This is a genomic window from Micromonospora sp. DT231 (assembly GCF_049847025.1).
Classification (GTDB): domain Bacteria; phylum Actinomycetota; class Actinomycetes; order Mycobacteriales; family Micromonosporaceae; genus Micromonospora.
Genome location: NZ_JBNCNO010000011.1, coordinates 57,672 through 115,342 on the forward strand (window position 1 = coordinate 57,672; position 57,671 = coordinate 115,342).

Below are 57,671 nucleotides of genomic sequence, written 5' to 3' on the forward strand. Positions count from 1 at the left end.
CACCGCCTTCGTCACCGAGTTGGGTGGGCGTAAGGAGATGTCCGAGTGGCTGCTCGAACGCGGCCTGCCCTACCGGGACAGCACCGAGAAGGCGTACTCGACCGACGCCAACATCTGGGGCGCCACGCACGAGGCGAAGACCCTGGAGCACCTCGACACCGGCATCGAGACGGTCAACCCGATCATGGGCGTCCGGTTCTGGGACCCGTCGGTGGAGATCCCGACCGAGGACGTCACCATCGGCTTCGACCAGGGCCGCCCGGTGACGATCAACGGCAAGGAGTTCGGCAACGCCGTCGACCTGGTGCTGGAGGCCAACGCCACCGGCGGCCGGCACGGCCTCGGCATGTCCGACCAGATCGAGAACCGGATCATCGAGGCCAAGAGCCGGGGCATCTACGAGGCGCCCGGCATGGCGCTGCTGCACGCCGCGTACGAGCGGCTGGTCAACGCCATCCACAACGAGGACACCCTGGCCAACTACCACAACGAGGGTCGCCGCCTGGGCCGGCTGATGTACGAGGGCCGCTGGCTGGACCCGCAGGCGCTGATGCTGCGCGAGTCGCTGCAGCGCTGGGTGGGCACGGCCGTCACCGGCGAGGTGACGCTGCGGCTGCGCCGGGGCGAGGACTACTCGATCCTCGACACCACCGGCCCGGCCTTCAGCTACCACCCGGACAAGCTGTCGATGGAGCGTACCGAGGACTCGGCGTTCGGCCCGTCGGACCGGATCGGCCAGCTCACCATGCGCAACCTGGACATCGCCGACTCGCGGGCGAAGCTGGAGCAGTACGCGAACCTCGGCATGGTCGGCGGGGGGACCCCGCAGCGGATGGTCGGCGCCGCCCAGGCGGCCTCGACCGGGCTGATCGGCGCGATGCCGGAGGGTGGCGCGGAAGCCATCGCCTCCCGGGGTGTCGCCTCCGCCGCCGACGAGGCACTCGACCGGGCCGCCATGGAGTTCGGCGTCGACTAGGGCGTGTGTCAAAGTCCTCGGTCGAGCCGAGGCGGCGTCCAGGCGGCGGTCCGGCAAGGCGGAGATTGGTCCGGATACCGGTGTTGTATCCGGACCGATCTCCAACGCGGCCGGTCGTCGTCTGGGCCCGCCACAGGCCGGCCAGGGGCTTTGACACACGCCCTAAGCGAATCCGCACCGCCCCTCCGTGACGCCGCCCGGCGAATGTCGAGATCCGGCGTCACGGAGGGTAGCGTGTCGGCCGTGTTCCCTACCGTGCGTGAGGTCCTCGCCCTGGACCCGGTCCGCCACGGCGCGCCGCGCATGGTCGCCGGGGACGTCGGGCTGGACCGGCCGGTCCGCTGGGTGCACGTCGCCGAGGTGCCCGACATCGCCACCCTGCTCGGCGGCGGCGAGTTGGTGCTCACCACCGGCATCGGCCTGCCCGGGGACGACGCCGGGCTCCGCGCGTTCATCGGGGACCTGGCCGACGTCGGCGTCTCCGGCCTTGTCGTCGAGCTGGGCCGCCGCTACGTCAGCGGGGTGCCCCGGGTGATGGTCGCCGCCGCCGAACGGCGCGGACTGCCCCTGGTGGAGCTGCGCCGGGCCACCCCGTTCGTGCGGATCACCGAGGCCGTGCACGCGCTGATCGTCGACGCGCAGCTCACCGAGCTGCGCGCCACCGAGGAGATCCACCAGCGCTTCAACGACCTGTCCGTCGAGGGCGCCGACACCGCCGAGGTGATCCGGCAGGCCGCCGAGCTGTCCGGTTGCCCCGTGGTGTTGGAGAACCTGTCCCGTCAGGTGCTCGGGTACGACCCGGCCGGGGAGAGCGCCGAACTGCTGCTGGACGGCTGGGAGCAGCACTCCCGGCGGATCCGACCGGCCGGCCGGACCGCGTACGACCCGGACAGCGGCTGGTTGGTGACAGTCGTCGGCGCCCGCGGGCAGGACTGGGGACGGCTGTTGCTGCGCTGGCCGGCCAGCGGTGACGTGCCCAGCGCCCAGTCCAGCGAGCCGACCGCCGGCCCGCCCACCCGGTTGACAATCCTGATCGAGCGGGCCGCGTCCACCCTCGCGCTGGGCCGGTTGATCCGCCGCGACGCCGAAGGGCTGGAACGGCAGATCCACCGCACCCTGCTCACCGCGCTCCTCGACCACTCCCGACCGGTGGACGAGGTCGCGCTGCGGGCCAAGGCGCTCGGCGTGGCGCTCGACCGCCGGCATCTGGTGGGCGTGATGGTCCGACACCGGGCCGAGGACCCGGCCGGGGAGAGCGGACCCGAGGCCGCCCAGGCCCGGCTGCGGGACCTGTCCGAGGCGGTCGGCCAGGCACTGCGCGAGGCGAAACTGACCGCGCTCACCAGCGCGGTCGACGACAATTCGGTGGGCGTGCTGGTGGCCCTGACCGACCCGGCCGCCGAGGACCGCGCGCTGTCCGCGTTCGCCGGCGCACTGCGTCGAGTACGCCACGACGCCGGCGCCGGTCGCGCATCCTCCGGCGGCGAAGCCCCCCGATCAACGGCCGGCATCGACACGTCCCCGGTGCCGTCAGGTGTCGATGGAGCCCGAGGCGCTGGTCCGGGTGCCGTCATCGTGGCCGCCGGATCGGGCGTGGGCACCCTGCGGGAGGCCCGCCGGTCGCTCGTCGAGGCGCGGCAGATCGCCGAGGCAGCCACCCGGGACCGGCGTGACCTGGCGGTCTTCCGACTGCCGCACGTCGGCCTCGCGGGGCTGCTGCACCTGCTGCGCGACGAGCCACGGTTGCAGACCTTCGTGGAGCGCGAACTCGGCGCGCTGCTCGAGTACGACGCCCGCCACCCCCGGGAACGGCTGCTCGACACCCTTCGCACGTACCTGGAACAGGGCCGCAACAAGTCCGCCGGCGCCGCCGCCGCCCACCTGTCCCGACCGGCCTTCTACGAACGCCTGGCCCGCATCGCCCGCATCCTCGACGTGGACCTCGACTCGGTAGAGGCCAGCCTCTCCCTACACGTAGCCCTACTAGCCCTACAAGCAGTCCGAACCCCCTAACCCCCAGCCCGACCCCCACCCCGCCCGGCGCTGCGCCCCCGCCCCCACCCCGGGCCTCGTTGATCATGAGGTTATTGCCACGACACGCCGATGCGAGTGGCAATAACCTCATGATCAACGCGCGGGGGGCAGGGGTGGGGGCGCAGCGCAGGGGGTGGGGGCGGGGTTAGGTGAGGGAGTTGAGGGCTTTGGCGTAGGTGGGGGGGATGTGGTTGGGGCCGCCCGGGGTGAAGACGTCCGAGTGGGCCACCGCGGACCAGGCTGTTGCCGGGACGGCGTCGACCAGGGCTCGGATCACCGGGGCGTCGCGCCACTGGTCCTGTTCGGCGAGCAGGCCGAGGGCCACCACCGACTCCTCGACCTCGCCCACGCACTCGAACGGCTTGTGCCCGTCCACGCCCAGCAGCTCGCGGTAGCCGGGGATTTGCGACTCGTCGGCGAGCAGGTCCCCGCCGAAGATGTGGGTGATCCGCTCACGCGGCATGAAGGGCGCCATGGCCAGGAAGACGAACCGGCACTTGGGGCAGTCGCGGCACCAGCGCTCACTCGCGTCGCGCAGTTTGAACGCGGCGTTGCAACTGGTCACCACGTCGTCGTAGCGGGTGAACTCGGCGAACAGTCGCGCGATGTGCAGCTCGGACAGCGAGCGCAGCAGCGAGAAGTACGGTTCGGTCAGGCCGGCGTGCTCGGCCAGCGACGCCCGCAGCAGCCCCTCCGCCTCGACACCCTTGGACCACTGGTGGTTGATCTCGTGACCGTCCCAGACCAGGTTCGGGTCGGACGCCGAGCGCTCGTTGGACATCACCACCGGGCCCAGCCCGTGCAGCACCGCGGTCGCCACCGCGATCAGCGAGTTGATCGCGGTCACCGGGATGTGCCCGTTCAGCGCGCCGGCCGTGTTCAGGTCGAACAGCACCGGGTCGATCCGCCGACGGGCGGCAAGCGGGACCAGCCCGGACGCCTCGTTCACCGAGACGATCACGTGGTTCGGGTTGACCGAGAAGGGCACCGGGTCCAACTCGGCCTGGCGCAGCGCCTCCAGGCTGACGATCGAGTCCTTGCCGCCACCGACCGCCGAGAGCGGACGACGATCGGAGTCGTCGTAGACGCGCGGCGCGTCCGGCGAGCCGGCCGGCACCTCCGGGCGCAGGTGGAGCACGTGTGGCAGTTGGTTGCGGTACGCGTACTCGGCGAGGCCCTTGGTGTAGACGGCCGTGACGTAGTCGACGGTGGCCGCGCCCAGCGGCGTCGGCAGCACCAGCCGGGGCGGCGCGGCGGTCTTGTAGTAGCTGACCCCGGCGACCAGGTGCAGCACCTCCAGCACCCGGCCGAGGGTCGCCACCGTCTCGTCCGACGGCGGCTCCGCCGGCAGCGGAAGGGTGATCACCTCGGTGAACCGCTGCTCACCTGTCGGACCGGTGAGGGCGTAGTCGAACAACACCTCGCCGGTGGCGAAGTCGATCGAGTAGGACGGAAAGGTGAAGGCGTCCATCCGCCGGAGCTGCTCGTTGGGCACACGCCATACTAGGCCCTGGTTCGTCCGGCCGTGTCCGGACCGGGCCCGCCCCGCTGCCGCCGCGACCCCCGAGGAGAGCCCAGTGCGCCTGTCTGACCTGCGCGGACGTACCGTCGCCGTCTGGGGCACCGGCCGGGAGGGACGGGCCGCTGTGACCGCCATCGCCGCGCACGGCCCGGCCGGGCTGGTCGCCGTCGACGACAGCGCCAACTTCCTGTCGCTGCCCTGGGACGGCCCGCTGGCCGAGGCGGCGCCGCTTGTCACAGGTGAGGCGGGCTTCGAGCGGCTGGCCGCCGCCGACGTGGTGGTCCGGTCCCCGGGCGTGCCGCAGACCCACCCGTGGCTCGTCGAGCTGCGCCGACGGGGGGTCCCGGTCACCCAGGGCACCGCGCTGTGGATGGCCGACCACGCCGCGCGCACCGTCGGGGTCACCGGCAGCAAGGGCAAGAGCACCACCTCCAGCCTGATCAGCCACCTGCTCACCGCGACGGGCCGGCCGAACGTCTTCGGCGGCAACATCGGAGTGCCGACCCTGGACCTGCCCGAGGCGGAGCTGTACGTGCTGGAGCTGTCCAGCTACCAGTGCAGCGACCTCACCGACTCGCCCCGGGTGGCGGTCGTCACCGCGCTCTTCCCCGAGCACCTGGACGCGCACGGCGGGGAGCGGGAGTACTACCGGGACAAGCTCAACCTGCTCGCCCACGACCCGCAGACGATCGTGGTCAACGGCGGCGACCCCCGGCTCGCCGCCGAGCTGGGGGAGCTGCCGGCGGTCCGGGCGGGTCGCCCCGACACCACCCACGTGGCACCCGGCATCGACGGTACGCCGTGGTTCCACCTCGGTGACCAGCCGCTCTTCCCGCGCGCTGTACTGCCGCTCGTCGGCCGGCACAACGAGGGCAACCTGTGCGTCGCGCTCGCCGTGCTCGACGCGCTCGGCATCGACGTGGTGGCCGGCAAGGACCACCTCGCCGTCGCGGTCGCCGAGTTCCAGGGGCTGGCCCACCGGCTCACCGAGATCACCGACCCGTCCGGGTTGACCTTCGTCGACGACACTCTGGCCACCAGCCCGTACGCGGCCATGCACGCCATCGACGCGTACGACGGGAGGCCGTTGACGGTGATCGTCGGGGGCAACGACCGGGGTCTGGACTTCACCCCGTTGGCCGAGCACCTGGCCGAGCGGGAGTTGACGGTCATCGGGATCCCGGACAGCGGGCCCCGCATCGTCGAGGTGCTCGCCGGCCTCCCGAAGGTGCGTACCGAACTTGTCGACGACCTGGTGGACGCGGTGCGACTGTCCCGGGAGGTGACCCCGGCCGGCGGGGTGGTGCTCCTGTCGCCGGCCGCGCCCAGCTACGGCCGGTTCCGCAACTTCGAGCACCGCTCCGAGGTCTTCGCCCAGGCCGTCGCCGACACCGCCGGCTGAGTCCGGCTCAGGGGACGCCGGCCGGCTGAGCCTGTCCCAGCGGACGCCGGCTGGCTGTCAGCGTGTGGGCAGCCGGGCGTGCAGGGCGCGCATCGAGCGGATCGCCGAGCGGATCTCCTGGAGGTAGCGCCCCGGCGTGAGGGTCTGCTCGGGGAGGACCGCCAGGTCGCCCAGCGCCGGGTCCACGCCGACGGTGTCGATGCCGCACCCGTAGGGCAGGGCCAGGGTGCGCAGCGCGTCGCAGTGCTGGAACGGCACGTAGATCGGCGCGGTGACCATCAGTATCTGGTCACCCTGGGCGACCCGCGCGTGCCCGGCCCAGAAGCGCTGCGTGTCGGCGGTGTGAGCGCGCCGCCGCTGCGGTTCGCTGGACGGCGCGGCCAGCACCCGTACCGGTGGCAGGCCCGCCGGCCGGTAGGTCCGCGACGACCAGGAGTGGTGCGGGTGGCCCGCGTCGACGCCGGCCCGCTCGCTGGGGGCAGCCACCCCGAACAGCCGCCGGACCGCCGTGTCCAGCACGTCCACCTCGGTGTCGTCGGCGGGCAGGCCGGCATCGGCGAGCGTGCGCTGTTCCCAGTCCGACAGCGGCCGGAAACTACCCAGTACGGCGACCTCGCCGGTCACCCGCAGGCCGGCGCGCAGCAGGTGCGCGGCGTAGCCGACCCGGCGCACACAGGCGTGCGCCAGACCGCCGAGGACAACCAGGTGGGCGTACGTCGCTCGGGTGGGCGGCACCGGCCGGACCAGGCCGAGCCCCGCCGCCGCGGCGAGCACCAGCTCGGCGGTTTCGGGGTCGAGGTCCGGCTCCCGGGCCTCGGGCCGTTCCCGGCCACCCCGGAAGTCCCAGTGCGTCGCCGAGAACTCGTCGAGAAACCGCAGCACCTCGGCCAGGTCACCGTCGGGCCAGGTACCGCCGAAACGGGCGACCAGGGCCCGCATCGGGTCCGCGCCCACCCAGCGGGCGACGCCGGCGGCCGGGTCGCCCGGCGCACCGACAGGCAGCGGTACGGGCAGCTCGGGCACCGCAGGATCGTACCGGGGCGGCGTTGTCGTCCCGTCGTACGCTGACCTCAGTCGGCGCCCGGGAGGTACCTCGATGTCCGATCTGCTGCGCCGCCCCCGTGCCGGCCGGATCGCCTCGGCGGGTGGATTCGTTCGACTGCTGGCACACACCGATCCGGTCGCGTTGGTCGGCATCCTGCTGTCCCTCTCGCTCTCCGTGACGCTGGACCTGACCAACGCGGCAACCGGGGTGGAGTCGCTGCTGGCGGGACTGATGGGCACCACCATCTCGCTGCTCGTCGACTCGCTGGCCCGCGCCGAACGCCGGTTCCACCTCCGGACCCTCCTGGAAGGGCCGCACTGGCTGGTCCACGCGGTGCCGGAGGTGGTCACCGGCAGCCGGGAGACCGTCGAGCGGTACCCGGGCACCCGGGTGGCCGACGAGGCCCGACGTCGCTTCGAGCGGTTGCGGGCCGAGACCGAACAGCTACGCGTCGGCCGGATCATCCGGCCCGGCGGCGACTGCCAGGACCTGCTCGGCGGCACCCGCGAGTGCGTACGGCGGTTGGACGCGGTGACGAACGTGATGCCGAGAGCCAGCGGCGAACTGAGCTGGTGGCGCGGCGAGATCGGTCGGCACTACTGGGCGGCGAACACCGAGGCGCTGGCCCGGGGCGTACGGATCACGCGCGTGTTCCTGCACGCCGGCCTCAGCGACGAGCTGACCGAGCTGGTGCGGGCCCAACGCCGGGCCGGGGTGCGGGTGGGTCTGTTGCCGTGGGGCGTGGTCGACGCCTCCCGGCACGTCAACCTGACCCTGTGGGACGGCACCGCGTGCTGGGAGGGGCGGATGAGCGCGCACGGCGAGATCACCGAGAACCAGTTCTCCCTGAACGCCGGGGACCTGGCCCGGCTGACCGACGTCTTCGAGGCCTGCGTCGAGGCGGCGACCTTCCTCGACTGATCGCGACGTCGACTGACTGCTGATCGCGGCGCCGGCTGATCGCGGCGCCGGCTGATCGCTGATCGCTGATCGCTGACGACGACGTTGGCTGACGACGACGTTGGCTGACCGCGACGTCGCCTGTGACGACGACCGGAGGGTGGGCCGCCGATGACCGTCCAAGCCGTACTGCTGGTGACCGCGGTCGTCTGGGCGGTCAGTCTGATCCGGTCGGTGCGGATGCGCGCGCTGGTCTACAGTCTCCCGCTGCCGATGACGCTGGCCCTGGTCAGCACCGGGCACCAGGTGCAGGGCGCGCAACTGCTCGGGGTGCTCGGCCTCAACCTGTTCTTCGTCGTCGTGGCGGTCACGCACCACCGGCTGCGCTGGCCGATTCTGATCGCTGACGCGGCCGGGATCATCGGGTACGTGGCGCTCAGCGCGGGCCTGCTCGCCGTACCGGTGCCGTTCTGGCCGGCGCTGGCCGGCACGGTGGCGCTCTGGGTGGTGACGATGCTGTTGCTGCGCCGACAACACCCTGCGACGACAACGCCGCAGGCAATCGTGCCGCCGCCGATCGTGCCGCCGCCGGCCGTCCCCCAGGCCGGTGCTGTCGCATCGTCGGCCGTGCCGTGGATGGGGGCCGTGCCGCAGGTGGGGGCTGTGCTGCCGGCGGGGGCTGTGCCGTCGATGGGAGCTGGGGCCCCGGTGGTGGCCGGCACGCGAACCCGGCTGCCGGCGGCGGTCAAGCTGCTGGTGATCCTGGTGGGTGCGACGCTCACCGGGCTGCTCGGCGAGCTGCTGCGCGCGATGGTGGTGACCTTTCCGTACTCCGGGGTGCTGGTGGCCATCGAAGGCCGCCGCGACCTGGTGGCGTTCACCCGGCACTTCGCCCGCAACAGCCTGGCGCTCGTCGGCTTCCTGGCGGCGTACCACGTCTGGCAGGACACCTCGACGGCCGCCGCGCTGGCGGCCGGATGGGTGGCGTTCGCGGCGCTGGCGGTGGCGGTGCACGCTGTCGGTCGTGGGAGACGTTGGGGTTGAACCGGGGTGCCAAGGGCGGGCAGAACCTACTCGTCGTGCGGGAGGCCGGCCCGCCGGAGGTGGTCGACGCCGGCACCCACTTCCAGCTCTTCCTCTGGGTGGCGCGTCCGAATTCGATCAGTGTCGCGATCGTGCTGCCGCGATTGCGGCGACTCCCGACGACTCCCGCCCACCCCGCCCGTGCGTCGCACGCACCCTCGCGCGTCCAAGATCCGCGCAACTACGGTGAAACTGCTGCCTCACGAGGTGCTGAGGCAGCAGTTTCACCGAAAGTGCGCGGATCTTGGGCCTCGGTCGAGGGGTGGCCGAGGGGCGTGGAGCGGCGGGTTCGGGGCTTTGGGTGGGCGCGGGGCGACCGCAGGGGCCTTGATCGTGCTCGATCCAGGATGTTGTGGCCTCCTGGCGCGAGGTGGGGACTATATCCATGATCGAGCGTGATCATGGGCGTGCGTCGCGGAGCGGGGCGTGGCGCGGCGTGGCGTCGGGGCTTCAGGTGGTCGGGAACAGGCGGGCGTGCAGGGCTGCCGGGTCGGTGACCTCGGGCAGGTCGCGGGCGGCGAGCCAGGCCGCGGCGGCGGCACCGTCGCCGGCGGTACGCAGTGGCGCGTTCGGCCAGTGCCGGGCGACCTCGGTTCGGACGGCGGCGGCCAACGGGGTGTCCGCGGTGAGTAGTCCGCCGCCGAGCACGACGGGTGTCGTCGCGTCGGCGGGGCGGATTCGGCTCACGCTTTCGGCCAGGTGGGCTGCGGCCTCGGCGATCAGTGCGACGGCTACGGGTTCGTCGTGGCCGGCGGCGGTGACGACGAATGGCGCGAGTTGGGCCAGTTCGATGGGGGCTCGGCGGGTGACGGTCTGGATGACGGCGTCTACGGTGGCCCGGGGGCGGGCGGCGATCTCGGCGCTGCCCAGCAGTTCGGTGAGCACCGCCGTGGCGAGCGGCCCGGGTGTGCGGCCGACGTCGAGGTCGGCGAGCAGCCGGCGTACCGACTCGCGGCCGAGCCAGTAGCCCGAGCCGGTGTCGCCGAGGAGCCAGCCGTGACCGTCGGCGATGCGGTCGAGCCGCAGGTCGTGGACCTGTGCGGTGATCGCGCCGGTGCCGGCGATGAGCACGGTTCCGTCGGGTGCGGCGCTGCCGGAGGCGTAGGCGACAAGTGCGTCGCTGTGCACCGCGTACGGGCAGCGCAGGCCGGCGTCGTGCCAGGCCTGGTCGAAGGCCGCCCGGCCGGCGGGGTCGGCGAGCAGCCGGCCCGCCCCGGCCAGCCCGATGGTGCCGGCGACCACACGTGTCGGGTCGAGGTCGGCGAGCGCCTCGCGGAGCGCGGTCAACAGCTCGGCGGCGGCCCGTTCGGCGCCGTGACTTGTGGGGTTGCCACCGCCGGCGCGGCCGGTGCCGACACGGTCCCCGGTGAGGGTCAGGGCGGTCGCCCGGGTGGACGTGCCGCCGACATCGAGACCGATCACGAGGGTGTCGGGCATCGGCACGGAGCCTCCTTGGTTGGTACGGCGACTGGGCCTGTTCATGCTGGTCGGCGACGTGTTGCGGGGCAAGTTTCGACGGGCGCAGCGGGCTGTGCGCCAGGTAACAGTTTGAAAACTTCGCCCACAGTCTTGACACGGAGGGGCGTTCAGTAAGAACTTTTACCACTAACAGTTAACAGTCTTTTCGGAAAGCTGAGGCGACTCATGGTTGATCACGAGGTGGACACCGCCGCGGGGACCGCGGTGGTCGACGCCGACGCGATCGATCGTAGGAACTCGCCCTCCGACGGGGTGTTGGCGCGGGTTCGCAACGGGCTCGCCGAGTTGACCGGCGCGCTGCGGCGCGTCGCCGAGCATGTGCTGAGCGACCCGGAGGCCGCCGCTCGATCCACTATCGTCGAATTGGCCGAGCGCAGCGGCACCTCACCGGCCACCATCACCCGCTTCTGCCGGGCGATGGGCTTCGAGGGGTACGCCGACCTGCGGCTGGGCATCGCCTCCGAGACCGGTCGGGCCCGCTCCGCCGGCTGGACCGTCGACATCGGACGGGAGATCCAGCCGAGCGACCCGCTCGCCCGGGTGCTCGACCAGATCATGGCCGCCGACACCCGGGCCATGCACGACACCGCCACCCTGCTCGACCTGAGCGAGGTGGAACGGGCCGCCGTGGCGATCGCCGGGGCCAGCAGGGTGAACATCTTCGGCGCGAGCGGCAGCGCGCTCGTCGGCGAGGAGATGCAGTTCAGCCTGCACCGCATCGGCGTGGCCGCGTGGGCGTGGAACGACATACACGAGGGGCTGGCCAGCGCCGCGTTGCTGCGCAGCGGGGACGTGGCGCTGGGCATCTCGCACACCGGGCAGACCCGGGAGACGATCGAGATGCTCGCCGAGGCGGGCAGCCGGGGCGCCACCACGCTCGCGCTCACCGGCTTTCCGCGCTCACCGTTGGCCGAACTGGCCGACATCGTGCTGCTCACGGCCAGCCAGGCCACCACCTTCCGGCCGGACGCCCTCTCCGCCCGGCACCCCCAACTGGTGGTGCTGGACCTGCTCTACATCGCCGTCGCCCAACGTACGCACGACCGCGCCCACGCGGCCTTCCGGCGGACCGCGCAGGCCGTCGACGGCCACAAGGCAGCGAAGGGAACCCTGTCATGATCAGCGCCCAGGGGTACGCGGACGCCGTCCGCCCGGTGCTCGACCGCCTGCTCGACTCGGAGGCGGACGGGATCAGCAGAGCAGCCGACCTCATCGCCGACAGCCTGCGCGACGGCGGGGTGCTCCAGGCGTTCGGCGCCGGGCACTCCGAGGCGTTCGCCGCCGAGCTGGTGGCCCGGGCCGGAGGGCTGGTCCCCACCAACCGGCTCTCGCTGCGGGACCTGGTGCTGCACGGTGACGCCCCGCGTGACGTGCTCGCCGACCCGAAGCTGGAACGCGACCCCTCGATCGCCCACCAGATCTACGCGCTCGCGGCGCCGCAGCCGCGTGACGTGTTCGTGGTGGCGTCCCAATCCGGCATCAACGGCTCGGTGGTAGAGCTGGCGGCGCTGGTCACCGAGCGCGGTCATCCGTTGATCGCGGTCACCTCGGTCGAGCACACGGCACGGGTCGCTCCACGGCATCCGTCCGGTCAGCGGCTCGCCGACCTCGCCGACGTCGTGCTGGACAACGGCGCGCCGTACGGCGATGCACTGCTGCCGCTCGAGGGCGGCGGCGCGGTCTGTGCGGTCTCCTCGGTCACCACGGCGCTGCTGGCGCAGCTGCTGACCGCGGAGGTCGTACGACGGTTCCACCAGGCCGGAGAGGTGCCCCCTATCTACCTCTCCGCCAACGTCCCCGGAGGGGACGAGCACAACATCGCCCTCGAGTCGCGGTACGCCGGGCGACTCCGGCGTACCGCCTGACCCGAATTCCACAAGGAGAGACGACGATGTCGATTACCCCCGAACACCCGGCCGCGCTCGACCGTCGCACGGTGCTGCGTCGCGCCGCCGCCGTGGGCATGCTCGCCACTCCGGCCATCGGCCTGCTCGGCGCCTGCGCGACGAGCAGCGGCGACAAGGAGACCGAGCAGGTCGGCGGTGGCACCAAGAGCGAGAAGAACCCGCTCGGCGTCAAGGAGGACGCCGCGATCGAGGTGATCATCTTCAACGGCGGTTACGGCGAGAAGTACGCCACCGACGTGCACGAGCCGCTCTACAAGACGGCGTTCCCCAAGGCGGAGGTGAAGCACCAGGCCACCCAGGCGGTGTCCACGGTGCTCCAGCCGCGGTTCGCGTCCGGCAACCCGCCGGAGTTCGTGAACAACTCGGGCGAGAAGCTGATGGACTTCGGCGCGCTGGTCAACGACGGCCAGCTCCAGGACCTCACCGAGCTGTGGGACGCCCCGTCGGTGGACGACCCGAGCAAGAAGGTCCGCGACACAGTGGTGCCGGGCACCGTCGAGGCGGGTTCGTTCAACGGCAAGCCGTTCGTCCTGTACTACGTCTCCACCGTCTTCGGCATCTGGTACTCGGGCAAGCTGTTCAAGGACAACGGCTGGGCGCCCGCGAAGACCTGGGACGACTTCATCGCCCTGCTCACCAAGATCAAGGCCAAGGGCATCACCCCGTACGGCTACGCCGGGTCGAACGCGGCCTACTACCAGTGGAACGTCATCCTCACCCAGGCTGCCAAGATCGGCGGCACCGATGTGCTGAAGAACATCGACAACCTGGAGGACGGCGCCTGGAAGCAGGACGCGATCAAGCAGGCCGCCACGGCGTGGGCCGAGGTCGGGGCGAAGTTCAGCGACAAGAGCTTCGAGGGTCTCAAGCACACCGACGTGCAGCTGCGGCAGAACCAGTACAAGGTCGCCCTGTACCCCAGCGGTGACTGGCTGGAGGGTGAGCAGAAGCAGGACACCCCGGCCGGCTTCGACTACCAGCTCATGCCGGTGCCGAGCCTGACCGCGTCGGACAAGCTGCCGGCCACGGCACTGCGGGCCACCGCGGGTGAGGGCTACTTCGTCTCGGCGAAGAGCAAGAACCCCAAGGGCGGCCTGGAGTACATGCGTCAGATGCTGTCCAAGGCGGGCGCGAAGGGCTTCACCGAGGTGGTCAAGGCCCCTACCGTGGTCACCGCCGGCTCGGACGGCTTCGCCTTCCCGCCCGGTGTGGCCAGCTCGCAGGCCGCGCTCAAGGCGGCCGGCCAGGACGTGTTCAACCTGTACTTCGACGGCTGGTACAAGGAGCTCGACACGGAGGCGCGGACCGCCACCAACGAGCTGATGTTCGGCCGGATCAACGCGGACGCCTTCGTGGAGCGGATCCAGAAGCGCGCCGACGCGATCAAGAAGGACACCTCGGTCGCCAAGTTCAAGCGCTGATCGATCGGAGCTAGGGTCATGCGGCACGGCAAATACCCATTCGTGATCGGGTTCCTGTTCGCCCCGGTCGCGCTGTACGTGACCTTCGTGATCTGGCCGTACGCGCAGGCGTTCCAGATCTCGATGACCAACTGGCGGGGGCTGTCGGCCCCGCGGTACGTGGGCTTCGACAACTTCCGGAGGTTGTTCGACGACGGCGCCTTCTGGAAGGCGGTCCAGCACCACGGCGTACTGCTCCTTGCCCTGCCGCTGATCACCATCGCCATCGCGTTGTTCTTCGCCTTCCTGCTCAACGTGGGCGGCAAGAGCAGCGGCGGTCAACGCCAGGGGGTCTGGGGGTCGAAGTTCTACCGGGTGGTGTTCTTCTTCCCCCAGGTCCTGGCGGTGGCCATCATCGCGGTGCTGTTCCAGACCGTGTACCGACCGAACGAGTCCGGCCTGATCAACGGCGTACTGATGAAGCTCGGGCTGGATCCGGTCCTGTTCCTCATCAAGCCGAACCTGGCGCTCTGGTCGATCATCGCGGTGCTGGTCTGGCAGGCCGTCGGCTTCTACGTGGTGCTCTTCTCGGCCGGAATGGCCTCCATCCCGGGTGAGATCTACGAGGCCGCGGAGATGGACGGGGCGAGCAAGGTGACCCTGTTCTTCCGGGTCACCCTGCCGCTGCTCTGGGACACCCTCCAGGTGGCCTGGGTCTACCTCGGCATCGCGGCGTTCGACTGCTTCGCCATCGTCTCGGTGCTCTCGATCGATGCCGGTGGACCGGACGGCGCGACGACCGTGCTGGCCGTGGAGATCTACCGCAACGCCTTCACGTACCAGAAGTACGGCTACGCCTCGGCCATGGGTGTGGCGCTGTTCTTCCTCACCATCACGTTCGCGGCGTTGACGCTGCGGCTCACCAAGCGGGAAAGCGTGGAGTACTGATGAACCCGCAGTCGACGCTGCCGCCGACACCGGCGGCGCTACCGCCGAAGACCGGCGACCCGAAGGCCCCCGGCGGACGGGAAGGCCGGAGCCCCCGCTCCGAGGTACGGCTCTTCGCCGGCCTGGGGCACATCGCGCTCGCCGTGTGGGCGGTGATCGTGATCGTGCCGATCCTCTGGACCTTCCTCGCCGCGTTCAAGAACACCAGCGAGATCTTCAGCAGCCCGTGGACGCTCCCGGCGGAGCTGCGCTGGGAGAACTTCGGGCGGGCCTGGACCAAGGCGAGGGTCGGCCGGTACTTCCTGAACAGCGTGATCGTGGTCGGGGGCAGCACGGTCCTCACCATGCTGCTCGGCTCGATGGCGGCGTACGTGCTGGCCCGCTACCGGTTCTGGGGCAACCGGGCGATCTACTACCTGTTCGTCTCCGGCTTGGCGTTCCCGGTCTTCCTGGCGCTGGTGCCGCTCTTCTTCGTGGTGAAGCAGCTCCACCTGTTGGACACCCACCTCGGCGTGGTGCTTGTCTACTCCGCGTACTCGTTGCCGTTCACGGTGTTCTTCCTGGCCGCGTTCTTCAAGACGCTGCCGTCGTCGGTGGCCGAGGCGGGGTTGATCGACGGCTGCGGGCACACCCGGCTGTTCTTCCAGGTGATGATGCCGATGGCGAAGCCGGGCCTGATCAGTGTGGCGATCTTCAACATCATCGGTCAGTGGGCGCAGTACCAGCTCCCGTTGGTGCTGCTCTCCAGCGAGGACAAGTGGGTGCTCACCCAGGGCATCGCACAGATCTCGGTGAACGCCGGCTACGAGGCGGACTGGTCCGGGTTGTTCGCCGCGCTGACCCTCGCCATCCTCCCGATGATCGTCGTGTACGCGGTCTTCCAACGCCAGATCCAGGCCGGCCTCACCGCGGGCGCCGTCAAGTAGCAGGTCACCTCGGGCGCTCGTCGGCCCGACTGTGCCAGGAGCGCCAGAGTGCCGAGTACGCCCCACCGGCAGCCACGAGGTCGTCGTGGCTGCCGATCTCGGTGATCCGACCGTCGGCCAGTACGGCGACCCGGTCGGCGTCGTGCGCGGTGTTGAGCCGGTGCGCGATCGCGATGACGGTCCGCCCGACCAGCACGGCGGCCAGCGCCCGTTCGGTACGGCGGGCGGTGCTCGGGTCGAGCGCGGCGGTCGCCTCGTCGAGGATCAGCGTGTGCGGGTCGGCGAGCACCAACCGGGCCAGCGCGAGCTGCTGCGCCTCGGCGGCGCCGAGCTGCCGGGCTCCGTCGCCGAGCTGGGTGTCCAGGCCGTCGGGCAGCGCGGCACACCAGTCGGCGCCCACCGTGCCGAGCGCGGCGCGCATCTGCTCGTCCGACGCGTCCGGCGCGGCGAAGGCGAGGTTGTCGCGTACCGAGCCGATGAACACGTGGTGCTCCTGCGTGACCAGGGCGATTCGCCGTCGACGCTCGGCGGGGTCGAGGTCGGTGACCGGGCAACCGCCGATGCTGACCACGCCGTGGCGGGGCGCGTCGATCCCGGCCAGCAGCCGGGCCAGGGTGGACTTGCCGGCGCCCGACGGACCGACGACGGCCAGCCGCTCACCCGGCTGCACCTCCAGGTCGATGCCGTGCAGCACGTCCGGCCCACCGGAGTAGGAGAACCGCGCCCCCTGGACGACGACCCGTTCGCCACGTGACGTCGCCGCCCGACCGGGTGGCTCCGGCGGGACCATGCCGACGCCGAGCACCCGGGCGTACGACGCGAAACCCCGCTGCGCCTGCTCGGTCCACTGCAACATCCGGTCCATCGGGTCGATCGCCTGTTGCAGGTAGAGCGCGGCGGCGACCACCGCGCCGAGGGTGACCTGGCCCCGGGAGAGCAGGTAGCCGCCGACGAGCAGGACCAGGGCGATCGGCAGCGGGTAGCTGGCCTCGACGACGGAGAAGAACACCGTACGCAGCCGCAGGGTCGCCCGTCGGGCCTGCCACAACCGGGTGATCCGGTCGGTGCCGTGCCGGATCCGGTCGTCGGTCAGCCGCAGCGCCTCCACGGTGCGCGCGCCCGCGGCGGTGGTGGTCAGCGTCTCGGTCAACTCGGCCGCCGCCGCGCCCTCGGTGAGGTAGGCGGGACTGGCGCGGTGCAGGTACCAGCGGAGGGCCGCCACGATCGACGGGAGCCCGGCCAGCGCCGCCAGGCCGAGCAGCGGGTGCAGCAGGAAGATCGCCCCGAACAGCAAGGTCAACTGCACCGAGGAGATGACGATCGTGGGCACCACGTCCCGCACCGTGGTGCCGATCGTCGACACGTCCACCGAACTGCGGGTGGCCAGGTCGCCGGAGCCGGCGCGCTCGACGACCGAGACGGGCAGGCCGAGAGTCCGGGAGACGAACTCCTCCCGCAGCTCGGCGATGGCCCGTTCACCGAATCGGTGGCCGGCGTACTGGGCGTAGCGGGAGAGCAACGCACTGATCAGGACGCAGCCGGCGATGGCCAGCGCCAGCCGGTCCACGGTGGCCACTCCGGCGCCCGCGGTGACCCGGTCGACGATGGTGCCCAGCAGCCACGGCGGGGCGAGCCCGGCGACCGCGGCAGCGGCGTGCAGCGCCAGCACGACACCTACCGCGCGGCGATGCCGGCTGATCATCTCGCGCAGGGCACGACGGACGGTGCTCCGGTCGGCCACCGGCAGCCGGCTCACCGGTAGACCTCCTCGGTGTCGGTGGGCTGGTCGAGATCCGCGCTGCCCCGGGACACCAGGCGCCGGTAGTCGGCGTCGGAGTCGAGCAGGTCGGCGTGGCTGCCGGTGGCGGCGATCCGGCCGGCGCTCAGGTACGCGACCAGGTCGGCCCGGCCGAGTAGCAGCGGCGAGGTGGCGATCACCACAGTCGTCCGCCCGGCCCGCGCGGCACGCAGCCGTTCGGCGATCCGCGCCTCGGTGTGCGCGTCCACCGCCGAGCTCGGGTCGACGAGGATCAGCACCTCCGGCTCGGCGAGGAGCGCCCGGGCCAGGCGGACCCGTTGGCGCTGACCGCCGGAGAGGGTCCGGGCCCGGGCGTCCAGCGGGGTGTCCAGCCCGGCGGGCAGGGCGTCGACGATGTCGTCCGCCGAGGCGGTCCGCAGGGCCACCGGGATCCGTGTGTCGTCGGCCCCGGGGCACAGCACGTCCCGCAGTGCACCGGCGAAGAGGTACGAGTCGTGGTCGGCGACCAGGATCCGGGAGCGGACCTCGTCCAGGGCGACAGCTGTCAACGGCACGCCACCCCAGGTGGCGTCGCTGACGGCGTACCTGCCGAGCCGGTCGGCCAGCGCCACGGCCGCCGCCGGGTCGTCGGCGGCCACCCCGGTCAGCCGGCCGGCGGGCACGGTCAGACCGGTCTCCGGGTCGTGCAGGTCGGCGGGGTCGGCCGGCGCGGGCCGGGCACCCGGCCGGCGTGCGTCGGGCACCGAGCCCGACCACCGACGACCCGGGCCGCCAACCTCGTCCGGGAGCACGGTGAGCAGGTCGACGATCCGTCGGGCGGCGACCCGCCCCCGGATCAGCTGGTGGCTGCCCTCCAGCAGGAACCAGACCGGCACGATCAGGGTCGCCACGTAGCCGTAGACGGCGACCAGCTCGCCGATCGTGACGGCGCCGGTCACCGCCATCCGAGCCGTCAGCCACACCACCGCGGCCAGGAACAACCCGGGGATGGCGACGGTCGCCGCGTCGATCCAGCTGTTCACCGCGCCGACCCGGTAACCCTCGGCGCGCAGATCCTGGGATCTGTCCACGTACCGCCGGGCGAACAGGTCCCGCCCACCCACCCCGGCGAGCACCCGCAGCCCCGCCACGATGTCCCCGGAGCGGGCGGTGAGCGCGCCCTGCTGCCGGCGGTAGACCGATTCGGCCCGCTCCAGGCGGCGCAGCAGGGGGCCGACGACCAGGCCGACCGCCGGCACTCCGAGCAGCACGCAGAGCGCCAGCAGCGGGGAGATCGACCAGAGCACCACGGCGATGATCCCGTAGGCGACGACCGCGCCGAAGCCCGGACCGGTAATCGTCAGCACCTGCGCGGACCAGTCGATGTCGGAGCCGCCGATGGTGGACACCTCGCCCGCGCCGATCCGGCGCGGCAGCACCGCGCCGATCCGGGACAGGTGGCGCAGCAGCACCTCCGCCGAGCGCGCCTTGGCGTCCTCCCGGATGAAGGTCATCGTGCGGTGCCGCATGATGCCGAGGTAGGACAGGGCCACCCCGGCGACGACGATCGACGCGACCCAGAACGCCAGGGCCCGCGTGTCACCCGTGCGCAGCCCGTCGTCGACGGCCCGGTAGATCAAATAGGGCCGGGCGGAGAGCCCGATCATCCAGGCCGTGCCGATCAGGCTGCCGCGCAGCACCCGCCAGGGTTGGCAGCGGACCAGCCACCACAGGTATCGCATCGGACCCCGGGTGTCGGGGGTGCCAGGGTCGGAGTGCGGGATCTGCGGGGGCACCTGACCACGCTACCGAGCGTCTCCGACACCCGGCCGACCCGACGCCGGTGAGGTGCGCCTCCGTTTCTGTCGCAAGGGGGAGGCAGAATCACGTTCGTGCTGGTGGCGGTGGTGTCCGACGAGCGAGGTGGGGGAGTGCTGTGCTCCCTGGGTGTCGACGGTCGGCCGGCGGGCCCGGCCGAGGCCGTCGTCGACCTGGCCGCCGCGGTCGCCGCCCGCGAGGCCGCCGAGCATCCGCGGTGGGTCTGGTCCACCGCCACCTCCGTCTACCCGCCGCTGCTGCGAGCCGGGGTCCGGGTCGACAGGTGTCACGACGTGGAGTTGACCGAGGCGTTGCTGCTCGGGCAGGCCGGCCGCTGGGGTGAGCCGCGCTCACTGGCCGCGGCCTGGGCCCGGCTGACCGGCGCGTCGGTGCCACCCGACCCACCGCCGCGCGCCGCCGCGCCCCCCGGGCACGGCCAGGGCGCGCTCTTCGACACACTGCCCGGCCCGTCGGGGCCGGGCATCGACGCACTGATCCGGGTGTACGCCGATCAGCTCGCCCGCGTCGCCGCGACCGAGCACCCGGGCCGGTTCCGGTTGCTGGTGGCCGCCGAGTCGGCTGGCGCGCTGATCGCGGTGGAGATGGGTGCCGCCGGGCTGCCGTGGCGTGCCGACGTGCACGACCAGATCCTGCACGAGCTGCTCGGTGACGCGTCCCCGGTCGGTGGCCCGCCACGCCGGCTCGCCGAGCTGGCCGCCCGGATCGCCGACGCGTTCGGCGTACGCCGCCTGCACGCCGACTCCCCGGCGGAGCTGTTGAAGGCGTTCGCCCGGGCCGGGGTGGAGCTGCCCAACACCCGGGCCTGGGTGCTGCGCGGGGTCGACCATCCGGCGGTGCCGTTGCTGCTGGAATACAAGGAGCTCTACCGGATCTGGACGGCGCACGGCTGGTCCTGGCTCGAGCAGTGGGTGCGCGACGGGCGGTTCCAGCCGGAGTACGTGCCGAGCGGGGTCGTCTCCGGTCGCTGGGCGACCCGGGGCGGTGGCGCGTTGCAGATCCCGAAGGTGATCCGCCAGGCGGTGGTGGCCGATCCGGGCTGGCGGTTGGTGGTCGCCGACGCCGGCCAGTTGGAGCCGCGGGTGCTGGCGGCGGTGTCCGGCGACGCCCGGCTGGCGGCGGCGGGCGGGGCCGGCGACCTCTATGCCGCGCTGGCGCGTGACTCGTTCGGCGGTGACCGGGCCAAGGCCAAGGTGGCGCTGCTCGGCGCGATGTACGGGCAGACCGGTGGCGCGGCGGTGCCCGCGTTGGCGGTGCTCAAGCGCAGCTACCCGACGGCGTTCGGTTACGTCGAGGCGGCGGCGCGCACAGGTGAGGCGGGTGGGTTGGTGCGGTCGTGGCTGGGACGGACGTGTCCGCCCGGCTCGGTGGGGTTCGGCGATCCCGACGACGCGCCTTCCGATCCGGACGGGGCGGCCGACCCCCACAGTCCCCGGGCTCGTGCCGCGCGTTCCCGGGGCCGCTTCACGCGCAACTTCGTCATCCAGGCGACCGCTGCCGAGTGGGCCTCCACGTTGCTGGCCACGCTGCGCACGGAGTTGGCCGGCACCGACGCGGAGTTGGTCTTCTTCCAGCACGACGAGGTGGTCGTGCACGCGCCCGCCGCGCAGGCGGAGGCGGTTGCCGAGGCCGTGACCCGGTGCGGCGAGCAGGCCTCCGCGTTGCTCTTCGGTGCGACGCCGGTCCGGTTCCCGCTTGATCTGTCCATCGTGGACTGCTACGCCGACGCGGCCTGACCCGCGCCTGCCCTCGGGTGGCCCGGCGGGTGCCCCGGCACTGGGGCGGCTCGGCGGTCGCGCTGTCTCCGGAGGCGGGCTGACCGCCGCTCGACGGCGAGTGGACTCCCGCTGGCCGACGACACGGCGTCGGCCGGCGCGGGGCATCCTCCGGCTACGGCGGGAGATGCCGGGCGTGTAACGGTTGTGCTATTTCTCCTTTTCGCCCCGCTACTCTCGGCCGGCCGTCCTCGTTGCAGTGTCCGTAGGAGGGGGCGGATCGGTCGCGGTCGCTCCCACGCTGGAGGGGGCACAGCTGAACGGGATCGCAGGAATGATCATCGCCGCGGGCGGGGGCCGACGGATCGGTGGTCCCGAGGCGCTGCTGCACCAGGGTGAGAAGCCACTGGTCAACCAGATGATCGACACGATGACCGAGGCGGGCTGCGAGCAGATCGTGGTCGTGCTGGGCGCCGCCGCTGAGCAGGTCCGGGAGACCGCCGACCTGGGCGGGGTCACCGTCGTCATCAACAAGGCGTGGGGCACCGGGGTCGGCTCGTCCATCCGGGCCGGCCTGGCCGCCATGGACGACAAGGGGATCGAGGCGGTGGTGGTGGTTCCGGTCGACATGCCCGGGCTGACCGCCGTCGCCGTCCGGCGGGTGGCCGCGCTGCCGTACCCCGATGTGTTGGTCTGCGCCACCTACGAGGGGCTGCGCGGCTACCCGATGCTCTTCGGCCGCCGGCACTGGTCCGGCATCGCCACGCTGGCCAGCGCCGACGTGGGTGCCCGACCGTACCTGCTGGCGCACAAGGACCAGATCGTCGACATCGCGTGCGACTCGGTGGCCGACGGCAGTCGGGTCGACACCCCGGCGTTGATGGAGTTCTACGGGCTCACCGTCCCGCCGCAGCGCGTCGAGGTGTAGACCGCCGACCGGCGGTGTCAGCGCGGCTGGCGCGTGGTGGCCCGTGCCACGACGTGCCAGCGGTGCCGCGTCGAGTCGGCGGTGGGGAGCCCGAGCGCCACGCGTGCGCAGTGGGTGCCCTGGTCGCGCAGGGACTGGGCCAGGGTGGTCAGCCCGGCGTCCGCCGCCGCGTCCGCGTCGTCCCAGCCGGTCAGGGTCAGGTCGTCGGGTACGCGCAGGCCAGCTCGTGCGGCGGCGCGCAGGGCGCCGAGGGCGAGTTCGTCACTCATCGCGGCGATGGCGTCCGGTGGCTCGGTGCCCCGGAGCAGCTCCAGAGCGAAGGTCTCCCCTTCGCTGCCGCGGTTGACCGGGCAGATGGCCAGTCGCAGGTGGCCGGCCGGATGACCGGCGTGCGTCCAGGCGTCGCGGAAACCCTCCCACCGGTGGCGGGTGACCGGGAACCGCACGTCGACCACGTCGTCGCCGGTGAGCAGTTGGCGGGTGCGGTCGCGGTCGAGCGGAAAGCCGAGCACGACTGGACGTAGGGCGTCGGCGAACGCGATCTGCCCGATCGCGGTGGCCGCCGCTCGGTCGTCGATGCCGATCACCGGCATGCCCCGCCCGTGCGGGCCGGCGTGGACCACCGCGGGCAGGCCGGTGTCGGCGACGGCGTCCAGGACGGGATCGTCGTCGCTCGTGGTCCAGACGACGAACCCGTCCACGGCTGCCTGCGCGACGCGCTGGGCGTCGGTGGGCGCTCCGGTGATCGGGACCAGGTTGAGTCCGACGCCCTCCGCGGCACACACGTCGGAGACCCCCGCGAGGAAGCGCGCCGCCTGCGGATCGTCGAAGGCGTAGCTCAACCGCTCGCCGAGCACGACACCGAGGGTGCCGACCCGCCCCCGACGCAGCCCACGGGCGGCCGGGTGCGGCCCGGGATAGCCAAGCTCCCGCGCCGCCGCGCGCACCTTCGCCGCGGCCTCGGCGGAAACCCTTCCGGGCTGGGAGTACGCGTAGGAAACCGTCATCGGCGAGACGCCGGCGGCGCTCGCCACCTGGCGCAGCGTCGGCCGCTTGGGGTTGTCCGCGGGGCGGTTCATGGCACAGACTCTATCTGTGTATCGATACACAACACGGCAGCGGCCGACCACGTCACGGCGGCCGACCGAGACCGAGACGTTCGTCCGGGACGCGCCGACCAGACTCGCGTACGCCGCCCTGGCCTGCTGGACGTTCTGGCTCTACGCCTTCGGGCCGGCGCTGACCCTCCTGCGTGCGGAGCTGGGCTTCTCCTACACGCTGCTCGGCGTCTACGAACTGTTGTTGGCCGCGGGCGCGGCGCTGTCCGCGGTCGGGTTCGTGTGGGCGGCCCGCCGCCTGGCCCGGGGTGCGCTGCTGTGGTGCTCGGCCCTCGCCACGGTGCTCGGCGCCGGTCTGTTCACCCTGGGCCGAAGCACGGCGGTCACCCTGCTCGGAGCCGTCGTGTTCGGCCTGGCCGGCACCACGATGCTCACCGTGGTCCAGGCGGTGCTGTCCGACCGACACGGTGACCGGCGGGACCGGGCGTTGACCGAGGCCAACGTGGGCGCTGGCGCGTCCGCCGTGTTCGCCCCGCTGCTCCTCGGCGCGCTGGCCGCCAGCGCGGTGGGCTGGCGCGCCACGTTCGTGTTGCCGGCCGCCGTCCTCGTGGTGCTGTACCTGCGCTACCGCCGCCAACCGCTCCCGGCGGCGCCGCGCCCCGCCACCGCGACCGGAGACCGGGGCCTGCCGCTGGCCTGCTGGCTGTTCGCCGTGCTGACCGCGGTCAGTTCGGCGATCGAGTTCTGTCTGGTGTACTTCGGCCCCCAGTTGCTCATCCACGCCGGCATGTCCGTCGCCGCCGCCAGCACCGCGCTGAGCAGCAACTACCTCGGCATCCTGGTCGGACGCCTGCTCGGGGCGCGGCTCACCCGCCGCCCCGGCCGCGCGGTCGCGCTGCTGTACGCCTCACTGGCGGTCACCGGTCCCAGCTTCGTGCTGTTCTGGCTGACCGACCAGCCGGCCCTCGCCGTCCTCGGGCTGTTCCTGTGCGGGGTGGGCATCGCCAACCTCTATCCGCTCGCGCTCGCGCTCACCCTCGGCGCGGCCCGCGGGCAGGAGGACCGGGCCAATGCCCGCTCGCAACTGATCCTCGGCGTGGTCGCCGGTGTGTCGCCCTTCCTGCTCGGCAGTCTGGCGGACCGGTACGGGCTGGTCTCCGCCTTCGCCCTCGAACCGGTGCTGATCGGGGGCTGCCTGGTGCTGCTGTGGGGCGGGCTCCGAGTCCAGCGCGGGGGTGATTTCGGCACTAAATAACCTTTTAGGGTGATTCTGCGCCTCGTGCAGCCCCCTGCTGCGAAGCGGCTCGTTACCGGTTCGTGATACTTGGTGAGACAGTGAAAATGAGAGCGCGCACCAGCGTGGGCGTTCGACGCCTCCTTCTGCCCCTGGTGGGAGGGTCGACCGCCGTCGTGCTGGCGCTGCTGGCGACCACCTCCGAGGCCCAGCCCCGGCTAGCCGTCGATCCGGTGGCCGGCACGCAGGGCTTCCTGGTCATGACCGCCGGAGACGCGCGGCTGATCGGCGCCGAGAACGAGGGGACCATCGCGGTCGGGGGCAACCTCAGCTTCGGCAACTATCAGGTCGCCGGGAGCAGCGCCGGCTCGTTTGTGGTGCCGCCGGACAGTAACCCGACGGCCCTGCTGGTGGGCGGCCAGGTCGACTTCGCCGCCAGCGTCCCCGGGTCGCGACTGCAGGTGTTGCAGAACGGCTACGTGAAGATCGGCGACCTGACCGGCACGTTCGTCCGCGACACCGACAACAACAGCGCCGCGGTCAACACCCGGGTCCTGCCGGCGAACGACTACGAGGCATCACCCCGGGTCGAGCTGGTGACCAGGCAACCGGTGGCGAGTGTCGGGCCCTCCTCGCCGCTGGATTTCGGCGGCGCGTTCGAGGGTTTCCGCGCGACCGCCACCAGCCTGGCCACCTGTCAGCAGAACGTCGTGCTGACCACCCCGGAGGGTGCGCCGTTGCCCCGGCCCGTTCCCCCGGGCAGCAACGCCGTGGTCACCCTCGCCCCGGGTGTCACGAACGTGCTCAATCTGTCGGCCAGCGACCTTGCCAACATCTCGGTGCTCACCTTTGCCGACCAGCCCACCCCCGACACGCCACTGCTTGTCAACGTGGACACCAGCGGCGTCGGTGACGCGTTCGTCTGGCGGGTGCCGAACTTCGCCGGGATCGGCGGAGACCAGGCCAGATACATCCTGTTCAACCTCCCGACCGCCACCTCGATCACCCTCACCGAGGACAGCGCGTCCCTGGAGGGCACGATCTACGCGCCCAACGCCGCCCTGAATGCCGCGACGAACGGCAACATCGAGGGCAGCGTCATCAGCCGGACTCTGACGCACGACGGCGGGGAGATCCACGACTTTCCGTTCTCCACGCTGCTGAACTGCTCCCAACCGACGCCGACGCCGACAGCGTCGACGCCGACACCGACACCGTCGACGCCGACGCCCACACCGACGACGCCGACGCCCACACCGACGACGCCGACGCCCACACCGACGACGCCGACGCCCACACCTACCGGGCCGACGCCGACACCGACGGGGCCGACGCCCACACCTACCGGGCCGACCTCCGTACCGACGACCCAGCCGCCGGTGAGCCCGACGGGCTACCCGACCAAGCACCCGTTGCCGGTCACCGGCACCTCGTCCGGGCCAATGCTCGGGATAGGGGCCGCCGGAGTCGGCCTCGGCGTGGCCCTGCTACTGCTGGCCCGACTGAGACTGCGACGTAACGAGAACTGACACTGGCGACGGTGGGCCCAGGACAACGGTCCTGGGCCCACCAACGCCGTGGGGCCGAGTCAGTCCTGTCCCTGGTCCAGCTCGCCCGTGGTGGCGAGCCGCTGGTACCAGTGGGCGCTGTCCTTCCAGGTGCGGACCTGGGTGTCGTAGTCGACCCGGATGATCCCGAACCGACGGTCGTAGCCGTAGCCCCACTCGAAGTTGTCAAGCAGCGACCAGACGAAGTAACCGCGCACGTCCGCGCCCTGCGCGCGGGCGTCGGCCATCGCGCCGATGTGCCGACGCAGGTAGTCGATCCGCCGGTCGTCGTGGATCCGCCCGTCGGCCGACACCACGTCGTCGAACGCCGCACCGTTCTCGGTGATCATCATCGGCTGACTGGGGTATTCGCGGTGCAGGCGCAGCAGCAGCTCGGTCAGGGCCGGCGGGTCGATGTTCCACCCCATCGCCGTGTACGGGCCGGGCTGCGGCAGGAAGTCGACGGTGTCGGCGGCGACCCACGGCGTCGAGGTCGAGGCGCCGTGCCCGTCGGCGTCGGAGCGGGCCGACACCCCGTCCCACGCCCGGACCAGGGTGCTGGAGTAGTAGTTGACCCCGAGCACGTCCAGCGGCACCGCGATCAGCTTCTCGTCACCCGCGCGGACGAACGACCAGTCGGTGACGGACGCGGTGTCGGTCAGCAGGTCGGCCGGGTATTCCCCGTCCAGCATCGGGCCGAGGAACGCGCGGTTGGCCAACGCGTCGATCCGCCGTGCCGCGTCGCGGTCCGCCTCCGAGTCCGATGCCGCCCGGATGACGTGCAGGTTCAACGTCACCGACAACTCGGCGGCCGGCGCCAGCTCCCGGACCACCCGACCGGCCAGCCCGTGCGCGAGGTTGAGGTGGTGCACCGCGGCCAGCGCCGCCGCCGGCTCGGTGCGACCCGGAGCGTGCACACCGGAGGCGTAGCCCAGGTACGCCGAGCACCACGGCTCGTTGAGCGTCGTCCAGGTGTGCACCCGGTCGCCCAGCGCACCGACGATGCCCGCCGCGTACTCCTGGAAGCGCAGCGCGGTCTCCCGCGCCGCCCAGCCACCGGCGTCCTCCAACTCCTGCGGCAGGTCCCAGTGGTACATGGTGGCCACCGGACGGATGCCGCGCTCCAGCAGACCGTCCACCAGCCGGGCGTAGAAGTCGATGCCGGCCTGGTTGAAGCCGCCCGAGCCGCCCGGCTGCACCCGTGGCCAGGAGACCGAGAAACGGTACGCGCTGAGCCCCAGGTCGGCGATGTGCCCGAGGTCGTCGGCCCACCTGTGGTAGTGATCAGCGGCCACGTCGCCGGTGTCGCCGTTGAGCGTCCGACCGGGCGTGTGGCTGTAGGTGTCCCAGATGGACGGTCCGCGCCCGTCCTCCGTGGCGGCGCCCTCGATCTGGTACGCCGCAGTCGCCGACCCCCAGACGAAGCTCTCCGGGAAGTGGTGTCGCGTCATCGTTCCGTCCCCTGGATCTCGCAGCTGTAGCCCGTCGAGGTGCCGGCGACCAGTTCGACACTGGCCGTCGCCGCCTCGTAGCGCACGTCGAACTCGGCGCCCGGCCCGTCCCCGGGTGACGGTACCCGTACCCGGGTCCGCTGCCCCTCGGCCGGTGCGTACAGCCGTAGCCGCACATCGTCGGCCCACTCGTAGTCCGGTCGGTCGGTGCGGGAACCGAACGGAATCACCGCGCCGGGCCGGGCCAACACCGGCAGGCTGTCGATCGCGTGCTTCTCGGTGACCCACGCCGGGCCGGTGACCTGAGCGCCGCTGACCAGGTGCGTCCAGGTGCCGGCGGGCACGTAGTAGGTGACGGTGCCGTCGGCGCTGAACACCGGGGCGACGAGCACGTCCGGGCCGAGCATGTACTGCCGGTCCAGGTGCGCCGTGGCCGGATCGTCCGGGAACTCCAGGAACATCGGGCGCATCACCGGCGTACCGTCGCGGTGCGCCTCCTGCGCGGCGGCCGCCAGGTACGGCATCAGGCCGAGCTTGAGCCGGGTGAAGTGCCGCAGCACGTCGACGGCCTCGTCGTCGAACGCCCACGGCACCCGGTAGGACCCCGAGCCGTGCAGCCGGGAGTGCGAGGAGAGCAACCCGAAGGCGACCCAGCGCTTGAACACCGCCGGATCGGGGGTGCCCTCGAAGCCGCCGATGTCGTGGCTCCAGTAGCCGAAGCCGGACGCGGCCAGGGACAGACCGCCGCGCAGCGACTCGGCCATCGCGACGAACGTCGACTCGCAGTCGCCACCCCAGTGCACCGGGAACTGCTGCCCGCCGGTGGTGGCCGAGCGGGCGAACAACACCGCCTCGCCCTTGCCGCGCTCGGTCTCCAACAGCTCGAAGACCGCCTTGTTGTAGAGGTAGGAGTAGTAGTTGTGCATCCGCTGCGGGTCCGACCCATCGTGCCACACCACGTCGGTCGGGATGCGCTCACCGAAGTCGGTCTTGAAGCAGTCGACGCCCATGTCGAGCAGCGCCTTGAGCTTGCCGGTGAACCAGCGCACCGCGTCCGGGTTGGTGAAGTCGACAAGCGCCATGCCGGCCTGCCACTTGTCCCACTGCCAGACCGAACCGTCCGGGTTGCGGACCAGGTAGCCGGCCTCGCGGCCCTCCTCGAAGAGGTACGACCGCTGCGCGATGTACGGGTTGATCCAGACGCACACCTTCAGGTCACGCTCGTGCAGCCGGCGCAGCATCCCCTCCGGGTCTCCGAAGGTCGCCGGGTCCCAGACGAAGTCGACCCAGTGGAACTGGCGCATCCAGAAGCAGTCGAAGTGGAACACCGACAGCGGCAGCCCGCGCTCGGCCATCCCGTCGACGAACTCGGTCACCGTCTTCTCGTCGTACGAGGTGGTGAACGAGGTGGACAGCCACAGCCCGTACGACCAGGCGGGGATCCGGGCCGGGCGGCCGGTGAGCGCGGTGTAGCGGCGCAACACGTCCTTCGGGGTGGGCCCGTCGACGACGTAGTAGGTGAGCGACTGCCCCTCGACGCTGAACTGGGTCTGCGCGACCACCTCGGAGCCGACCTCGAACGACACGTGCTCCGGGTGGTCCACGAACACCCCGTAGCCGGCGCTGCTGAGATAGAACGGCACGTTCTTGTACGCCTGCTCGCTGGCGGTGCCCCCGTCGGCGTTCCAGATGTCGACGGTCTGCCCGTTCTTCACGAACGGGCCGAAGCGCTCCCCCAACCCGTACACCGTCTCGCCGACGCCGAGGGCGAGCCGCTCGTGCACGTGCCGGCGGCCCTCGGCGTCGGTGACGACGCCGATGCTGCGCCCGGTGGACGCGGTGACCAGCCGGTCGCCGTGCAGGAACTCGACCCGCCACCCGTCGACGAGCGCGACCCGCGCGGTCAGCTCACCCGTGGTCAGCGTCGCGCTGATCCCGGTGACGTCGACGGTGACCGGGTGCGTCTCGTCGGTGCTCAGCCCGAAGTGCGGCTCGCGGGGCAGCCCACCGGTGTGGTGGGCGATGGTCACCCCGACGACGCCGGGGGCGGGGGAGAAGAACCGGACGGTGACCAGGGGCCGGTTCAGGGTGTCGCCGCGACCGGTGACCTGGCCGGCCGGCGCGAAGACGGTGAAGCCGCGCTCGTCCGGCTCGACCGACTCCACGACGCCGGGGCGGAGGACGCTGACACCGGGGCGCAGTTGCCAGTACCCGTCGGTGAACTTCACTTCTCGGCTCCTGCCGTGATGCCGCGCGCCAGGGTGCGCTGGAAGATGAGGAAGAAGAGGATGGCCGGCACCAGGCTGATCAGGGCGCCGGCGTTCGTGGTCGGAGCGTCCATCAGCCGGTCGCCCTGCAACGACGCGAGCGCCACCGGGATGGTCTGCGTCTGGTTGTCGATGAGCATGACAAGCGGGATGAGGAACTCGTTCCACGTCCAGATGAAGAAGAAGATGAGCAGCACCGAGAGGGTGGGGCGCAGGTTGGGGAAGACCACCCGCCACAGCACCGTCCACTTGCCGGCGCCGTCCAGCGCCGCCGCCTCCAGCAGCGAGCGGGGGAACGTGCCCAGCACCGAGGCGAGCAGGTACGTGCCGAACGCGCTCTGGATCACCGTGAAGATGATGATCACCACGAGTCGGGTGTTGTAGAGCCCGACCTCCTTGGCCGCGTAGTACAGCGGGTAGATCAACGCCTCCTGCGGCAGCATGTTGGCCAGCAGGAAGAGACCGACGATCCAGAGCCGGCCGCGGACCCGGCCGATGCCCAGGGCGTACGCGTTGAGCAGTGACACGGTGACGCCGAGCACGGCCACGGAACCGGCGATGAGCGCCGAGTTCCAGAGCTTGAGCGGGAAGTCCACCTCGGTCCAGTAGGTGCGCAGACCCTTCGTGTAGAACTCCGTCGGCCAGCTCAACGGGCCACCCGACGAGTAGTCGCCCGGCGACTTGAACGCGTTGAGCAGCATGAACGCGAACGGCACGAGCATGACCAGCGCGCCGAGGACGACCAGGGCGAGCACCACCCACCGGCTGACGCCGCGGTGGTGTCGATCGGGTACGGGCCGGGTGTGCTTCACCGGCGTGGGGATTGGTGTGAGCGTGACGGCCATGTCAGATCCCCCGGTCCCGGCGCTCGCTGCGCGCCTGCATCCAGATGAAGACCACTGCCACCAGAACGATGATCAGCGTCAGCACCGTGGAGATCGCGGAGCCGTAGCCCACCTGCAACTTCTTGAAGAACGTGTAGTAAGCGAAGTACGACGGCACGTTCGTGGCGTTGTCCGGGCCGCCCCGGGTCAGGGCGAAGATCGGCCCGAACACCTTCAACGCGGCGATGGTGCAGGTCAGCGCCACCACGAACGTCTCCGGCCGGATCTGGGGGAGGGTGATCGCCCGGAACCGGTGCAGCCAGTTCGCGCCGTCGACCTCGGCCGCCTCGTACAGCTCGGGGTCGACCCGCTGGAGCGCCGCCATGAAGACGACCACCGGGTAGCCGATCTGCACCCAGATCATCACCGCCATCACGGCCGGCAGGGCGGTGCCCGGGTCGCCGAGCCAGTCGTGGCGCAGCGCGCCGAGACCGACCGCGTCGAGCAGGCTGTTGAACGCCCCGTCGGGGCGCAGGATCCAGCCCCAGACGATGCCGGCCACCACGACGGGCAGCACCTGCGGAAGGTAGAACGCGGCCCGCAGCGCGGCGGCGGTGCGGGGCTTGAACCGTCGACCGATGACGTCGAAGAGCACCGCGGCCAGCAGCAGCCCGAGCAGTGTGGGCACCACCACCATCGCCACGATCATCCAGACGGTGTTGCGGAACGACGCCCAGAACACGTCGTCCTGCAGCAACTGCTGGTAGTTGTCCAGGCCGACCCACCGGGGGTCGCCGATGCCCGACCACTTGGTCAGCGACAGGTAGAGGGTGCCGATCAGCGGCGCACCGATGACCAGGAGGAAGAGCACCGCTCCGGGGAGCAGGTAGAGCCAGTACGCCGCGTTGCGGCCGCGGCGTCTGCGGCGGGGCGCGGGCGGGGTGGGCGTCGCGGCCGGCGGTGTGGCGGCGACGGTCTCGGAGACTGCCATGGAAGATCCTTCCCGGCGGGGCGGGCGGACGCGCCGGTCGTGCCGGTCGCGCCCGCCGCTCGCCGTGTCACTTGCCGGTGATCTCCTTGACGCCATCGGCGTACGGCTTGGCGATCGTGTCGAGGACCTGGTCGGGAGACTTGGACCCGTTGATCAGGCCCTGGAAGCCGGAGACCAGCACGTCGTAGTAGCCGGGGACCGGCCAGTCCGGGTAGAAGGCGAGCCCGTCGGACTTGCTGACCGTGTTGAAGTCCTCGATCAGCTTGCGGTCCTTCGGGTCGCTGATCTTCGACGCGTCGGCGGCGATCGGGACACCACCGTTGTTGCCGATCAGGTCCTGGATCTCCGGACGCAGGGTGATGTCGATGAAGTCGTACGCCAGGCTCTTGGCCTTGCTGTTCTCCGGGACCACCCACAGGTTGCCGGAGGAGCCGGCCTGCAGGGTGTTGCCGGGGAAGAGGAAGGTGTCCCAGTTGGCCTTCATCTCGGTCTTGAACCGGCCGTACCACCAGCTACCCGAGACGATCATCGGGACCTTGCCGCCGATGAAGGCGGTGCCCATGTCCTCGGCCTTGAGGCTTGCCGAGTTCTTCGCGACGTAGCCCTTCCGCACCCACTGGGCGAAGGTGTCCGCGCCGTACTTGAGCGGGTCGGCCTTGAAGTCGACAGGGTTCTTGTAGAGCTGGTAGTTGTCGACGAACTGCCGGTCGCCCTTGGACAGGGCGAGCTGGTAGAAGAGCTGACCGGCCGGGTACTCGGCGCCGGCCATGCCCAGCGGGGTGATGCCCTTGCCGACGAAGGTGTCCATCGCGGCGGTCATCTCGGCCATGCTCGTCGGCACCTTGACGCCGTTGCGCTGGAACAGGTCCTTGTTGTAGTAGACCGTGACGTACTCGCCGTAGTTCGGCACGCCGAACCACTTGCCCGAGCCCATCACGCCCTTGTCGCTGTAGCGGGCGGTGGTCTGCAGGCTGGGGCTGAGCTTGCCGGCCCAGCCGCGCTTGTCGGCCTCGGCGCTGAGGTCGGAGAGCAGGCCCTGGCTGGAGAGCAGACCGGCGGTCGCGTTGCCCTTGTTGTACTCCATGATGTCCGGGCCTTCGGACGAGTTGATGATCATGCCGGCGTTCTGCTGGATCTGCTCGAACGCCTTACGCTCGAAGCGCACCTCGACGCCCGGGTGCTCGTTCTTGAAGATCTCGATGGCCCGGTTCCAGCCGACCCCCATGGCGCTGTTCTCGCTCTCGTAGTGCCAGAGCTTGAGAACCTTGGCGTCGCTGTCGTCCCCGTTGTCACCACCGCCGCAGGCGGCCACGGTTGTCGTCGCGGTCGCCGCCAGGGCGAGCGCGGCGACGATCCGGCGGAATCGCTGCATTACTATCCTCCTCGTTGAGTATCTAGCGGTACTGCATCGGGGCCCGTCGTCGCGTTGCCGCGCGGCGGCGGGCCGTTTCTACTGATCAGCCCCCATGAGGTGGCGGCTTCGTGGTGCGGCTGTCGAGCCCCGGATCTCCAGCGCGCACGGCAGCAGTTGTTGGTGGAGCCGACTGCCGGCGCCGTCCAGGTGGCGCACCAGCGCCTCGATCGCGATCCGACCCAGCGCCGAACCGGGCGACGTCATCGCGGTCAGCGCCGGGGTCGCCAGTTCGGCCACCTGCGGCGAGGTGACCATCGAGACGACGGAGACGTCGTCGGGCACCGACAACCCGCGGCCGGTCAGCTCGCCGAGAATGCCGAAGATCGCGGTCTCGTTCATGGCCAGCACGGCGGTCAGCTCCGGGGCCCGCGCGAACGCGTCGGCCAGGGCGGCACGACCGCCGGCGGCGCTGTCCTCGGCCGTGATCATCAGCGGGTCGAGGCCGTGTGCGGTCATCGCCGCGACGAAGGCGTCCCGGGTACGCAGCGCGGGCCCGTAACCGCTGGCGACCGTCGCGGCCGAGTGGTTGACATAGACGATCCGCCGGTGCCCGAGGCCGACCAGGTGCGCGACGGCCTCCCGGACGGTCTGGTCGAAGTCGATGTCGACGTAGGAGAGCGCGCTGGTGTCGCCGGTCCGACCGATCAACACAAGCGGCACGCCGGCCTCCTGGACCACGGCGACCCGTTCGTCGGCGAGCTGGACCTCCATCAACACGACGCCGTCCAGCATCCGCTGGGTGGCCAGCCGCCGCAGGTCGTCGAGGTCGCCGCCGCCGACCGGCGAGAGCACCAGGTGGTAGCCGGCCGCGCTGGCCGCCGAGGCGGCGCCGGTGACGAAGGCGGTTTCCGTGGCGCCGAGGCCGCGCTCGTCCATCGGCATGAGCAGGCCGAGGATGCGGCTACGCCGGCTGGCCAGGCCACGGGCCATCGCGTTGGGCTGGTAGTCGAGCTCCGCCATCGCGGCGAGCACCTTGGCCCGGGTGGCCTGGGAGATCGGCCGAGCGCCGGTGAGCACGTACGAGACGGTGCTGACCGAGACCTGCGCGAGGCGGGCGACGTCGTGCATGGTGGCCACGCGTGCCTCCTTCGGCCGGGTCGGGACCGCCCCCGTCTGTGCGTCGAAACGTTTCGACGAAGCGGTTCGACAGGACGCTAGGCCACCTGTTACGGCGACGTCAATAGCCGATGTCGAAAACAATTCAGCGGTCCCGCGACACCCCGCGCCCGCCCCTCCACGGCGCCTCGCGCCCCACTGGTGGGTCCCCCGCTGCGTCCCGGAGGGGGCACCCCGCATGATCGTGCTCGATCCTGGTTGTAGTCCCCTCGGCTGGCAACGGAGGCCACTACAACAAGGATCGAGCACGATCTTGGGGGCAAGGGCAAGGGCAAGGGCAAGGGCAAGGGCAAGGGCGAGGGCGAGGGCGAGGGCGCGGGCAAGGGCGCGGGCAAGGGCGCGGGCAAGGGCGCGGGCAAGGGCGAGGCGGCATCGCGCTCAGGCATCCCGCACCGCGGACCGCACACCCCGCACCGCGTGCCTTCCAAGATCTGCGCAACTTCACCGATGTTGCTGCCTCCGGCGCGCGGGAGGCAGCAACATCCCTGATCTTGAGCGGATCTTGCTCGCCGGGCTCGCCGGGCTCGCCGGGCTCGCCGGGCTCGCCGGGCTCGCCGGGCTCGCCACGCTCGCCGGGCTCGCCGTGCGGTGCGCGGGGGCGGTGCGGGGAGTGGCGCGGGGGCGGGTTGGTCAGAGGTCGATGTCGAACCGGCTCAGCACCGAGGGCGCGATCAGGCCGACGGTGGCGAGCGCCGAGACGACTGTCAGCGCGATGCGCATCCCGACCACCTCGGCTTTGCTGCCGACCCGCAGGGCGATGCTGTTCGGTAGGCCGATCATCATCCACATCCGCCGCTTGATCGGGATTGGCCAGAGGATCGGCACGCCCGCTCTGGTGATCATGTCGCCGAGGATGTGCACGAAGCAGCCCACGCCCAGGGCCGTGCCGATCAGCGGATAGCCGCGACCTCCCGGCAGGTTGGCGAAGGTGAACCAGGCGGCCCCGGCCGAGGCGAGGGTGATGATCACCCATCCGGCGCGTTCGGCCCACTCGTCGAACAGCCCCCGCATCGCCAGGCCGAACATGAAGAACAGGATGGTGATGACGGCCCACTTGCCGTACGCGGCGCAGAGCGCGGTGGTGCCCCAGCCAACCAGCAGGGTGAACGGCAGCGTGTGGGTGAGCGTCCGGTGCCCGTTGTTGCGGCGGGGGTCTCTGCTGAGCTTCGTGGCGTAGTAGACCCCGAGCGAGATCTTCTCCATCACCTCGGCGGCGAAGAGCGAGAAGACGCCGAAGGTACGAGCCACCGTGGCCCCACCCTGGTTCTTGGTCACCTTGCCCGACATGTCGAGGTCGGGAAAGAGCGCGCCACCGGCACACACCGCGGTGCCCACCGCCAACGCGAGCGGCGACTGGTGATAGTCGGCGAACTGGTCCAGTGCCCAGGACCCGGCCAACCACGCCGCCGCGCCGGACAGCGCGTGTTGCGGTCCCATCATCTCGGCTCACCCTCCCCAGGGATCTTGAGCGCCAAAACTACGCCACTGTAGTCAGCGTCGGCGCCGCAGGGGCATCACCCGGAAGGTCCACATCGGACACGGTCACATCGCGGGGGTGAAGCTCTGCCGGATCATCGGCAAGTATGCCGCGTTGACCTGCCAGTCGAACTCTTTTGTCAACCACGAGACGGTGTAGGAACGGTCGGCCGAGGTGTTGGCCAGCAACCGGAAACTGTGCAGTTGTTCGCCGGCGGCGTTCTCCCAGCCGCACTCCCAGACCGCGCCGCCCTCGAAGATGTCCATCGCGGAGATGTCCACCCGGAGGTAGCCGTTCAGCAGCGCCTCGCCGGTGGTGAGCCGGGCCTCCTCGGCCTCCCAGTACGCCACCGGGTCGGCCCGCGCCGGCCCCGCCTCGACACTGAGCACCCGGGCGCCGTCGTGCTCCCGGAAGCAGGTCACGGCCCCCTCGGTCCAGCGCGTCCAGCCCACCGGCACGGCGATCCGAAACCCGGTCGGATCGTCGTGCCAGGTCCAGCCCTGGCGCAGTTGGTACGGCGCGTTCGCCGGGCGCGACACCGAAGCCACCGGAGTGGCAGTCGACGGCGGTGGCGCCGCGCAGGCGAACGCGGCCGGCCGGGGCGTCGGCGCGCCGCCTCCCGACCCCGACGGTGGTGTCCGCTCGCTGTCGTGGTCGACAAGTGCCAGCGTCACGGCCGCGGCGGCGAGCACGGCGGTGGCCGCTGCGCCCAGGACGAGCAGACGCCGTTTGCCGGGCCGTTTCTCCGGCGGGCGAGCGGGTGTCCGCGAATCGCCGGGTGGGGTGTCCGGCTCGGCCCGGTCGGGCAGGACGGACCGGCTCGCGTCGCGCACCGCGGCCACCGCCGAGGACCGCGCCGGCCCGACCGGCTGGTCGTGGCTCGCCGCGGCACTGCGCAGCAGCGGCTCCACCTCGGTGGCGGTCAACCGCCGCCAGGGGTCGCGTTGCAGCAGGCCGTTGAGCGCGGGGCGCAACGGACCGGCGCGGCGCATCGGGTCCGGTGGGTCGGTGGCCAGCGCGCTGAGGGTCGCCATCGCGCTGGACCGGGCGTACGGTGACTGGCCCTCGACCGTCGCGTAGAGCGTCGCTCCCAACGACCACATGTCGGTACGCGGATCCGACACCCCCTCGCGGGCCCGCTCCGGCGCGACGAACTGCGGTGAGCCGAGCACCGTGCCCGGCCCGGTCATCGCACCCTCACCACCGTCGAAGGTGGCCAGCCCGAAGTCGGTGAGCACCACCCGCCCGTCGTCGGCGACGAGCACGTTGTGCGGCTTCACGTCGCGGTGCAGCACCCCGGCGGCGTGCGCGGCCCGCAGTGCGGCGAGCACCGCCAATCCGATCTGGGCGGTGCGCTGCGGGCTCAGGGGGCCCTCGGCGCCGATGATCTGCTGCACCGACCGGGACGGCACGTACTCCATCACGATCCACGGGCTCTCCCGGTCGTGCACCACGTCGTAGATCCGGACGACGTTCGGGTGGTTGAGCCGGGCCGCCGTGCGTGCCTCGCGCAACGTCCGCAGCCGCGACTCCTCGCGCTCGGCCTCGGCCAGCCAGGACGGCGGCACGACCTCCTTCACGGCGACGTCGCGGTGCAGCATCTCGTCACGAGCAAGCCACACCCGACCCATCCCGCCGGTGCCGACCAGGTCGAGCAGCCGGTACCGACCCGCGATCAGCAACTGATGCACGGTCGCTCCCCCTTGGTCACCCCGGGTTACACGATAGCCACAGGTGCCGGCATTCTCATCCGCTGAGCGGCCTCGATCCACGCCGGACGGTGGCCCGGATCATGGCCGTACGGTGCAGGTCAGCGGGGTGGTCGGAAACTCTTTCGCACCACCGCCCAGTCGGCGTCGGCCGCCGCCCAGTCCTCGTCGGCGGTGATCCAACCCAACGTCCAGGGGTCGGTGCCGACGACGAGTTGTCGGGCGTGCAGCAGTGGCCCGTTCGGCGCCCTCCAGCGGCACTCCCACTCCGCGCCCCCGTCGCTCGGGGCGAGCCGGATCTCGTCGTACTCCGGTAGTGCCCCGGCCCCGTCCGCCGCGTCGCGGACCGCCCGCAAGCCGGCCAGCGGATCGGCGGCGCCACCCGCGGCGACGCTGAACGCCCGCCCGGTCGCCGGGTCCTGGAAACAGGCCACCACCCCGTCCCGGGAGTAGTGCCAGGTCGCCGGCACGGAGACCCGGAAGCCGGCGGCGTCGGCGTGCCAGACCCAGCCGGACGGCGGCCGGAACCGTTCGCCGGAAGCCGGCACGCGGGCCGGCACCGGCGCGCCGGCGATGTCCGGGCGGACGCAGGCGAACGGTGGTGGGGGCACGGCGGGTCCGCCGGGCGGTGGTCGGCGACGGTCCGGGCCGGGACCGTACGGGCCGTCCCGCGCCCCGCCGCCCGGCGGGGCGTACGGCGGTGGGTTGGAGGGTCGGGCGACGGTGTCGGTGGGCTGGTCGGCGGTGATGGCCAGCGCGGTGCCGACACCGGCGGCCACGGCCACCAGGAGGGCCACGGCGACCAGCGCGGCCCGCCGCGTCGTGCGCCGCCTCGTCGATCCGTCGGGCACCGTAACCGCGGTGCCCGGTCCGGCGGCCGGACCGGGCTGGGGCAGCGGAATGGTCAGCTCCTGACCGGCCAGCTCGTCGGCCCCGGCGGGCGCTTCCTCCGTCGTCAGGTCGAGCCGGCCCGCCGACCCCGACCCCGACGTGGACCCCGATCCCGATGCCGACCCCGACCCCGACCGCGACCCCGTCCCCGACCGCGACGGCGACCCCGTCCCCGACCGTGACCCCGACCCCGACGTGGGCGCGGACCCCGACGCCGAGGTGGACTCCGACGCTGGCGTCGGGGTCGGGTCGGTGTGGCCGGTCGCGGCGCGGACCAGCAACCGGCGGGCCGCGTCGTGGTCGAGGCGGTCGCGCGGGTCGCGGCGCAGCAACCCCGCGAGTACCGGCGCGAGCGCCCCGGCGTGCGGTGCCGGGTCCGGCGGTCCGGCGGCCAGTGCGCTCAGGGTGGCCATCGCGGTGCTGCGGGCGTACGGGGAGCGGCCCTCCACGGCGGCGTGCAGGGTCGCCCCGAGCGACCACAGGTCGGCGGCGACAGTGGACGCACCCTCGGCGGCGCGCTCCGGGGCGACGTACTGCGGGGAGCCGAGAACCATGCCGGGGCGGGTCGTCACGCCGTCGCCGCCGTCGAAGGTGGCCAGCCCGAAGTCGGTGAGCATCACCCGCCCGTCGTGCGCCACCAGCACGTTCTGGGGCTTGATGTCGCGGTGCAGCACCCCGGCGGTGTGCGCGGCGTGCAGCGCGTCGAGGACGGCGAGGCCGATCCGGGCGGCGTGCGACGGCTCCAGTGGCCCCTCGGCGTCCACCAGGTCCTGAAGTGTGCGGGAGGGGACGTACTCCATCACGATCCACGGGCTGCCGTCGACCGGGATGACGTCGTAGAGCCGGACCACGGCGGGATGGTTGAGCCGGGCCGCGGCGCGCGCCTCCCGCAGGGTGCGCGAGCGCACCTCGGCCCGCTCGTGGTCGGTCAACCACGTCGGCGGCACGATTTCCTTGACCGCGACCTCGCGGTGCAGCATCTCGTCGCGGGCCAGCCACACCCGACCCATGCCCCCGCGCCCCACCAGGTCGAGCAGCCGGTACCGACCGGCGATCAGCACCTGCGCACGCTCCTCCTCAACCGCTGTCCGGGCTACACCCTAACCAGCGGATCGGAAGTCACCTATCGGTAGTCCGACCCGGCTCAGCAGGCGGCGTGGTCGACGCGCGCCAGCAGGTTGCCCTCCGGGATGGCGATCCGGGCATGTGCGCCGGCCAGTCGGGCGGAGGCACGCCGGGCCTGGAGGGGGCCGTGCTCCCGGCGGGCCGCGGCGTAGCTGGCGGCGGTGCGGGCGGCGATCGTGGCCCACCCGTACTGTTCGCCGACCATGGTGCGGGCTCGGCGGGCCACCCGGCGGGCGAAGATCTCGTCGTCGAGCAGTTGACCGACCGCTCCGGCGAGCGCGTCCGGGTCGCTGTGCGGGAACGTCACCCCGGTCACGCCGGACTCCACGATCTCGGCGAGGCCACCGGTGCGGGCCACCGCCAGTGGCGCCCCGGCGGCTGCCGCCTCCAGCGCCACCATGCCGAACGGCTCGTAGAGGCTGGGCACCACCGTCGCGTCGGTGGCACCGAGCATCGCCGGCAGTTGGGTGGAGTCGAGGAAACCGGTGAACCGGACGGTCGAGCCGAGCGCCAGCCGTCCGGCCTGGGCCTCCAACTCGGGCCGGTAGGGGCCGTCGCCGGCGATCACCACGCGCAGACCCGGGTGCCGCTCGCGCAGCCGGGGGACCGCGTGCACGAGATGCTGGACGCCCTTCTCGTAGACCAGCCGGCCGGCGTACCCGATCAACGGGCCGTCCCCGGCGAACCGTGCCCGGGCCGACGCGACCGCGCGCGGACGGGCCCGCCAGGCCCGGCCGTCGACTCCGTTGGGCACCACGTCGACCTGGGTGGCCGGGGTGTCGAACAGGGCCTTCACCTGCTCGCGCATGTAACCGGAGCAGACGATCACCCGGCCGGACTCGCTGCTGAGCCACTGCTCGACGCCGTGGATGGTGCGGTTCATCTCCTCGGGCAGCCAGCCCTGGTGCCGCCCCGCCTCGGTGGCGTGCATGGTGGTGACCAGGGGCAGGTCCAGGTGCTCGGCCAGGGAGATGGCGGTGTGGGCGACGAGCCAGTCGTGGGCGTGGATGACGTCGTAGGCGCCAGCCTGGGTGGCGCGTAGTGCGGTGCGGGTGAGGGTGTGGTTGAAGGCCATGGTCCAGGCCAGCAGGGAGCTGGTGGCGAGGGGGAAGGCGACCGGGTCTTCGGGGGCGCGCAGGATGCGGACGCCGTCGGCGTACTCCTCCATGGGTGCGCCGTCGGTGTGGCGGGTGACGACGGTGACCTCGTGGCCGGCGGCGGCGAGGGCGACGGAGAGCGCGTGCACGTGGCGCCCGAGGCCGCCGACGAGCACCGGCGGGTATTCCCAGGACAGCATCAGCACCCGCAGTTGCCGGGCGGCGTGAATGTCGATCACGTGGGCGTCGGGTGACATGCGGCCCCCTTTGAGTTGTCCCCGGGCGCGCGCCGACCGACACCGGAAGTGATGCCGCCGTCGCGTCTGGATCGGGGCCAATCCTGCCGGGATCGAGATAACCGGCGGCGACACCACCGTTGCGGTCGTGTAAAGCGCTACTGGCCCTTTCGGCGCACCCGCAGCAGCTCGGCCACCGACCACGCCTGGAATGGGCAGCCGGTCGCGGCGTGCGGCGCGAGGCCGTCGGCCGTCTCGCTTACCGAGCCTAATCCATATTCGGTCAGATGAGACTCAATCCCAACGAACGTGTCATCGACCGACATCTTGCCCCGGCGGGCGGCGTCCACGTACGGGCCGAGCAGCCACGGCCACACCGTGCCCTGGTGATAGCCCCCGTCGCGCTCGGCGGGGCCACCCCGGTGCCGGCCCACGAACTCCGGCGAATCCGGGGCAAGGCTGCGCGGCCCGAGCGGGGTGAGTAGCCCGTCCGCCACCCGGCGCACCGTCGCCTCGTCCGGTTCCAGCGGCGCGAACGGCAGAGACCAGGCCAGCAACTGGTTGGGACGCAACGCGTCGTCGTCGTGCAGGGCCGCGCCACCCAGGGGGTACGCCGGCGCGGGCGCGTCCAGCACGTCGTGCAGCCAGCCAGTCGGCGCCGGGAAACGCTCCCGGAACGAGGCGGTCGCCTGCCCGTGCCGTCGCCACAGCTCGTCGGCGTCCTGCCCGGCCAACTCGGTCAGCTCGGCGAGCCCGGCCAGCCCATTGATCCACAACGCGTTGACCTCGACCGGCTTGCCGGTACGCGGGGTGACCGGCACCCCGTACACCCGGGCATCCATCCAGGTGAGCGCGGTGCCGGCGGCGCCCTGGCCGAGCAACCCGTCGGCCGGGTCGACGGCGATCCCGTACCGGGTGCCCGCCACGTGGGCGTCGATCACCGCACGCAGTGCGGGCAGCAACTCGTCGCCGAGATCGGTGTCACCGGTGACCGTCACGTGCCGGCTCACCGCGTGCAGGAACCACAACGTGCCGTCGACGGTGTTGTACTCCACCCGCCCGGTGTCGGCCGTGTTGGCCAGCATCCCCTCGGACAGCGTCGCCGCGTACGACCGCAGCAGCTCGCGCCCCTCGGCGGCCCGATTGGTGCAGAGGAACAACCCCTCGTACGAGATCATCGTGTCCCGGGACCAGGCCCCGAACCACGGGTAGCCGGCGACCACGTCCGCCGCCGCATCGTTTGTGCGCACCACGAACGCGTCGGCGGCCAGCACCAGGGTGGCCTCCACGTCGTCGACCGGCTTCGCCGTCGCCACCACCTGCCGGTTGCGCCGCCGGGCCGTCGCCACGATCTCCTCCGCCGACGGTGGCTCAGGGTCGAGGGCGAGTTGGCCGGCCCAGGCCCGCACCGACACCGTGTCGCCGGGGCGCGTCAGCTCGCCGACGAAACGTCCCGCGTACCAGAGGTCCTCGTCCGCGTTCAGGCCCCGGTTGGCCTCCTCGCGGTGGTGCACGCCCAGCCACCACTGCCCCTCGGGCGTCCAGCCCGGCCCGGCCAGCCGGTACGCGCCCTCGACGACCGCACCGTCGGCCACCGCCTCGACCTGCGGGATCGGGCCGTCGGCCCGCCGCTCGCCGTGCGCGTCGCGCCAGGTGCAGGCGGCGGACAGCTCCAGCCGGACGGGACCGCCGGCGATCAGCCGGTGCACCACCGCCACGCAGGAGCGGCCGGGCAACATGGCCAGCTCCCGCTCGATCACCACCGAGCCGATCCGCCACCGCCACCGGGGTAGCCCGTCGACCAGGTCGAAGCGTTCCAACAGCTCGAAGCCGCGCGGGTCCACGTCGCCGGAGGACCACTCGTGCGCGCCGAGCCGCACCCGCGCCCCGGACGGCAGGGTGACCGCCGGGTCCAGACTGACCAGTCCCACTTGACGGGACGCCGGGGTTTCGCCGGGGACCACGAGCAGACCGTGGTAGCGGCGGGTCCGCAGCCCGGCGACGGTGCCCATCGCGTAGCCGCCGAGACCGTCGGGAACCAGCCACTCCCGGCTGGCCGCGCTGGTCAGATCGCCGCAGAGCTGCGGGCCGAAGTGAATGTCAATCAACTTTCCTCCACCGGCGGCGGGGTGTAACACGCCACGACGAGAATGGCCGCTGTGGTCAAGTACCGCGGCGACGTCAAAGATGTGCACGTGATCACTGACCGATCGTCCTCCGACGCCTCGCCACCCGACGCCGAGCGGCTCCGGCTCGCCCAGGCTGACTCGGGGGAGCAGGACTGGCGCGCATGGGGTCCCTATCTGTCCGAACGGGCGTGGGGGACGGTACGGGAGGACTACAGCGAGCACGGTACGGCCTGGGACTACTTCCCGCATGACCACGCGCGGTCCAGAGCCTACCGTTGGAACGAAGACGGGATGGCCGGCGTCTGCGACGAACGACAGACGTTCGCCTTCGCCCTCGCGCTGTGGAACGGCAAGGACCCGATCCTCAAGGAGCGGATGTTCGGCCTCGGCGGCGACAGCGGCAACCACGGCGAGGACGTCAAGGAATACTGGTGGTACGAGGACTCCACGCCCACCCACTCGTGGATGCGCTGGCGCTACCACTACCCGCAGGCCGCCTTCCCGTACGACGAACTCGTCGCGGTGAACGCGTTGCGCGGCCGCGACGACACCGAGTACGAGCTTGTCGACACCGGGATCTTCGACGACGACAGGTACTGGGCGGTGACCGTCGACTACGCCAAGGCGTCCCCGACCGACCTGTGCATGGTGATCACCGTGGCCAACCGGGGCGACCGGGCGGCGACCCTGCACGTGCTGCCCACCCTGTGGTTCCGTAACACCTGGGCCTGGGGCCTGCCCGGCGGTGACCGCATCCCGACGCTGACCGGCCAGGGCACCCGGCTCGTCGGCGAGCACCGCGTGCTCGGTCAACTGCTGCTGGAGGGTGACGGCGGGCCGGTGCCGCTGCTCTGCGACAACGACACGAACGCCGAGCGGCTCTGGGGCCTGCCCGGCCGCTCGCCGTACCCGAAGGACGGCATCAACGACCACGTCGTCAACGGCGCGGCCACCGTCAACCCCGCGCGGGAGGGCACCAAGGGTGCGCTGCACTACGTGCTCGACGTGCCGGCCGGCGGGCAGCGCCAGATCCGGTTGCGGCTGACCCGCACCGCGTCGCCGCCGGCCGCCGCGCCGCCTCCGCCGGCCGACCTCAGCGAGGGCTTCGAGGCCGTCGTGTGGGCGCGGCGGGCCGAGGCGAACCGGTTCTTCGCCGGGGTGATCCCGCCGGCCGCCACCGCCGACGAGGCGCTGGTGGCCCGGCAGGCCATCGCCGGGCTGATGTGGGGCAAGCAGTTCTACCACTTCGACGTCAAACGCTGGCTCGAAGGCGACCCGGGCTCCACGCCGCCGGCCGGGCGCCGACACGGGCGCAACAGCGCCTGGTGGCACATGACCAGCTTCGACGTCATCTCCATGCCCGACCCGTGGGAATATCCCTGGTACGCGGCCTGGGACCTGGCCTTCCACTGCGTGAGCATCGCCCGGGTCGACCCGGGCTTCGCCAAGGAGCAGATCCTGCTCCTGCTGCGCGAGTGGTACCTGCACCCCAACGGGCAGATCCCGGCGTACGAGTGGGCGTTCGGTGACGTGAACCCGCCCGTGCACGCGTGGGCGGCGCTGAAGGTGTTCGAGATCGACGGAGGGCAGGACTACGAGTTCCTGGCCCGGGTGATGCACAAACTGCTGCTCAACTTCACCTGGTGGGTCAACCGCAAGGACACCGGCGGCAACAACGTCTTCGAGGGCGGGTTCCTCGGGCTGGACAACGTCGGGCCGTTCGACAGGTCGGCGGCGCTGCCGGTGGCCGGCGTGCTGGAGCAGTCCGACGGCACCGGCTGGATGGCCATGTACGCCCTCAACCTGCTGGACATGGCGATCGTCCTCGCCGAGCACGACCGGACCTGGGTGGACACCGCCACCAAGTTCTTCGAACACTTCCTCTACATCGCCGCCGCCGCGTACGAGCAGGGGTTGTGGGACGACGAGGACGCCTTCTTCTACGACGTGTTGCGCCTCGCCGACGGCACGAAGGTGCCGCTGAAGGTCCGCTCGGTGGTCGGCCTGCTGCCGTTGGCCGCGACCACCCGGCTCACCGCGAAGACCCTGCACCGCCTACCGGAGTTGGGCGCGCGGTTGCGCTGGTTCCTCACCAACCGCCCGGAGTACGCGGAGGTGATCGGCACCCGCCGGCTGGGCCCCGACGGCCGGCAGCAGCGGCTGCTGTCCATGGTGGGCCAGGAGCAGGTGGTCCGGCTGCTCGCCCGGATGCTCGACCCCGACGAGTTCCTCTCCGACTTCGGTCTGCGGACGCTGTCCCGCGCGCACCTGGACAAGCCGTTCTCCGTCACCCTCGGTGGGCAGGAGTTCTCCGTCGGCTACGAGCCGGCCGAGTCGACGAGCGGACTGTTCGGCGGCAACTCGAACTGGCGTGGACCGATCTGGATGCCGACGAACTTCCTGCTGATCAGCGCGCTGCGCGACTACGCGGCGTTCTTCGGCGACGACCTCCAGGTGGAATATCCGACCCGCTCCGGGGTGAAACGCTCGCTCGACGAGATCGCCGACGATCTCTCGGCCCGGCTGATCTCGCTGTTCACCCAGGACGACTGGGGTCGACGGCCGATCTACGGCGCCGCTCAGATGTTCCAGACCCACCCGGACTGGCGGGACCTGATCGCGTTCCCCGAGTACTTCCACGGCGACAACGGTGCCGGCCTGGGCGCCTGGCACCAGACCGGCTGGACGGCCCTGGTGGCCGACCTGATCCTCACCCTGCGTCGCTGACCGCAGGATCAGCAATCTGGCGGACGCCGGGCCCATTGGCGTACGGCTATGTTCGTGATCGAAAGATCCTTGCCGCCACACGGGGATGAGGTGAGGGTGTCGCTTCCTGGCCACCGATCGACGCGAAGGCCGCTCCGAGGACGAAGGCGATGACGAGCGCCGTCGCCCAGGTGCCGCCGTCGAGGTCACCGTCGCGCAGGACGGCCAACAGGATCGGCAGGGTCAGGGCGAAGACCGCCAGAAACCGTAGGCCACGTCGACGCTTGATCATGGTGTCGACTCCGTTCTCGTGGGCAGACTTCTCGACAGGAGGAATCATGCAGAAGTTTCGTACCGGCGTCGTGGCGACAATCGCCACACTCTCCCTGATCGGCGTCGCCGCCCCGGCCGCGGGGGCTCCGGCCCAGGCCGTCGCGGCGCCGACCGTGGTGCCGTGGTCGGCATCGCACGGTGCGGCCACCGCGAGCGGTGGACGCTGGTTGGAGACCCGGCCTGGTCAGGTCATTCCCGACGTGGTGGTCGAGGGGCAACTGGCGACGACAGGTGCCGGCTGCCATGCGGTCTGGGTGCAGTGGCGGCGCGACTTCTTCCCGTTGCCCTGGACCCAGGTCGCGAGTCGGTGCGGTGCCGGGACCACGCCGGTGGCCACCCGCTTCTACGGCTACCTCCCGACGGTGACCGGTCAGCTCAAGGTCTGTCGGGGTCAGGCCGATCAGCAGGACTGCGGACCGTCGACGTCGCTGACCAGCTGGCCGGTGGCGCAGCAATAGGGCCATCGTCCTCGGTTGCTGTCCCCCGCCGCCCGCCGCCCGCCGCCCGCCGCCCGTCGCCCGCCGCCCGTCCCCCGTCGCCCGCCGCATGATCGCGCTCGATCCAGGATCGAGTGGCCTCCGGGCGCCAGCGACACCACTACAACGTGGATCGAGCGCGATCATGCCCGGGGGGCGGCGGCGGGCGGGCGGCGGGAGCGACGAGTCGTCGCCAGGCCGGGTTGAAATGCACCTAATGCCATAACTTGTCCCGTTTGGCATCGTTCAGTCGTTGACGGGTGTCGACCGCCGAGCACGCCCGTCAGTCGAACTGAACGGGGGAAATTGGTGAGCTCTGTCCTGCGAAGAATCACGACCGCATCCACGGCGATGCTTGTCGTCGGCCTGGCAACCCTGGGATTGGGGACGCCGGCCTGGGCGGCGCCTGGTGACGCGAGTGCGCGAGGTGTGGTCGTCGACCTGTCCGCGGTGGTGCTCGGCACGCCCGTGATCAGCGCCGACGCGACAATCGGCACGGCCACCGCCCCGCCCGGAGGCGGCACCGACACCGACAACCAGGCCGTCTCGCTGCCCGGGGCGATCGGTATGACCGCCAGCGGCACCGTGGAGGTGTCCGCCACCCGTGCGGCGGCCTCCTCGTCGGCGTCCGCCCGCGTCACCGACTTCAACCTGGCCGTGCTCAGCGTCGACGTGGTGGGCCTGACCGAGGCCACCGCCACCGCGACCTGTCCGCAGGCCGGCGCGACAAGCGCCGGCACCACGCTTGTCGGGCTGGAACTCTTCGGCTCGGCGGCGACGCCGGAGCCGAACGGCCCTCCCGTCGTGGCGAGTGTGCCCGTGGTGGTGCCGGGGTTGGTAGGCGCGAGCCTGAACGCCTCGTTGACCCGGACCGAGACGACGACAGCCGACGGTGCCGCCGCGGTCGCCCTTCGGGCCGCCCTCACCCTGACGGGCCTCCTCCTCGGCGAACAGACGACCATCCCGATCGGGACCGTGATCGTGGCCGAGGCGACCTGCGCGCGTCCGCCCGCGGCGCCCGCCGCCGCGACGATCACGCCGGACGAGGGCCCGCAGGCGGGCGGCCAGACCGTCACGATCGCCGGTACGGGGTTCATCCAGGGCGGCACCACCGTCACCGTCGACGGAGTGCCGGCGACAGGTGTCACGGTGGCGCCGAACGGCACGTCCCTCACGGCGGTCACCCCGGCCGGCGCGGTCGGCCCCGCATCGGTGGTGATCAGCACGGTGAACGGCACGGCACCCCCGCTGGGCTACACGTACCTGGCCGGTGGCGGTGTGGTCACCGGACTCTCGCCGACCTCCGGACCGACCTCGGGGGGCACGACGGTGACGATCACCGGGACCGGCCTCACCGGCGCGACAGGCGTGACCTTCGGTGGCACACCGGGCACCAACCTCGTCGTCGCCCCGGGCGGCACGTCGCTGACCGTGGTCACACCGCCGGGGCCGGCTGGCACGGCGGACGTCACCGTGCTCCTCCCGGGTGGGAACGCGGACGCGCCGGACGGCTTCACCTACGTGGCGGCCGCTCCGACGGCCGGGACGATCGCGCCGAACCAGGGGCCGCAGACGGGCGGCCAGACCGTGACGATCACCGGTACGGGCTTCGTGCCCGGGAGCACGACTGTCACGTTCGACGGTGCCCCGGCCACCAACGTCACGGTCAACGCGCAGGGCACGTCGTTGACGGCGGTCACGCCCCCCGGCGCCGTCGGTCCGGCGGTCGTGGTGGTGAGCACCGGCGGTGGCGCGTCCGCGCCGCTGGACTACGCGTACCTGGCCGGCGGCGGCAACGCCACCGTGACGGGGCTGACCCCGACCACCGGGCCGACCTCGGGTGGCACCACTGTGACGATCACCGGGACCGGCCTCACCGGCGCGACCGGCGTGACCTTCGACGGGGTGCCCGGCACCGGGTTCACCGTGAACCCGGCCGGCACCACGATCACCGTGGTCACCCCACCCGGCCTGCCCGGCCCGGTGGACGTGATCGTGCAGGTGCCCGGTGACGACGTCGTCAGGGCGGACGCCTTCACGTACCGGATCGCCCCACCCGTCGTCGACGCGCTGACCCCGGCCGAGGGGCCGGCCGCCGGCGGTAGCACGGTGACGGTCCGTGGCTCCGGCTTCGTGCCAGGTCGGACCGTGGTCATCATCTGCGGTCAGACCATCCCGGCGAGCGGGGTCACCGTGGCGTCGGGCGGACGTTCGTTGACCTTCCGTACGCCGGCCTGCGCGGCCGGGAACACCACTGTCGCCGTACGTACCGACGGCGGGGTCTCCGGTGGCCTGGCCTTCCGCTACCTACCGCGGAGCCTGCCGGTGACCGGTGACGCCCTCACGGCGCCGTTGGCCGTCGGCGCGCTGCTGGCTCTCCTCGGCATGGTCCTCGTGCTGGTGACCCGGCGCAGGCGGCCCGCCGACCGGATCGGCTGACCGGCGGTCCCGGTCAGGACCCACTCCGGGTCCTGACCGGGACGCACGGCACGAAAGGCCGACCAGCGGGTGTACCGGTGTCGCGGCGCGCATCGGACCGGCGCTCGGAGCTAACCGCTCGCGGCGTTGTGTTTCGCGACCAGGCTCGGCAGTTCGTCCAGCGAGTCGATGCGGAACAGGCAGTGCGCGGCCACGTCGGGGAGGTCGAGGATGTGACCCCACGGGCCGCGCCGGATCAGGCACGTCGGCATCCCGACCTCCTGGGCCGGGCGTACGTCGTTGTCGGGCCGATCACCGACGTACAGAATCGACGCCGCGTCGCCGCCGCCGGCGCGGACGACCCGCTCGAAGAAGGCAGGTGACGGCTTCGCCACCCCCCATCCGTGCGACGTGCCGATCACGTCCACGGGGAGGCCGAGTGCGCGGAGGGTCGCCTCGGCGTGCGCGGGTTGGTTGCCGGCCAGGCCCAGGAGCAGGCCCTGGTCCTTCAGGGAGGTCAGGCACCGCCGCGCGTCGGGGTAGAGATCCTCCTCGCCGAACGACTCCTCCCGGCCCGCGGCGGCCCGGCGCTCAAGCTCGGTGTCGAGGTCGAAGTCGGGCCGGAAGGCCCGGAACGTCTCCTGGTAGTCCAGACCTCTGGCGATCACCGAACCGAGGACGGCCGAGAGTGTGTGCCGTGGCACGCCGAACCAGTCGGCCCAGGCCTCGAACTCACGGGACTCGTCGAGAATCGTCCCACCAACATCGAAGAAAACCGCGTTGATCACTGCGCCCCCGGTCACGGTCGTGGTGTCGGTGCAGCATAGACAACTCGGTCGCATGTGGACGCCCGACGAGGGCGTACGGTGTTCCGGTGCACGTGCTCGACGATCCGACGGTGTCCGCCAGGGTGGCCCGTTTCCTCGGCACGCACGGGGAGCGGTGGCCGAGCACCCCGGCCGAGCGGATCCGGCGGTCGGCGAGTGCGGACGGACCCGACGGGCCGCTGGCCGTGGTGCCCGACGAGCTGGTCGCGGTCGCCGTCGCGTTCGAGGAACGCTACGGCGGGCTCGCCTACCGGCTCAAGACAGACGGCAACCACATGGAGTACGGCCTGGAGGGCCCGGCGTACTTCCGCTGGACCGCCGACCTCGGGTGGATGTTCCCGGCAGCCCTCGACGGAGCCTGGACGTGGGGCGTCGATGTCCTGCTCGACGGGCGCACCGCCATGGCCCCGGGCAACTGGCCGTACCGGCTGATCGACCGCACCATCGAGCAGCGGCTCGAGAAACACGCGCTCCTGGCGGAGGTGCGGCGTTGGCCGCACGTCACGCTCACCTACGAGACCGCGACCCTGGTGTCGCCGACGGTCACCCTGAGCGGTGTCCCGGAGGTGCGCGAGGCCACCGGCCCAGCCGATCGTCTGTGGTACGACGGTGCGGTGGCGGCGTGCCTCTCCCTTCGTGGCTGGCCCGCCGGGAGGGACCGCTGGGTGTTGCGGTGCTTCTCCCGGACGAGATCCGGGTTGTCCGGCGTGCTCGACCAGCTCAGTGAGATCGGCGAGCTGGACGACTGGTGCTCGATCTGTGGCCGCGCCCTGCGGCCGTCGATGCCTTCCTACGTCCCGCAGGGCGGCGAACCGGGCCTCTGTCTACCCTCGGTCCATGGGGGAGTCTGCGGAGCCGGTGGGTGAGGTGCTCGTGCTCGGGCGGTCGCGGGTCTGGCCCGCCGTCGCGGTGCCGTCCGCGATGGTGGTCGGCCTGGTCGTCGTCGCGGTGCTGCTCGACTGGGTCAGCTGGGGCGGGTTGGTGCTCAGTGCCGCGTCGATGGTCCTCGCGTTCGTCCGATGGCGAAACGCGGTGTTGGCCGACGACACCGGGCTGCTGGTACGCGACCGTGGCGGCTTGCGGCGCTCGTACGCGTGGTCGGAGATCGAGCGAATGGGCTGGCAGGGGAATTCCCTTGTGGTCTATCCCCGCGGCGGCCCCTACGACGTCCCGGGACCCAATGCGTCAGTCACCGTGGCACGCATCTCGCAAGCGAGACGCGCGCACCTCGCCGACCCGATGCCGGCGCTGCTTAAGACACATGGCATCAAGGAGCTGGGCGAGCCCTGATTCGCTCAGGGTCGTCGACCACGGTCAGCCGCAGCGTCCGAGCGGCGATGGGTGCGAAGCCCAGGGACCGGTAGATGGACTCCCCGTCCTCACCAGCCTTCATGAACTGGCCGCCCGACTCCGCCTCGGCTCGGCCGCCCTGATGAGACAGGCCTTAGTAGGGCGGGGTGGGCATCTCCGGTGCGTGCCGGCGTGACCGTCGGGAGTCCGCGCCCGCCACCGCGAGCAGCACCACCGCGGCGGCGGCACCGGCGGTGAGCGAATTGAGGCGCATCGTTGCCGGCACCAGCAGGCCGAGGGCCAGGAGGCCGGCCAGCCGGGAGCGGGAGACCCGGGCGAACACCTGGTATTCGAGGGCTGATCGTCCGGCGAGGAAGACGACGGGGCCGCCGAGGATGGCGATGAGCCACGCCGCTGGCAGGTGCCCGAGCGGCTCGGTGATGAGCAGTTCGAAGCCAACGCCGGTGAGCACGATCCCGGCGATCATGACCAGGTGGGCGAACGCCATCTCGGTCGCGAGCCGATCGGCGTGGCCCGAGCGGCTGACGGCGGTGTCCATCACCTTCCCCGCCAGGTGGAAGTAGATCCGCCAGAGCAGCACTGTGGTCGCCAGGGCCAGGACGAAGCCGGCCGTCTGGTCGGCGTGGAAATCGCTGCCGCTGAACGCCAGACCGATGACGAAGATCGCCTCACCGATCGCGATGAGGAGGAACTGTTGGTAGCGCTCGGCCAGGTGCCCGGCCGCGATCGCCCGGCCGCCGATCCGTTGCGCGCCGATGCGGGGGGTCGGCCACCCGAGGTAGAGCCCGGTGTAGTCGATCAGCACGGCGATGATCCAGAGTGGCCCACGGATCGTGCCCTCGTCGGCCAGACCACCGATGATCCAGAGCGGTGCGCTCAGAGCGAACCAGACCAGGACCCGGGTGGTCTGCCGGGGATCGGGCCGGCCGTGCCCGGCGATGTGGAAGTAGACCACGCGGCCGATCTGGAGGCTCACGTAGGTGATGGCGAAGAGGGAGGCGCGCGCGCCGAAGCCGTCGGGCACCGCGACCGCCATCGTCATGGCGCCGACCGCCGTCATCACGATGACGACCTGGACGATCGGCGCCTCCGGGTCCAGCCAACTTGTCGACCAGACGGTCAGCGACCAGACCGCCCACAGCGCCAGGAACAGCAGGAGTGCCTGACCGAGGCCCGCGACCACGCCGCGCCCACCGTCGGTGAAGTCGCTGATCACGCGTGCCGAGATCCGGGTGAGGGCGAAGACGAAGACGAGGTCGAGAAAGAGTTCCAGGAACGTGGCTCGTTGCCGGCTGGCGGCGTCGCGCACCAGCCCTTCGTCGCGCTGCTCGCTCATCCGTCCGCCGCGGGCCGGTGCCGTCGAACGACCACGTGGCCTCCCGTCATGATGATCCCCTCACCTAACGAGCGACGGTCGGCGGTGGCACGTGGGGCCGGAGGAACGGCTTCGTTCGCCTTACGGCTGTAAGGTCATACGGTGACCACACCGAGAACGCGCGCTCGCAACAAGCGTGGCGAAGGCAGCCAGTTGCGCGAGGAGATCGTCCGCGCCGCCGGCACGCTGCTGGACGGTGGCGACCCGCAGAGCGTGACGCTGCGGGCGGTGGCCCGGGAGGCCGGCATCTCGGCGCCGTCGATCTACGCGCACTTCCCGGACCTGGACTCGATTCTGCTGGTGGTCGCCCAGCGCGCGTTCGCCGCCCTGGAGCAGGAGTTGGCCGGGCCGGACGACAGGGACCCGGCCGAGCGGCTGCGGGCGATAAGCGCTGCCTACCTGACCTTCGCCGAGCGCCAGCCGCACCGGTACCGGCTGATGTTCGGGGCGGTCTGGGATGCCGGCGAGGCCCGCGATCGGACGCCGGCGTTGGCGGACGACCTCGCCGTGCTCGGCATGGGCGCCTTCGAGGTCATCCACCGCACCGTCGCCGAGTGTGCCGCGAAGGGACTCTCGACGAGCGCGGATCCCTTCGCCGACGCGACGGCGCTCTGGGTGGGGCTGCACGGGCTCGCCCAACTCCAGGTGGCGACGCCGCTGTTTCCCTGGCCACCCCACCTGCGGGAGGCCCTCATCGGACGACTGGCACTGCTGGTCTGACCGGGGCGGACAGTCGCCAATCCGTCACCAGGCGACTGCTGTCGGTGTCCGCCCTTACGCTCAACTGCGTGCCCGGACCTGCCGAGAAGGCCACCGAACAGGACCGGCGTGACCTCATCGTCACGGTCGCGCGCGAGCTGGCCGAGGCGGAGGGCTGGGCGGGGGTGAGCACCCGACGCCTCGCCGAGCGGACCGACATCGACGTCGGCGACCTCTACCGGCACTTCGCGGATCTCGATGCTCTCCTCGCCGCCGTGGCCGTCTGCGCCTTCGCCGACCTGGCCGCCGATCTGGCGGAGGCGCACGCGGAGGGCGCCGGCAGCCCCGAGGGGGCCTGGCCGGCTGTCGCTTCCGCGTACCTCGACTTCGCGTACACGAATCCCGAGGTCTATGACGCGATGCTCGCGCTGACCCCCGACCTGGCCCTCGGCGTCGGTGGGGTCCCGGCCGCGCCGCGGGCGGTCTTCGCCGAACTGCGCGCGGCCCTGACCCCGCTGGCCGAGGGGCGCGACCCGGACACCCTCGCCGAGGTGGGTTGGAGCCTGCTGCACGGCGTGGTGATGCTCACCCGGGGCGGACGACTCCGACCCGAGGGGCAGGAGGAACGCGAGGTGTTGATCGCCAAGCGGTTGCTGCGGTGGCCGTGACGGGCGCCCTGGTCAGTTGAGGGGCTGGCGGTCGGACGGCCCCTTGTCGACGAACCGGAACGTGCTGTCCAGCGGCGCGGTGCTCAACTCCTTGAGGATCAGACCGTTGCCGGCGGCGTACAGAAGGAACCGGGTCTCACTGCCGATCGCGTACGTGCCGGCGTCCATGGGAGTGATGCTGAACCGCTGGATCGGGTTGTCCGGATCGCAGACGGCGGCCTCGACGGTCAGCTCGGGCTCGATGTCCAGAGCGTTCACCTGCCAGCAGGACGGATCGTCGTTGGCGGGGTGATCGTCCTTCGTGCCGAAAGCCTTGATCACGTACTGGTCGTTGCCGATCGGCGTCGGAACGAACAGGACGCGTCCGCCGGTGTCGCCGCCCTCCTCAAGGCGGCCGCTGAGTTCCAGCGCGTTCCCTGGTCCCTGCACCCGCGCCATGGTGACCTCGTGCTTGCCGGACAGCAGGGGGTCGGTCGCGAGTGCCGCCGGTGACGGCGTTCCCCCCGGTGGCGTCGACGGGGACGCCACGGCACCCGACGGCGTCGGCGTGGCCTTCGGCGCCTTGTCGGCGTCGCTCCCGCACGCCACAAGCGCGCCGGTGCACGCCAGCAGCGCCGCGCCGGCACCCCAGTTCATCGTGATCACGTCGTACTCCTCATGAGCTGTCCCGACCTCTCGGCCGCGAGGAATTCTCCCACCCACCAGACGAAAGTCAGGCCGGGACGGTTCACGGAAAAATCCGAAATTCACAGCGGATCTCCCGCCTATCCTGTCCCTTCGACGGGGCGGCGAAGGCATGGGGAGGGGACGGGATGACGGACGGCGCGGCGGCGCGGCGGCAGGCGCAGGTGCTGATCTTCGATGCGGACGACACGTTGTGGGAGAACAACGTGGTCTTCGAGCGGGTGATCGACGACTTTCTTGGGTGGCTCGACCACCCGACGTTGGATCGCACCGAGATCCGATTGATCCTCGACGACATCGAGCGGGCCAACACGGTGGCGCACGGGTACGGCAGCAAGGTCTTCCTGCGCAGTCTGGCGGAGTGCCTGGAGCGGCTGCGTGAACGGCCGGCCACCGACTCCGAGCGCCAGGAGATCGAGCGCCTGGCGGTCGCCCTCGTCGAGCACAAGGTGGAGCTGATGCCGGGGGTGGCCGACGCGCTCGACGAGCTGGCCGGCCGGCACGAGCTGCTGCTGCTCACCAAGGGCGACCAGGCGGATCAGCAACGCAAGCTGGACGCCTGCGGGCTGCTGCACCACTTCCGGGCCGCGCACATCGTCGCCGAGAAGGACGTCGAGACGTACCGGTGGCTGGTCCGGGAACACCGGCTTGATCCGACCCGGGCCTGGATGATCGGCAACTCCCCGAAGTCGGACATCCTGCCGGCACGTGCGGCCGGGTTGAACGCGGTCTTCATTCCCAACGTGAACACGTGGGTGTTGGAGAACGACGAACTGGACCCCACCGACGGCGGGGTGTTGCGGCTCGCCGCGTTCCGTGACCTGTTGCACCACTTCTAAGGCCGGTGCCGAAAGCGAACAGCGTCGACGATCATGGTCGCGTTACGCCGGCTTGTCTGATTTTCACCCTGGGATCAGTCCCGCCGTCGGTCGCCCGGCGCGGCTTGTCCGCCCGGTCCGGGTCGGCCTAACCTGGCCCGGCGCTCACGGCCTTCGGGGTGTCTGCCGGGAGCGCGCCGGCGTTCGGCGGCTGGCACCGTGGAGCTGAGTGCCGGAGCTGTCCGCTCCCATCCGGACGGCCGAGGGTCAGGGTCGGGTAGTTGCGGACCCGATCCTGACCCGGCCACCGATCGACCGCGCCCGGTCGAGCGGCGCAGACCAAGCGCCGCAGGCCGGGCGATCGTGCGGCGCAGGCCGGGCGATCGTGCGGCGCAGGCCGGGCGGCGTGGTGGGTCGCGACCTCAGGAGGCCCCGCCCCGGACGATCGACACCGCCACCCGGCAGAACTCGTCCATGTCCGGGTTGAACCCGGCCGCGATGTCGGGATGCAACCCGGAGCGGGTCTCCTCCAACAGTCGCTGGCAGACCTGCTCGACCGGCTCGCCGCCGTAGCCGGCGCGAACCCGGTCGGTGGCCGCCTGAAGCGCCGAGGTCAACTGCTCTTCCAGCGGGCCCCGCAGCTTCTGCTGCACAGGGTCGAGCCCGCGTGGGTCGAGCGTGACATGTGGCTCCGACATCGGTGCTCCCTTCGTCGGCGTCCGCGATACCCCACCGCGGTCGTCGGTCAAACCCCGTCCGGTACGGCAGCGACCCGCACCCGGTACGAGAAGTCCTCGGCCGGCTCCTCCTGGTACGACAATCGGCGGATCTGCCGGTCGTCCTGGTAGAGCGCGACGTCCACAAGCACACCGAGGTGGGTGAGGCCGATGGACGACACCCGCTTCTTGTCCTGCAGCACTGCGCAGACGCCGCCGAGCAGGGTGCTGGCGTCGCCCGTGCGGTGCCCGGGCGGACACCGCAGGACCATCTCCACCGCGATCGGCCCGCCCAACGGCGTCCAGCCGGTGCGCTGAGCCGCGATGAGGGCGGCCTGGAGCAGGGTGCGGACCCTCGTCGCCTGCCGATGCCCGGCCGCGAAGATGGACAACGCTTCGGTCTTGACCGGTGGCAGGCCGCTCACCTCGAATGTCAGGGCGAGAGCGCGGGTGTCCTGCACGACGGCACCTCCTCGTTGGGACGATCCTGCCGAACCGGGGGAGCGGCGGTGGGACGTTCCCGCGATTACCAACCGATCGGGCAGGACGGGGGTCGGCCGGAGGCGTGTCGACGGCGGCGGCGAGCGCCCTGGCTGCGGCGTGAGGAAAACGCTAGCCGACGCCGGCCGCCCCCGGTAGTCGGCCAGTCACCCGATGGGGCGCGGCGGAAAGGCGCAGAACTCGTTGCCCTCCGGGTCGGCCAGCACCCACCACCAGTGTGTCGCGTCGAGCGGCTCCCGCAGCAGCGTCGCGCCCGCCGCGATCAGCGCCATCGGCTCCGGGTCGAGCAGGTCGACGTCCCAGTGCAGCCGGTTCTTGACCGTCTTGGGCTCGGGCACCCCGGCGAAAACCCAGTGGTCCCAGGGGAACCCGGCCGCGCCGGTGACCCCCGCGTGGGTCGACTCGTCCTCGACGGCGCCGCCGACCACACCGGCCCACCAGGTCGCCTGCGCGAGCGGGTCGGCCGAGTCGACGACCAGCTCGAACGGGCCCGGCCCGGTGCCCTCACGAGCCGGGAAGGCGCAGAACTCGTTGCCCTCCGGGTCGACGAGCACCCACCAGGTGGCCTCGCCGGCCGGCTCCCGGACCAGCCGTGCGCCGGCCGCGAGCAGCGCCGCCGGGTCCGCGCCGGCCAACCGCAGATCCAGGTGTACGCGGGTCTTGCCGACCCGGGGTTCGGGAACCTTGTTCACCCAGAGCGACTCGGCGGTCGAACGCGCCGAGCGGGGATCGACCCGGGTGTCGTCGTCGCCGGCATCGGCCACGTCACCGTCGAGCATCCGGGCCCAGAAGGCGCCGAGTGCGAGCGCGTCGGTGGCGTCCAGGCAGAGGTCCTTGAAGCGCGCGATCATCTGTCGATGGGGCTCAGTGCTGCTTGGCGTACGCGATGAAGGCCTTCCAGGCCGTGGGGTCGACGCGCAGGGTGCCGCCGTCGCGGTCCTTGGTGTCGCGCACCAGCACCACGCTCGGCAGGTTGTCGGCGACCTCCACGCAGGACCCGCCGTTGCCGCCGGACCTGGTCGACGTGCGCCACTGTGGGGTCAGCATGTCCATGACTTGGCCACTTCCTTGATCAGCTCGGTTGACTGCCGGCGGGGGAGCGCCTCGTTTCGCACGATCTCCCACGTCTTCGCCAGCTTAGCGACGTCGGTCGGCGCATCGACAAACTGCGCGGTGAGCTGGTTGTCGGCGTGAGCGACCCGTTCACCGTCGGGCATCTCGGCGATGATGAACTGCCCGGCCAACCCCAGATACATTCCCGCATCCACCGGCACGATGTGCACCTGGATATGCTCCGCCGTCGCCAACTGCACCAGGTGCTCACACTGCTCGACCATGAGCCCCGGCTGGTCGAGCACCGGCCGACGCAGCACCGCCTCGTCCAGGACGGCGATGAGCTGCGGTGGGCGCGGGCGTTGCAGGATCGCCTGCCGCTCCAGCCGGGAGGCGACGATCCGATCCACGTCCTCGGCGTCGAACCGGCCACCGGCCAGCGTGGCCCGCGCGTACCGCTCGGTCTGGAGCAGACCCGGCACGTACGCCAACTCGAACCAGCGCAGCGTGGTCGCCTCCCGCTCGAACTCGATCCACTCGCGCAGCCAGGCCGGCTCGGCGTCGAGCCGGGCCAACTTCTCCAGCATCCGTTGGAAGCGTCCCGCGGTCGGGTGGTGCGTGTCGATGGCCCGCATGTACTCCTTGGTGGGCGCCCGGCCGCCGGTCTCCACCGAGCTGACG

General features: G+C 71.6%; 48 protein-coding genes (2 of these 48 cut by a window edge). 22 read left to right on the top strand and 26 right to left on the bottom strand.

Annotated elements, in window-relative coordinates; all coding sequences use genetic code 11:
• Together argG and ACPXBU_RS25080 are read left to right on the top strand one after the other, a co-directional pair.
• A protein-coding gene (gene argG, locus ACPXBU_RS25075) for an argininosuccinate synthase (RefSeq protein WP_425759894.1) crosses the window boundary here: on the top strand, window positions 1-976 show its 3' portion. It extends 476 nt beyond the left edge of the window; only the last 976 of its 1,452 coding nucleotides appear in the window; its start codon lies beyond the left edge, outside the window; it ends in the stop codon at window positions 974-976.
• Window positions 977-1,210: 234 nt separating this feature from the next.
• Window positions 1,211-2,989, top strand: a complete 1,779-nt coding sequence (locus ACPXBU_RS25080; protein ID WP_425759895.1) for a PucR family transcriptional regulator — start codon at window positions 1,211-1,213, stop codon at window positions 2,987-2,989.
• A gap of 166 nt (window positions 2,990-3,155) precedes the next feature.
• Here ACPXBU_RS25080 and ACPXBU_RS25085 read toward each other — a convergent pair whose 3' ends face one another.
• On the bottom strand, window positions 3,156-4,505 hold the full coding sequence (locus ACPXBU_RS25085) for a hypothetical protein (RefSeq protein ID WP_425759896.1): 1,350 nt from the start codon (window positions 4,503-4,505) through the stop codon (window positions 3,156-3,158).
• Between the two features lie 82 nt (window positions 4,506-4,587).
• Here ACPXBU_RS25085 and murD point away from each other — a divergent pair, with 82 nt between their 5' ends.
• A complete protein-coding gene (murD, locus tag ACPXBU_RS25090; RefSeq protein ID WP_425759897.1) occupies window positions 4,588-5,934 on the top strand; it encodes a UDP-N-acetylmuramoyl-L-alanine--D-glutamate ligase in 1,347 nt (448 codons plus the stop codon).
• Between the two features lie 57 nt (window positions 5,935-5,991).
• On the opposite strand, the gene ACPXBU_RS25095 is transcribed toward murD, so the two are convergent.
• The gene (locus tag ACPXBU_RS25095) at window positions 5,992-6,957 is read right to left on the bottom strand and encodes a hypothetical protein (protein WP_425759898.1); all 966 of its coding nucleotides are present in this window, start codon (window positions 6,955-6,957) and stop codon (window positions 5,992-5,994) included.
• A gap of 73 nt (window positions 6,958-7,030) precedes the next feature.
• On the opposite strand from ACPXBU_RS25095, the gene ACPXBU_RS25100 reads away from it, so the two are divergent.
• Together ACPXBU_RS25100 and ACPXBU_RS25105 are read left to right on the top strand one after the other, a co-directional pair.
• Window positions 7,031-7,900, top strand: coding sequence for a hypothetical protein (locus tag ACPXBU_RS25100; protein WP_393362738.1), 870 nt, complete (start codon window positions 7,031-7,033; stop codon window positions 7,898-7,900).
• A 150-nt stretch (window positions 7,901-8,050) separates the two neighbouring features.
• Window positions 8,051-8,923 (top strand): hypothetical protein, encoded by an 873-nt coding sequence (locus ACPXBU_RS25105; RefSeq protein ID WP_425759899.1) that lies wholly within the window; start codon window positions 8,051-8,053, stop codon window positions 8,921-8,923.
• Between the two features lie 489 nt (window positions 8,924-9,412).
• Here ACPXBU_RS25105 and ACPXBU_RS25110 read toward each other — a convergent pair whose 3' ends face one another.
• The gene (locus ACPXBU_RS25110; protein ID WP_425759900.1) at window positions 9,413-10,399 is read right to left on the bottom strand and encodes an N-acetylglucosamine kinase; all 987 of its coding nucleotides are present in this window, start codon (window positions 10,397-10,399) and stop codon (window positions 9,413-9,415) included.
• Window positions 10,400-10,606: 207 nt separating this feature from the next.
• On the opposite strand from ACPXBU_RS25110, the gene ACPXBU_RS25115 reads away from it, so the two are divergent.
• The 5 genes from ACPXBU_RS25115 to ACPXBU_RS25135 are packed head-to-tail and all read left to right on the top strand — an operon-like array spanning window position 10,607 to window position 15,622.
• Window positions 10,607-11,560, top strand: a complete 954-nt coding sequence (locus ACPXBU_RS25115) for a MurR/RpiR family transcriptional regulator (protein WP_393362730.1) — start codon at window positions 10,607-10,609, stop codon at window positions 11,558-11,560.
• Window positions 11,557-12,306 carry a sugar isomerase domain-containing protein gene (locus tag ACPXBU_RS25120; protein WP_393362727.1) on the top strand — a complete coding sequence of 250 codons (750 nt, stop codon included), beginning with the start codon at window positions 11,557-11,559 and terminating at the stop codon, window positions 12,304-12,306. The genes ACPXBU_RS25115 and ACPXBU_RS25120 overlap by 4 nt, the downstream gene beginning before the upstream one ends.
• A gap of 26 nt (window positions 12,307-12,332) precedes the next feature.
• Complete coding sequence (ngcE, locus tag ACPXBU_RS25125) at window positions 12,333-13,769, top strand: N-acetylglucosamine/diacetylchitobiose ABC transporter substrate-binding protein (RefSeq protein ID WP_425759901.1); 1,437 nt, start codon at window positions 12,333-12,335, stop codon at window positions 13,767-13,769.
• A gap of 18 nt (window positions 13,770-13,787) precedes the next feature.
• Window positions 13,788-14,696 (top strand): carbohydrate ABC transporter permease, encoded by a 909-nt coding sequence (locus ACPXBU_RS25130; protein WP_393362721.1) that lies wholly within the window; start codon window positions 13,788-13,790, stop codon window positions 14,694-14,696.
• Window positions 14,696-15,622 (top strand): carbohydrate ABC transporter permease, encoded by a 927-nt coding sequence (locus tag ACPXBU_RS25135; RefSeq protein WP_425759903.1) that lies wholly within the window; start codon window positions 14,696-14,698, stop codon window positions 15,620-15,622. The genes ACPXBU_RS25130 and ACPXBU_RS25135 overlap by 1 nt, the downstream gene beginning before the upstream one ends.
• A gap of 4 nt (window positions 15,623-15,626) precedes the next feature.
• Here ACPXBU_RS25135 and ACPXBU_RS25140 read toward each other — a convergent pair whose 3' ends face one another.
• Both ACPXBU_RS25140 and ACPXBU_RS25145 read right to left on the bottom strand, forming a co-directional pair.
• Window positions 15,627-17,324, bottom strand: coding sequence for an ABC transporter ATP-binding protein (locus ACPXBU_RS25140; protein ID WP_425760040.1), 1,698 nt, complete (start codon window positions 17,322-17,324; stop codon window positions 15,627-15,629).
• A 50-nt stretch (window positions 17,325-17,374) separates the two neighbouring features.
• Complete coding sequence (locus tag ACPXBU_RS25145; RefSeq protein ID WP_425760041.1) at window positions 17,375-19,102, bottom strand: ABC transporter ATP-binding protein; 1,728 nt, start codon at window positions 19,100-19,102, stop codon at window positions 17,375-17,377.
• Between the two features lie 120 nt (window positions 19,103-19,222).
• Here ACPXBU_RS25145 and ACPXBU_RS25150 point away from each other — a divergent pair, with 120 nt between their 5' ends.
• Together ACPXBU_RS25150 and ACPXBU_RS25155 are read left to right on the top strand one after the other, a co-directional pair.
• Window positions 19,223-20,932 carry a bifunctional 3'-5' exonuclease/DNA polymerase gene (locus tag ACPXBU_RS25150; protein ID WP_425760042.1) on the top strand — a complete coding sequence of 570 codons (1,710 nt, stop codon included), beginning with the start codon at window positions 19,223-19,225 and terminating at the stop codon, window positions 20,930-20,932.
• A gap of 313 nt (window positions 20,933-21,245) precedes the next feature.
• The gene (locus ACPXBU_RS25155; RefSeq protein ID WP_393362713.1) at window positions 21,246-21,839 is read left to right on the top strand and encodes a nucleotidyltransferase family protein; all 594 of its coding nucleotides are present in this window, start codon (window positions 21,246-21,248) and stop codon (window positions 21,837-21,839) included.
• A gap of 17 nt (window positions 21,840-21,856) precedes the next feature.
• On the opposite strand, the gene ACPXBU_RS25160 is transcribed toward ACPXBU_RS25155, so the two are convergent.
• The gene (locus ACPXBU_RS25160; RefSeq protein ID WP_425759904.1) at window positions 21,857-22,918 is read right to left on the bottom strand and encodes a LacI family DNA-binding transcriptional regulator; all 1,062 of its coding nucleotides are present in this window, start codon (window positions 22,916-22,918) and stop codon (window positions 21,857-21,859) included.
• Window positions 22,919-22,934: 16 nt separating this feature from the next.
• On the opposite strand from ACPXBU_RS25160, the gene ACPXBU_RS25165 reads away from it, so the two are divergent.
• Complete coding sequence (locus tag ACPXBU_RS25165) at window positions 22,935-24,152, top strand: MFS transporter (RefSeq protein ID WP_425759905.1); 1,218 nt, start codon at window positions 22,935-22,937, stop codon at window positions 24,150-24,152.
• Window positions 24,153-24,238: 86 nt separating this feature from the next.
• Window positions 24,239-25,660 (top strand): collagen-binding domain-containing protein, encoded by a 1,422-nt coding sequence (locus ACPXBU_RS25170; protein ID WP_425759906.1) that lies wholly within the window; start codon window positions 24,239-24,241, stop codon window positions 25,658-25,660.
• Window positions 25,661-25,719: 59 nt separating this feature from the next.
• Here the strand turns inward: ACPXBU_RS25170 and ACPXBU_RS25175 are convergent, their stop codons facing one another.
• From ACPXBU_RS25175 to ACPXBU_RS25225, 11 genes are all read right to left on the bottom strand, one after another.
• Complete coding sequence (locus ACPXBU_RS25175) at window positions 25,720-27,129, bottom strand: GH1 family beta-glucosidase (protein ID WP_425759907.1); 1,410 nt, start codon at window positions 27,127-27,129, stop codon at window positions 25,720-25,722.
• Entirely contained in the window at window positions 27,126-29,357 is a 2,232-nt protein-coding gene (gene yicI, locus ACPXBU_RS25180) for an alpha-xylosidase (protein WP_425759908.1), read from the bottom strand. The genes ACPXBU_RS25175 and yicI overlap by 4 nt, the downstream gene beginning before the upstream one ends.
• Entirely contained in the window at window positions 29,354-30,241 is an 888-nt protein-coding gene (locus ACPXBU_RS25185) for a carbohydrate ABC transporter permease (protein WP_393362693.1), read from the bottom strand. The genes yicI and ACPXBU_RS25185 overlap by 4 nt, the downstream gene beginning before the upstream one ends.
• Before the next feature lies 1 nt (window position 30,242).
• Window positions 30,243-31,211, bottom strand: a complete 969-nt coding sequence (locus ACPXBU_RS25190) for a carbohydrate ABC transporter permease (protein ID WP_393362690.1) — start codon at window positions 31,209-31,211, stop codon at window positions 30,243-30,245.
• Between the two features lie 67 nt (window positions 31,212-31,278).
• Window positions 31,279-32,583, bottom strand: coding sequence for an ABC transporter substrate-binding protein (locus ACPXBU_RS25195; RefSeq protein WP_425759909.1), 1,305 nt, complete (start codon window positions 32,581-32,583; stop codon window positions 31,279-31,281).
• 78 nt (window positions 32,584-32,661) lie between these two features.
• Entirely contained in the window at window positions 32,662-33,693 is a 1,032-nt protein-coding gene (locus ACPXBU_RS25200; RefSeq protein ID WP_425760043.1) for a LacI family DNA-binding transcriptional regulator, read from the bottom strand.
• Between the two features lie 678 nt (window positions 33,694-34,371).
• Window positions 34,372-35,181 (bottom strand): metal-dependent hydrolase, encoded by an 810-nt coding sequence (locus tag ACPXBU_RS25205; RefSeq protein WP_425759910.1) that lies wholly within the window; start codon window positions 35,179-35,181, stop codon window positions 34,372-34,374.
• Window positions 35,182-35,283: 102 nt separating this feature from the next.
• Window positions 35,284-36,909 carry a serine/threonine-protein kinase gene (locus ACPXBU_RS25210; protein ID WP_425759911.1) on the bottom strand — a complete coding sequence of 542 codons (1,626 nt, stop codon included), beginning with the start codon at window positions 36,907-36,909 and terminating at the stop codon, window positions 35,284-35,286.
• A gap of 119 nt (window positions 36,910-37,028) precedes the next feature.
• Window positions 37,029-38,879 carry a serine/threonine-protein kinase gene (locus tag ACPXBU_RS25215; RefSeq protein WP_425759912.1) on the bottom strand — a complete coding sequence of 617 codons (1,851 nt, stop codon included), beginning with the start codon at window positions 38,877-38,879 and terminating at the stop codon, window positions 37,029-37,031.
• A gap of 83 nt (window positions 38,880-38,962) precedes the next feature.
• On the bottom strand, window positions 38,963-40,297 hold the full coding sequence (locus tag ACPXBU_RS25220; protein ID WP_425759913.1) for a glycosyltransferase family 4 protein: 1,335 nt from the start codon (window positions 40,295-40,297) through the stop codon (window positions 38,963-38,965).
• A 137-nt stretch (window positions 40,298-40,434) separates the two neighbouring features.
• A complete protein-coding gene (locus ACPXBU_RS25225) occupies window positions 40,435-42,384 on the bottom strand; it encodes an amylo-alpha-1,6-glucosidase (RefSeq protein WP_425759914.1) in 1,950 nt (649 codons plus the stop codon).
• Window positions 42,385-42,426: 42 nt separating this feature from the next.
• On the opposite strand from ACPXBU_RS25225, the gene ACPXBU_RS25230 reads away from it, so the two are divergent.
• Window positions 42,427-45,132, top strand: a complete 2,706-nt coding sequence (locus ACPXBU_RS25230; RefSeq protein ID WP_393362669.1) for an MGH1-like glycoside hydrolase domain-containing protein — start codon at window positions 42,427-42,429, stop codon at window positions 45,130-45,132.
• Between the two features lie 46 nt (window positions 45,133-45,178).
• On the opposite strand, the gene ACPXBU_RS25235 is transcribed toward ACPXBU_RS25230, so the two are convergent.
• Entirely contained in the window at window positions 45,179-45,451 is a 273-nt protein-coding gene (locus ACPXBU_RS25235) for a hypothetical protein (RefSeq protein WP_425759915.1), read from the bottom strand.
• Between ACPXBU_RS25235 and ACPXBU_RS25240 the strand changes: the two genes are divergently transcribed.
• Both ACPXBU_RS25240 and ACPXBU_RS25245 read left to right on the top strand, forming a co-directional pair.
• Window positions 45,450-45,902 (top strand): hypothetical protein, encoded by a 453-nt coding sequence (locus ACPXBU_RS25240; protein WP_393362664.1) that lies wholly within the window; start codon window positions 45,450-45,452, stop codon window positions 45,900-45,902. The genes ACPXBU_RS25235 and ACPXBU_RS25240 overlap by 2 nt on opposite strands.
• Window positions 45,903-46,271: 369 nt before the next feature.
• A complete protein-coding gene (locus ACPXBU_RS25245) occupies window positions 46,272-48,359 on the top strand; it encodes an IPT/TIG domain-containing protein (RefSeq protein ID WP_425759916.1) in 2,088 nt (695 codons plus the stop codon).
• A gap of 110 nt (window positions 48,360-48,469) precedes the next feature.
• Here ACPXBU_RS25245 and ACPXBU_RS25250 read toward each other — a convergent pair whose 3' ends face one another.
• Window positions 48,470-49,126: an HAD family hydrolase gene (locus ACPXBU_RS25250; RefSeq protein ID WP_393364454.1), complete on the bottom strand. Its 657-nt coding sequence runs from the start codon at window positions 49,124-49,126 to the stop codon at window positions 48,470-48,472.
• An 86-nt stretch (window positions 49,127-49,212) separates the two neighbouring features.
• Here ACPXBU_RS25250 and ACPXBU_RS25255 point away from each other — a divergent pair, with 86 nt between their 5' ends.
• Both ACPXBU_RS25255 and ACPXBU_RS25260 read left to right on the top strand, forming a co-directional pair.
• A complete protein-coding gene (locus ACPXBU_RS25255; protein ID WP_425759917.1) occupies window positions 49,213-50,031 on the top strand; it encodes a hypothetical protein in 819 nt (272 codons plus the stop codon).
• Window positions 50,003-50,455 (top strand): hypothetical protein, encoded by a 453-nt coding sequence (locus ACPXBU_RS25260; protein WP_425759918.1) that lies wholly within the window; start codon window positions 50,003-50,005, stop codon window positions 50,453-50,455. The genes ACPXBU_RS25255 and ACPXBU_RS25260 overlap by 29 nt, the downstream gene beginning before the upstream one ends.
• Before the next feature lie 154 nt (window positions 50,456-50,609).
• Here the strand turns inward: ACPXBU_RS25260 and ACPXBU_RS25265 are convergent, their stop codons facing one another.
• Window positions 50,610-51,812, bottom strand: a complete 1,203-nt coding sequence (locus tag ACPXBU_RS25265) for a low temperature requirement protein A (protein WP_425759919.1) — start codon at window positions 51,810-51,812, stop codon at window positions 50,610-50,612.
• 141 nt (window positions 51,813-51,953) lie between these two features.
• Between ACPXBU_RS25265 and ACPXBU_RS25270 the strand changes: the two genes are divergently transcribed.
• Window positions 51,954-52,571, top strand: a complete 618-nt coding sequence (locus ACPXBU_RS25270) for a TetR/AcrR family transcriptional regulator (protein ID WP_393362647.1) — start codon at window positions 51,954-51,956, stop codon at window positions 52,569-52,571.
• 68 nt (window positions 52,572-52,639) lie between these two features.
• Window positions 52,640-53,218: a TetR/AcrR family transcriptional regulator gene (locus ACPXBU_RS25275; protein WP_393362644.1), complete on the top strand. Its 579-nt coding sequence runs from the start codon at window positions 52,640-52,642 to the stop codon at window positions 53,216-53,218.
• Window positions 53,219-53,230: 12 nt separating this feature from the next.
• Here ACPXBU_RS25275 and ACPXBU_RS25280 read toward each other — a convergent pair whose 3' ends face one another.
• Window positions 53,231-53,863, bottom strand: a complete 633-nt coding sequence (locus tag ACPXBU_RS25280; RefSeq protein ID WP_393362641.1) for a hypothetical protein — start codon at window positions 53,861-53,863, stop codon at window positions 53,231-53,233.
• 167 nt (window positions 53,864-54,030) lie between these two features.
• On the opposite strand from ACPXBU_RS25280, the gene ACPXBU_RS25285 reads away from it, so the two are divergent.
• Window positions 54,031-54,741 carry an HAD family hydrolase gene (locus tag ACPXBU_RS25285; protein WP_425759920.1) on the top strand — a complete coding sequence of 237 codons (711 nt, stop codon included), beginning with the start codon at window positions 54,031-54,033 and terminating at the stop codon, window positions 54,739-54,741.
• A 401-nt stretch (window positions 54,742-55,142) separates the two neighbouring features.
• Here the strand turns inward: ACPXBU_RS25285 and ACPXBU_RS25290 are convergent, their stop codons facing one another.
• From ACPXBU_RS25290 to ACPXBU_RS25310, 5 genes are all read right to left on the bottom strand, one after another.
• Window positions 55,143-55,418, bottom strand: a complete 276-nt coding sequence (locus tag ACPXBU_RS25290; RefSeq protein WP_393362635.1) for a hypothetical protein — start codon at window positions 55,416-55,418, stop codon at window positions 55,143-55,145.
• Window positions 55,419-55,465: 47 nt separating this feature from the next.
• Entirely contained in the window at window positions 55,466-55,897 is a 432-nt protein-coding gene (locus ACPXBU_RS25295) for a hypothetical protein (RefSeq protein ID WP_425759921.1), read from the bottom strand.
• Window positions 55,898-56,083: 186 nt separating this feature from the next.
• Complete coding sequence (locus ACPXBU_RS25300; protein WP_425759922.1) at window positions 56,084-56,788, bottom strand: VOC family protein; 705 nt, start codon at window positions 56,786-56,788, stop codon at window positions 56,084-56,086.
• 13 nt (window positions 56,789-56,801) lie between these two features.
• Window positions 56,802-56,984: a DUF397 domain-containing protein gene (locus tag ACPXBU_RS25305; RefSeq protein ID WP_425760045.1), complete on the bottom strand. Its 183-nt coding sequence runs from the start codon at window positions 56,982-56,984 to the stop codon at window positions 56,802-56,804.
• Window positions 56,978-57,671 carry the 3' portion of a helix-turn-helix domain-containing protein gene (locus tag ACPXBU_RS25310; protein WP_425759924.1) on the bottom strand. It continues 107 nt past the right edge of the window, so the window shows 694 of its 801 coding nt (coding positions 108-801); the start codon falls outside the window, past its right edge; the stop codon is at window positions 56,978-56,980. Before ACPXBU_RS25310 ends, ACPXBU_RS25305 begins: the two co-directional genes overlap by 7 nt.

Bases quoted from the DNA above. Each gene is read 5' to 3' on its own strand.
- ACPXBU_RS25100 (WP_393362738.1), top strand. From the start codon at position 7,031: ATGTCCGATCTGCTGCGCCGCCCCCGTGCCGGCCGGATCGCCTCGGCG.
- ACPXBU_RS25105 (WP_425759899.1), top strand. From the start codon at position 8,051: ATGACCGTCCAAGCCGTACTGCTGGTGACCGCGGTCGTCTGGGCGGTC.
- ACPXBU_RS25110 (WP_425759900.1), bottom strand. From the start codon at position 10,399: ATGCCCGACACCCTCGTGATCGGTCTCGATGTCGGCGGCACGTCCACC.
- ACPXBU_RS25115 (WP_393362730.1), top strand. From the start codon at position 10,607: ATGGTTGATCACGAGGTGGACACCGCCGCGGGGACCGCGGTGGTCGAC.
- ACPXBU_RS25120 (WP_393362727.1), top strand. From the start codon at position 11,557: ATGATCAGCGCCCAGGGGTACGCGGACGCCGTCCGCCCGGTGCTCGAC.
- ngcE (WP_425759901.1), top strand. From the start codon at position 12,333: ATGTCGATTACCCCCGAACACCCGGCCGCGCTCGACCGTCGCACGGTG.
- ACPXBU_RS25130 (WP_393362721.1), top strand. From the start codon at position 13,788: ATGCGGCACGGCAAATACCCATTCGTGATCGGGTTCCTGTTCGCCCCG.
- ACPXBU_RS25135 (WP_425759903.1), top strand. From the start codon at position 14,696: ATGAACCCGCAGTCGACGCTGCCGCCGACACCGGCGGCGCTACCGCCG.
- ACPXBU_RS25140 (WP_425760040.1), bottom strand. From the start codon at position 17,324: ATGATCAGCCGGCATCGCCGCGCGGTAGGTGTCGTGCTGGCGCTGCAC.
- ACPXBU_RS25145 (WP_425760041.1), bottom strand. From the start codon at position 19,102: ATGCGATACCTGTGGTGGCTGGTCCGCTGCCAACCCTGGCGGGTGCTG.
- ACPXBU_RS25155 (WP_393362713.1), top strand. From the start codon at position 21,246: ATGATCATCGCCGCGGGCGGGGGCCGACGGATCGGTGGTCCCGAGGCG.
- ACPXBU_RS25160 (WP_425759904.1), bottom strand. From the start codon at position 22,918: ATGAACCGCCCCGCGGACAACCCCAAGCGGCCGACGCTGCGCCAGGTG.
- ACPXBU_RS25170 (WP_425759906.1), top strand. From the start codon at position 24,239: ATGAGAGCGCGCACCAGCGTGGGCGTTCGACGCCTCCTTCTGCCCCTG.
- ACPXBU_RS25175 (WP_425759907.1), bottom strand. From the start codon at position 27,129: ATGACGCGACACCACTTCCCGGAGAGCTTCGTCTGGGGGTCGGCGACT.
- ACPXBU_RS25185 (WP_393362693.1), bottom strand. From the start codon at position 30,241: ATGGCCGTCACGCTCACACCAATCCCCACGCCGGTGAAGCACACCCGG.
- ACPXBU_RS25190 (WP_393362690.1), bottom strand. From the start codon at position 31,211: ATGGCAGTCTCCGAGACCGTCGCCGCCACACCGCCGGCCGCGACGCCC.
- ACPXBU_RS25195 (WP_425759909.1), bottom strand. From the start codon at position 32,583: ATGCAGCGATTCCGCCGGATCGTCGCCGCGCTCGCCCTGGCGGCGACC.
- ACPXBU_RS25200 (WP_425760043.1), bottom strand. From the start codon at position 33,693: ATGCACGACGTCGCCCGCCTCGCGCAGGTCTCGGTCAGCACCGTCTCG.
- ACPXBU_RS25205 (WP_425759910.1), bottom strand. From the start codon at position 35,181: ATGATGGGACCGCAACACGCGCTGTCCGGCGCGGCGGCGTGGTTGGCC.
- ACPXBU_RS25220 (WP_425759913.1), bottom strand. From the start codon at position 40,297: ATGTCACCCGACGCCCACGTGATCGACATTCACGCCGCCCGGCAACTG.
- ACPXBU_RS25230 (WP_393362669.1), top strand. From the start codon at position 42,427: ATGGCCGCTGTGGTCAAGTACCGCGGCGACGTCAAAGATGTGCACGTG.
- ACPXBU_RS25240 (WP_393362664.1), top strand. From the start codon at position 45,450: ATGCAGAAGTTTCGTACCGGCGTCGTGGCGACAATCGCCACACTCTCC.
- ACPXBU_RS25235 (WP_425759915.1), bottom strand. From the start codon at position 45,451: ATGATTCCTCCTGTCGAGAAGTCTGCCCACGAGAACGGAGTCGACACC.
- ACPXBU_RS25245 (WP_425759916.1), top strand. From the start codon at position 46,272: ATGCTTGTCGTCGGCCTGGCAACCCTGGGATTGGGGACGCCGGCCTGG.
- ACPXBU_RS25260 (WP_425759918.1), top strand. From the start codon at position 50,003: ATGGGGGAGTCTGCGGAGCCGGTGGGTGAGGTGCTCGTGCTCGGGCGG.
- ACPXBU_RS25265 (WP_425759919.1), bottom strand. From the start codon at position 51,812: ATGAGCGAGCAGCGCGACGAAGGGCTGGTGCGCGACGCCGCCAGCCGG.
- ACPXBU_RS25285 (WP_425759920.1), top strand. From the start codon at position 54,031: ATGACGGACGGCGCGGCGGCGCGGCGGCAGGCGCAGGTGCTGATCTTC.
- ACPXBU_RS25290 (WP_393362635.1), bottom strand. From the start codon at position 55,418: ATGTCGGAGCCACATGTCACGCTCGACCCACGCGGGCTCGACCCTGTG.
- ACPXBU_RS25300 (WP_425759922.1), bottom strand. From the start codon at position 56,788: ATGATCGCGCGCTTCAAGGACCTCTGCCTGGACGCCACCGACGCGCTC.
- ACPXBU_RS25305 (WP_425760045.1), bottom strand. From the start codon at position 56,984: ATGCTGACCCCACAGTGGCGCACGTCGACCAGGTCCGGCGGCAACGGC.